General features: G+C 62.1%; 63 protein-coding genes and 1 other RNA gene (2 of these 64 running past the window's edge). 53 read left to right on the top strand and 11 right to left on the bottom strand.

Annotation, left to right across the window (positions count from 1 at the left end):
* From N7650_RS14905 to N7650_RS14710, 40 genes are all read left to right on the top strand, one after another.
* Positions 1-67 carry the end of a helix-turn-helix domain-containing protein gene (locus N7650_RS14905; RefSeq protein ID WP_279898866.1) on the top strand. 800 nt of this gene lie to the left of the window's left edge, so 67 of the gene's 867 nt are visible here — the last part of the coding sequence; its start codon lies off the left edge, out of view; the stop codon is at positions 65-67.
* Entirely contained in the window at positions 54-860 is an 807-nt protein-coding gene (locus N7650_RS14900) for a hypothetical protein (RefSeq protein ID WP_279898865.1), read from the top strand. The genes N7650_RS14905 and N7650_RS14900 overlap by 14 nt, the downstream gene beginning before the upstream one ends.
* The gene (locus N7650_RS14895; protein WP_279898864.1) at positions 857-1,201 is read left to right on the top strand and encodes a Lar family restriction alleviation protein; all 345 of its coding nucleotides are present in this window, start codon (positions 857-859) and stop codon (positions 1,199-1,201) included. The genes N7650_RS14900 and N7650_RS14895 overlap by 4 nt, the downstream gene beginning before the upstream one ends.
* Positions 1,198-2,523, top strand: a complete 1,326-nt coding sequence (locus N7650_RS14890; protein WP_279898863.1) for a site-specific integrase — start codon at positions 1,198-1,200, stop codon at positions 2,521-2,523. The genes N7650_RS14895 and N7650_RS14890 overlap by 4 nt, the downstream gene beginning before the upstream one ends.
* Positions 2,516-2,803, top strand: a complete 288-nt coding sequence (locus N7650_RS14885) for a hypothetical protein (protein ID WP_279898861.1) — start codon at positions 2,516-2,518, stop codon at positions 2,801-2,803. Before N7650_RS14890 ends, N7650_RS14885 begins: the two co-directional genes overlap by 8 nt.
* On the top strand, positions 2,800-3,186 hold the full coding sequence (locus N7650_RS14880) for an antiterminator Q family protein (RefSeq protein WP_279898860.1): 387 nt from the start codon (positions 2,800-2,802) through the stop codon (positions 3,184-3,186). The genes N7650_RS14885 and N7650_RS14880 overlap by 4 nt, the downstream gene beginning before the upstream one ends.
* Positions 3,187-3,278: 92 nt before the next feature.
* Positions 3,279-3,881: a hypothetical protein gene (locus tag N7650_RS14875; RefSeq protein ID WP_279898859.1), complete on the top strand. Its 603-nt coding sequence runs from the start codon at positions 3,279-3,281 to the stop codon at positions 3,879-3,881.
* Between the two features lie 283 nt (positions 3,882-4,164).
* Positions 4,165-4,674 (top strand): acyloxyacyl hydrolase, encoded by a 510-nt coding sequence (locus N7650_RS14870; RefSeq protein WP_279898858.1) that lies wholly within the window; start codon positions 4,165-4,167, stop codon positions 4,672-4,674.
* Between the two features lie 321 nt (positions 4,675-4,995).
* On the top strand, positions 4,996-5,430 hold the full coding sequence (locus N7650_RS14865; RefSeq protein ID WP_279898857.1) for a hypothetical protein: 435 nt from the start codon (positions 4,996-4,998) through the stop codon (positions 5,428-5,430).
* Positions 5,431-5,735: 305 nt separating this feature from the next.
* Positions 5,736-6,293 (top strand): terminase small subunit, encoded by a 558-nt coding sequence (locus tag N7650_RS14860; protein WP_279898856.1) that lies wholly within the window; start codon positions 5,736-5,738, stop codon positions 6,291-6,293.
* Complete coding sequence (locus N7650_RS14855) at positions 6,253-8,337, top strand: terminase gpA endonuclease subunit (RefSeq protein ID WP_347815652.1); 2,085 nt, start codon at positions 6,253-6,255, stop codon at positions 8,335-8,337. The genes N7650_RS14860 and N7650_RS14855 overlap by 41 nt, the downstream gene beginning before the upstream one ends.
* Positions 8,334-8,546, top strand: coding sequence for a hypothetical protein (locus N7650_RS14850; protein WP_279898855.1), 213 nt, complete (start codon positions 8,334-8,336; stop codon positions 8,544-8,546). Before N7650_RS14855 ends, N7650_RS14850 begins: the two co-directional genes overlap by 4 nt.
* Entirely contained in the window at positions 8,543-10,162 is a 1,620-nt protein-coding gene (locus tag N7650_RS14845) for a phage portal protein (RefSeq protein WP_279898854.1), read from the top strand. The genes N7650_RS14850 and N7650_RS14845 overlap by 4 nt, the downstream gene beginning before the upstream one ends.
* Positions 10,159-11,559 (top strand): S49 family peptidase, encoded by a 1,401-nt coding sequence (locus N7650_RS14840; protein WP_279898853.1) that lies wholly within the window; start codon positions 10,159-10,161, stop codon positions 11,557-11,559. Before N7650_RS14845 ends, N7650_RS14840 begins: the two co-directional genes overlap by 4 nt.
* Positions 11,559-11,924, top strand: a complete 366-nt coding sequence (locus N7650_RS14835) for a DUF2190 domain-containing protein (RefSeq protein ID WP_279898852.1) — start codon at positions 11,559-11,561, stop codon at positions 11,922-11,924. Before N7650_RS14840 ends, N7650_RS14835 begins: the two co-directional genes overlap by 1 nt.
* 36 nt (positions 11,925-11,960) lie before the next feature.
* Positions 11,961-12,905 carry a phage capsid protein gene (locus N7650_RS14830; RefSeq protein ID WP_279898851.1) on the top strand — a complete coding sequence of 315 codons (945 nt, stop codon included), beginning with the start codon at positions 11,961-11,963 and terminating at the stop codon, positions 12,903-12,905.
* A 107-nt stretch (positions 12,906-13,012) separates the two neighbouring features.
* A complete protein-coding gene (locus N7650_RS14825) occupies positions 13,013-13,387 on the top strand; it encodes a hypothetical protein (protein WP_279898849.1) in 375 nt (124 codons plus the stop codon).
* Entirely contained in the window at positions 13,368-14,018 is a 651-nt protein-coding gene (locus tag N7650_RS14820; protein WP_279898847.1) for a hypothetical protein, read from the top strand. Before N7650_RS14825 ends, N7650_RS14820 begins: the two co-directional genes overlap by 20 nt.
* A 37-nt stretch (positions 14,019-14,055) precedes the next feature.
* Positions 14,056-14,571, top strand: coding sequence for a hypothetical protein (locus tag N7650_RS14815; protein ID WP_279898845.1), 516 nt, complete (start codon positions 14,056-14,058; stop codon positions 14,569-14,571).
* Positions 14,549-15,121 carry a phage baseplate assembly protein V gene (locus N7650_RS14810; protein WP_279898844.1) on the top strand — a complete coding sequence of 191 codons (573 nt, stop codon included), beginning with the start codon at positions 14,549-14,551 and terminating at the stop codon, positions 15,119-15,121. Before N7650_RS14815 ends, N7650_RS14810 begins: the two co-directional genes overlap by 23 nt.
* Positions 15,122-15,129: 8 nt before the next feature.
* Positions 15,130-15,492 (top strand): hypothetical protein, encoded by a 363-nt coding sequence (locus N7650_RS14805; protein WP_279898842.1) that lies wholly within the window; start codon positions 15,130-15,132, stop codon positions 15,490-15,492.
* Positions 15,479-16,315: a baseplate J/gp47 family protein gene (locus N7650_RS14800; protein WP_279898841.1), complete on the top strand. Its 837-nt coding sequence runs from the start codon at positions 15,479-15,481 to the stop codon at positions 16,313-16,315. Before N7650_RS14805 ends, N7650_RS14800 begins: the two co-directional genes overlap by 14 nt.
* Positions 16,312-17,046, top strand: a complete 735-nt coding sequence (locus N7650_RS14795) for a phage tail protein I (protein WP_279898840.1) — start codon at positions 16,312-16,314, stop codon at positions 17,044-17,046. The genes N7650_RS14800 and N7650_RS14795 overlap by 4 nt, the downstream gene beginning before the upstream one ends.
* Complete coding sequence (locus N7650_RS14790; protein ID WP_279898838.1) at positions 17,043-17,576, top strand: phage tail protein; 534 nt, start codon at positions 17,043-17,045, stop codon at positions 17,574-17,576. Before N7650_RS14795 ends, N7650_RS14790 begins: the two co-directional genes overlap by 4 nt.
* Before the next feature lie 8 nt (positions 17,577-17,584).
* Positions 17,585-17,953 carry a hypothetical protein gene (locus N7650_RS14785; protein ID WP_279898837.1) on the top strand — a complete coding sequence of 123 codons (369 nt, stop codon included), beginning with the start codon at positions 17,585-17,587 and terminating at the stop codon, positions 17,951-17,953.
* A complete protein-coding gene (locus tag N7650_RS14780) occupies positions 17,946-18,257 on the top strand; it encodes a hypothetical protein (protein WP_279898836.1) in 312 nt (103 codons plus the stop codon). Before N7650_RS14785 ends, N7650_RS14780 begins: the two co-directional genes overlap by 8 nt.
* Positions 18,258-18,259: 2 nt before the next feature.
* Positions 18,260-18,616, top strand: a complete 357-nt coding sequence (locus tag N7650_RS14775) for a hypothetical protein (RefSeq protein ID WP_279898835.1) — start codon at positions 18,260-18,262, stop codon at positions 18,614-18,616.
* Between the two features lie 2 nt (positions 18,617-18,618).
* Positions 18,619-19,398: a phage tail protein gene (locus tag N7650_RS14770; protein ID WP_279898834.1), complete on the top strand. Its 780-nt coding sequence runs from the start codon at positions 18,619-18,621 to the stop codon at positions 19,396-19,398.
* Positions 19,399-19,400: 2 nt separating this feature from the next.
* Positions 19,401-19,703 carry a hypothetical protein gene (locus N7650_RS14765; protein ID WP_279898833.1) on the top strand — a complete coding sequence of 101 codons (303 nt, stop codon included), beginning with the start codon at positions 19,401-19,403 and terminating at the stop codon, positions 19,701-19,703.
* A gap of 77 nt (positions 19,704-19,780) precedes the next feature.
* Positions 19,781-20,923, top strand: a complete 1,143-nt coding sequence (locus tag N7650_RS14760) for a phage tail sheath C-terminal domain-containing protein (protein ID WP_279898832.1) — start codon at positions 19,781-19,783, stop codon at positions 20,921-20,923.
* A gap of 12 nt (positions 20,924-20,935) precedes the next feature.
* Positions 20,936-21,451, top strand: a complete 516-nt coding sequence (locus tag N7650_RS14755) for a phage major tail tube protein (RefSeq protein WP_279898831.1) — start codon at positions 20,936-20,938, stop codon at positions 21,449-21,451.
* A gap of 40 nt (positions 21,452-21,491) precedes the next feature.
* Complete coding sequence (locus tag N7650_RS14750) at positions 21,492-21,743, top strand: phage tail assembly protein (RefSeq protein ID WP_279898830.1); 252 nt, start codon at positions 21,492-21,494, stop codon at positions 21,741-21,743.
* A gap of 20 nt (positions 21,744-21,763) precedes the next feature.
* Positions 21,764-21,904: a GpE family phage tail protein gene (locus tag N7650_RS14745; protein ID WP_279898889.1), complete on the top strand. Its 141-nt coding sequence runs from the start codon at positions 21,764-21,766 to the stop codon at positions 21,902-21,904.
* 60 nt (positions 21,905-21,964) lie between these two features.
* Positions 21,965-24,733, top strand: coding sequence for a phage tail tape measure protein (locus N7650_RS14740; RefSeq protein WP_279898829.1), 2,769 nt, complete (start codon positions 21,965-21,967; stop codon positions 24,731-24,733).
* Between the two features lie 38 nt (positions 24,734-24,771).
* Positions 24,772-25,203, top strand: a complete 432-nt coding sequence (locus tag N7650_RS14735; protein ID WP_279898828.1) for a phage tail protein — start codon at positions 24,772-24,774, stop codon at positions 25,201-25,203.
* 3 nt (positions 25,204-25,206) lie between these two features.
* Positions 25,207-25,407 (top strand): tail protein X, encoded by a 201-nt coding sequence (locus tag N7650_RS14730; RefSeq protein ID WP_279898826.1) that lies wholly within the window; start codon positions 25,207-25,209, stop codon positions 25,405-25,407.
* Positions 25,408-25,411: 4 nt separating this feature from the next.
* Positions 25,412-26,458: a contractile injection system protein, VgrG/Pvc8 family gene (locus N7650_RS14725; protein WP_279898825.1), complete on the top strand. Its 1,047-nt coding sequence runs from the start codon at positions 25,412-25,414 to the stop codon at positions 26,456-26,458.
* A 59-nt stretch (positions 26,459-26,517) separates the two neighbouring features.
* Positions 26,518-26,952, top strand: coding sequence for a structural protein P5 (locus tag N7650_RS14720; RefSeq protein WP_279898824.1), 435 nt, complete (start codon positions 26,518-26,520; stop codon positions 26,950-26,952).
* Positions 26,949-27,461, top strand: a complete 513-nt coding sequence (locus N7650_RS14715) for a DUF2514 domain-containing protein (RefSeq protein WP_279898822.1) — start codon at positions 26,949-26,951, stop codon at positions 27,459-27,461. Before N7650_RS14720 ends, N7650_RS14715 begins: the two co-directional genes overlap by 4 nt.
* Positions 27,462-27,465: 4 nt before the next feature.
* A complete protein-coding gene (locus N7650_RS14710; protein ID WP_279898820.1) occupies positions 27,466-27,675 on the top strand; it encodes a hypothetical protein in 210 nt (69 codons plus the stop codon).
* 48 nt (positions 27,676-27,723) lie between these two features.
* On the opposite strand, the gene N7650_RS14705 is transcribed toward N7650_RS14710, so the two are convergent.
* Genes N7650_RS14705 through N7650_RS14695 form a run of 3 tightly spaced genes read right to left on the bottom strand, consistent with a single transcriptional unit; the run spans position 27,724 to position 29,736 of the window.
* Positions 27,724-28,293 carry a hypothetical protein gene (locus tag N7650_RS14705; RefSeq protein ID WP_279898819.1) on the bottom strand — a complete coding sequence of 190 codons (570 nt, stop codon included), beginning with the start codon at positions 28,291-28,293 and terminating at the stop codon, positions 27,724-27,726.
* 3 nt (positions 28,294-28,296) lie between these two features.
* Entirely contained in the window at positions 28,297-28,929 is a 633-nt protein-coding gene (locus N7650_RS14700) for a hypothetical protein (protein ID WP_279898817.1), read from the bottom strand.
* Between the two features lie 3 nt (positions 28,930-28,932).
* Positions 28,933-29,736: a TIGR04255 family protein gene (locus N7650_RS14695; RefSeq protein WP_279898816.1), complete on the bottom strand. Its 804-nt coding sequence runs from the start codon at positions 29,734-29,736 to the stop codon at positions 28,933-28,935.
* A gap of 507 nt (positions 29,737-30,243) precedes the next feature.
* Between N7650_RS14695 and N7650_RS14690 the strand changes: the two genes are divergently transcribed.
* Both N7650_RS14690 and N7650_RS14685 read left to right on the top strand, forming a co-directional pair.
* Positions 30,244-31,176, top strand: a complete 933-nt coding sequence (locus tag N7650_RS14690; protein WP_279898815.1) for a BRO family protein — start codon at positions 30,244-30,246, stop codon at positions 31,174-31,176.
* Entirely contained in the window at positions 31,173-32,483 is a 1,311-nt protein-coding gene (locus N7650_RS14685; protein ID WP_279898814.1) for an ISL3 family transposase, read from the top strand. The genes N7650_RS14690 and N7650_RS14685 overlap by 4 nt, the downstream gene beginning before the upstream one ends.
* 432 nt (positions 32,484-32,915) lie before the next feature.
* Here N7650_RS14685 and ssrA read toward each other — a convergent pair.
* From ssrA to N7650_RS14660, 5 genes are all read right to left on the bottom strand, one after another.
* Positions 32,916-33,307: a transfer-messenger RNA gene (ssrA, locus tag N7650_RS14680) on the bottom strand.
* Between the two features lie 92 nt (positions 33,308-33,399).
* Positions 33,400-33,678 (bottom strand): hypothetical protein, encoded by a 279-nt coding sequence (locus N7650_RS14675; RefSeq protein WP_009394338.1) that lies wholly within the window; start codon positions 33,676-33,678, stop codon positions 33,400-33,402.
* A 123-nt stretch (positions 33,679-33,801) separates the two neighbouring features.
* Positions 33,802-36,612, bottom strand: coding sequence for an FAD-binding and (Fe-S)-binding domain-containing protein (locus N7650_RS14670; protein WP_279898813.1), 2,811 nt, complete (start codon positions 36,610-36,612; stop codon positions 33,802-33,804).
* Between the two features lie 77 nt (positions 36,613-36,689).
* Positions 36,690-37,835, bottom strand: coding sequence for an FMN-dependent L-lactate dehydrogenase LldD (gene lldD, locus N7650_RS14665; protein WP_064303358.1), 1,146 nt, complete (start codon positions 37,833-37,835; stop codon positions 36,690-36,692).
* A gap of 71 nt (positions 37,836-37,906) precedes the next feature.
* Positions 37,907-39,571, bottom strand: a complete 1,665-nt coding sequence (locus N7650_RS14660) for a lactate permease LctP family transporter (protein WP_009404276.1) — start codon at positions 39,569-39,571, stop codon at positions 37,907-37,909.
* Positions 39,572-39,826: 255 nt separating this feature from the next.
* On the opposite strand from N7650_RS14660, the gene N7650_RS14655 reads away from it, so the two are divergent.
* Positions 39,827-40,594, top strand: a complete 768-nt coding sequence (locus N7650_RS14655) for a GntR family transcriptional regulator (RefSeq protein WP_279898811.1) — start codon at positions 39,827-39,829, stop codon at positions 40,592-40,594.
* 68 nt (positions 40,595-40,662) lie between these two features.
* Here the strand turns inward: N7650_RS14655 and smpB are convergent, their stop codons facing one another.
* Complete coding sequence (gene smpB, locus N7650_RS14650) at positions 40,663-41,145, bottom strand: SsrA-binding protein SmpB (RefSeq protein WP_279898810.1); 483 nt, start codon at positions 41,143-41,145, stop codon at positions 40,663-40,665.
* A 124-nt stretch (positions 41,146-41,269) separates the two neighbouring features.
* On the opposite strand from smpB, the gene N7650_RS14645 reads away from it, so the two are divergent.
* Positions 41,270-41,704: a type II toxin-antitoxin system RatA family toxin gene (locus N7650_RS14645; protein ID WP_009404279.1), complete on the top strand. Its 435-nt coding sequence runs from the start codon at positions 41,270-41,272 to the stop codon at positions 41,702-41,704.
* A gap of 60 nt (positions 41,705-41,764) precedes the next feature.
* On the opposite strand, the gene N7650_RS14640 is transcribed toward N7650_RS14645, so the two are convergent.
* The gene (locus N7650_RS14640; RefSeq protein ID WP_009404280.1) at positions 41,765-42,289 is read right to left on the bottom strand and encodes an outer membrane protein assembly factor BamE; all 525 of its coding nucleotides are present in this window, start codon (positions 42,287-42,289) and stop codon (positions 41,765-41,767) included.
* 97 nt (positions 42,290-42,386) lie between these two features.
* Here N7650_RS14640 and fur point away from each other — a divergent pair, with 97 nt between their 5' ends.
* Complete coding sequence (gene fur, locus N7650_RS14635) at positions 42,387-42,791, top strand: ferric iron uptake transcriptional regulator (protein ID WP_009404281.1); 405 nt, start codon at positions 42,387-42,389, stop codon at positions 42,789-42,791.
* Between the two features lie 71 nt (positions 42,792-42,862).
* Here the strand turns inward: fur and recN are convergent, their stop codons facing one another.
* Positions 42,863-44,536, bottom strand: a complete 1,674-nt coding sequence (gene recN / locus N7650_RS14630; RefSeq protein ID WP_009404282.1) for a DNA repair protein RecN — start codon at positions 44,534-44,536, stop codon at positions 42,863-42,865.
* Positions 44,537-44,764: 228 nt separating this feature from the next.
* On the opposite strand from recN, the gene grpE reads away from it, so the two are divergent.
* The 8 genes from grpE to N7650_RS14590 form a co-directional block, all read left to right on the top strand.
* Positions 44,765-45,331 carry a nucleotide exchange factor GrpE gene (grpE, locus tag N7650_RS14625; protein WP_009404283.1) on the top strand — a complete coding sequence of 189 codons (567 nt, stop codon included), beginning with the start codon at positions 44,765-44,767 and terminating at the stop codon, positions 45,329-45,331.
* Between the two features lie 102 nt (positions 45,332-45,433).
* Positions 45,434-47,353 (top strand): molecular chaperone DnaK, encoded by a 1,920-nt coding sequence (gene dnaK, locus N7650_RS14620; RefSeq protein ID WP_009404284.1) that lies wholly within the window; start codon positions 45,434-45,436, stop codon positions 47,351-47,353.
* A 192-nt stretch (positions 47,354-47,545) separates the two neighbouring features.
* Positions 47,546-48,670: a molecular chaperone DnaJ gene (gene dnaJ / locus N7650_RS14615; RefSeq protein WP_009404285.1), complete on the top strand. Its 1,125-nt coding sequence runs from the start codon at positions 47,546-47,548 to the stop codon at positions 48,668-48,670.
* A gap of 12 nt (positions 48,671-48,682) precedes the next feature.
* On the top strand, positions 48,683-49,486 hold the full coding sequence (gene dapB / locus N7650_RS14610; RefSeq protein ID WP_009404286.1) for a 4-hydroxy-tetrahydrodipicolinate reductase: 804 nt from the start codon (positions 48,683-48,685) through the stop codon (positions 49,484-49,486).
* A 267-nt stretch (positions 49,487-49,753) separates the two neighbouring features.
* Positions 49,754-50,890, top strand: coding sequence for a glutamine-hydrolyzing carbamoyl-phosphate synthase small subunit (carA, locus tag N7650_RS14605; RefSeq protein ID WP_064303362.1), 1,137 nt, complete (start codon positions 49,754-49,756; stop codon positions 50,888-50,890).
* Between the two features lie 106 nt (positions 50,891-50,996).
* Entirely contained in the window at positions 50,997-54,218 is a 3,222-nt protein-coding gene (gene carB / locus N7650_RS14600) for a carbamoyl-phosphate synthase large subunit (protein ID WP_009404288.1), read from the top strand.
* On the top strand, positions 54,215-54,697 hold the full coding sequence (gene greA / locus N7650_RS14595; RefSeq protein ID WP_037061676.1) for a transcription elongation factor GreA: 483 nt from the start codon (positions 54,215-54,217) through the stop codon (positions 54,695-54,697). The genes carB and greA overlap by 4 nt, the downstream gene beginning before the upstream one ends.
* Positions 54,675-54,717: the 5' portion of a hypothetical protein gene (locus N7650_RS14590; RefSeq protein WP_051032725.1), read on the top strand. The gene runs 395 nt beyond the window's last position; 43 of the gene's 438 nt are visible here — the first part of the coding sequence; its start codon is at positions 54,675-54,677; the stop codon falls past the right edge of the window. Before greA ends, N7650_RS14590 begins: the two co-directional genes overlap by 23 nt.

The following is a 54,717-nucleotide window of genomic DNA, read 5'->3' as shown; positions in this document are numbered from 1 at the left end:
CGCCGGCCTGGAGGCCGCGCAACGGATCATGGATCGCGCCGGGGAGCAGCCCAATGAGTTCCTGTGAACGCATGGCGCCCGACCAGATCGCCCGCCTGGCTCTGGCCATCTGCGCAACCGCTGAGGCGCTGGGTCAGACCATCACCCCCAAAGCGGCGGAGGCGATGGCTGACGATCTTGCGGACTTCGCACCGGGTGTCGTTGCCGAGGCGCTGAAGACCTGTCGGCGCGAGCTCACTGGTCGCCTGACGATGGGTGCAATCATGCAGTGTGTTCGTGCTGCAGATGGTCGGCCCGGGAAGGATGAGGCCTGGGCGATGGCGCTGACGGCCAGCGATGAAAGTGAAACGGTGGTCCTCACTGAGGAAATCCATCAAGCCATGACCGCCGCCAGGCCTGTGCTGGAGCGTGGCGACAAGGTCGGGGCTCGTATGGCCTTCATGAGTGCTTACGAGCGCCTTGTCGCGCATGCGCGGCTCACCGCCACGCAGCCGTCATGGCGGGTATCTCTGGGGTTTGATCCTTGCCGTCGCGTAATTGCAATCGAAACTGCCGTTCGTTCGCGCTTGATCGGTGCCGACGTGGGCCAGCAGTACCTGGCTGATCTGCAAGTGACGCCCATCACTCAGGATGGACAAGCCATTGCCGGCTTACTGACTGGGGAGACAGTCCAGGCGACCGCCAAGGTGCGGGAGAAGCTCGCCGGTATCCGTGCGCTTCTTGAGCAGGGCACTGCTCGGCGCGATCGTCTGGCGCGGAAAAAGGGGCAGCGGGATCGGGTGAACACCTACCTGCTCAAGCGTCGAGCTCGGCAGGCCATCGCCGATGCCGTCGCGTCTGACAAGGGGAAAGGCCAATGATCGAGCCAATCAAAATGGCGCCCTGCCCATTCTGCGAGGGGCCGCCTTGCATGGAGGCCCGCGACGAACATGGGGCCGAGATCTTCGAGGGTCACCAGTTCGATGCCGACGACGAACATCCGTGCTTCTCGGCGCACGTCTGGTGCCATGACTGCGGCGCCCGGGGGCCGAACATCGAAACGCTGACCTTGGGCTGCTTCGAGCAGATGTATGACCTGCAGGTGGCGGACGTCATGCGCATCGCCGTGGAGCGCTGGAACGATCGCCACGCCAAGGCCCGCGCTTGCTACGACGCCGGCGAACGGGAAGGCCTGAACCTATGGCCAAGGGGTGACCAATGAGCGACCCGAAAACGCTGACCTTGACCATCAGCGACGCCGAGATCCGCCGGCACGCCACCGGGGTCGTTCGCCAGCTTCGTGACACCCGCCACCGGGAATTGCGCTTTCGCTACGGCAAGGACCGCACACGCGGCTCCTGGCATGTGGTGGTGGGCGAAGCCTGGGGCAAGGCCGGCAGCTTCCCGGGGATCAACAGCAAGACCATGATCGCGGCCCTGCCGGAGATCCTGGCGCGGCGCAGCATCGATGCCAAGGCCAAGTCCACCACCACCAGCTGGAGCACGGTGGGCGAGCTGCTGGCGTGGTACATGGACCGCATGACCCGGGACCGCGGGCTATCTGCCAAGCGCAAGGCCAGCGCCAAGTCGGCCTTGGCCTGCCACCTGGTGCCTCGTCTGGCCGACCTGCCGCTGGCCGATGTCAGCAAGCAGGAGCTGGACCGGCGACTGATGTGGCCGCTGCAGGAGCGCTTCGCCCTGTCGTTCGTCCGCTCGGTCTATGGCGTGCTGGCCTTGGCCTTCCGGCAGGCCGCGCGGCTGGAGATGATCCCGGTGAGCCCGATGGCGGGCCTGAAGTTCACCGACTTCGTGCGCACCAGGATCAGGCCCAAGGCGGCGCGCCTGCACGGTGACGACCTGCCGGACCTGCTGCCCCGGCTCGCGGAGCAGTTCAACACCGAACCGGCCACGGTGATGCTGGCGGCGATGATGCTGTGCCACGGCACTCGCCTGGGGGAAACCCGCCTGGCCCGCTGGAAGAACTTCAACCTCGATCAGCGGCGGTGGTTCATCCCGGCGGCGGACACCAAGACCAAGGCCGAGCACACGCTGCCGCTGACTGAACAGGTGCTGGCGCTGCTGCGCCGGTACCGCGATCAGCAGGCCTGTGCGGGCTACACCGGCCCCTTCCTGTTCCCCGGCGGACGCAATGCCGCCCTGGGCCCGACCAAGGCCAGCACGATGTTCGCCAGCCTGGCCCAAGGCGAATGGTCCAGCCACGACCTGAGGAAGGTGGCGCGCACGGCCTGGACCGACCTCGGCGTCGATTACATGGTCGGCGAGCTGCTGCTGAACCACGCCATGAAGGACCTGGACGCCACCTACATCCACACGACCGCCGAAGCCCTCAAGCGCGAGGCCCTGGAGAAGTGGCACCAGCACCTGGATCAGCAGGGTTTCGCTGCACTGCACACCGGGACATTCCCGGGACCGAAAAACACCACTGACGCGGGCCAGCCCTTGAACGGCGTGGCTTGCAGCACCTTAAAGAATCCATCCCAAGGGAGGACACGCAATGACGAAAGAGGAGATGGCCATGAGTAACGTCACCGCGGCCCAGCCCCGCAAGAACCTGACCCCGGTCGAGCGCCAGTTCCTGAAACAGGGCAACCGTGCGCTGCTGGACCAGACCAACGGCCGCATCGCTGCCGCTGCGCTGATGGACATCGTGGCTGACTGGCACGGCTCCCGCGCCAACCAGGGTTTCGAGCAATTCGCCAAGGCCTGGATCATCCAGGGCGGGGCCAAGAACAAGGTCGCCTACAAGCTCCTGTGCGAGCTGTTTGGCCTGGACACCGATCCGACGCCCCGGAGGGCTGCATGAAGAAACGCACCTACGTTGACAAGCCGCTGGGCGATACCGAGTACCTGCTCGAGCAGTGGGGCTGGTGGCGGATGGATGGGATGGGTGTGCCGGGGTACGTCTCGCAGATGGCTGCGGTCATGAGCCAGCGCAACCCCATCGCGACCACCAAGAGCTACACCATCAAGGATGAGGTCGCGGAGCTGGTGGACGGCACCCTAGCCAAGCTGATCAAGCGAGATCAGCAGATGGGAGACTTCGTGTGGTTCTACTTCGGAGCCAAGTGGCCCGCCAATCGAATCGGTCGAGAAAATCGCGTGTCCGAGCGGAAAGCCTTCGAGCTCATTAAGGCGGGAGTGGCCTGGATAGACGGCGCCCTTGAGGGGGAGCGCCGGTCAGTCTAAGCGGTCGCGTAGACTATCGTAACACTGAGCTAGTGATTGACTAGTATTTTCTTAGTGTTACGATAGCTTTACTTTCTGAGGAGGGCTCTGCAATGTCGCCACAGGTTGCTGATGTAGGAAAAATTCCATGCGTTGTGGTTTTCACGAACCGTGGTAAGGATCGGCTAAGGCTCGAGGGGGGCAGCCAGTCTTGGCGTATGGATGCTTCACGGGCATCAAAGTGCGAATATGTGGTGTGCGTCCAAAACCGAAATGGAAGTTGGGGACAGCCCAGCGCGCCGCACAAAAATGCATTCTTGATTGGCAAAATCGACAGGATCGTTCCCTCGAGAGAGAGCCCGGATCGCCAAAAAATCGAGTTCTCATCTTCAGCTGAGATATCAGTGCCGGATATGTGGGATGGAAACCGTAATCCGGTTGCCTACATGACCCTAGGGGATTTTGGGATTAAGACTCGAAAAGACTTCGAGAGCCTTGTCTTCGCGAATTTCCTCAGCCCGCACACATTTTTCAACATCACCCCAGAGGCTTGTGGAGATGAGTACCAGGCAGCAGAAGGAGCGGCAGAGATTGCTGAACAGCCAGCAGAGGAGGTTGATGCGCCGCGGTCGCTCTCAATTGAAGAAGCTAAAAGGGGATTGGCCCAGCGGTTCGGTGTCTCTGAATCGCAGATTGAAATTGTGATCCGTGCTTAAAAAGCTTTCCGTACGGATAAACACCTGTTTTCATAGCAGCATGTCCAGCTTGCAAGCAACACGACACAGAGAAACCCCGGCCCTCGAGTCGGGGCTTTTGTTGCTCGTAGGAAAGCGCATGCGGTTGTCTACCACCGGTATTTCCAGCATCTTCGCCGCTGATCGCCATAACAGCCAAACTTCGCGGTATAGATGCCAAAAAAGTGGGTTCAAGGTGCTGAACGTTTTGATCTCGCTTTGCGTCTGATAGCTTGCTAACAAACAACCATGGAAGACCGTGATCATGAAAACATTTGTCGCTGCGGCGATGTTCAGCCTCATTGCCGTCTCAGCTGGCGCGGCCGAACTCTCTGGCGCCATCGGCGCAACTGGCCAAGGTGGCATCACTGCCCGCGTCGGCCTTGGCTTCAACTGGGACAATACCTGGCTCGAGTCGAGCACCGGACGCCTAACTGGCTACTGGGACGCAGGTTACACCTACTGGGAAGCAGGCGATGCTTCTGGTGGTGCGCATTCGCTGTCCTTCTCCCCGGTCTTTGTTTATGAATTCGGCAGCGGCAACGTGAAACCATTCGTTGAAGCGGGCGTCGGCGGGGCGGTGTTCTCCGGCACATCAGCAGGCGATCAGGAGTTCGGTTCGGGGTTCAACTTCGAAGACCGGATCGGTGCAGGCCTGAAGATCGGGGAGACCCAGAAGGTGGGCATCCGAGCCATTCACTATTCCAACGCTGGTATCAAGCAGCCGAACGACGGCATCGAGTCGTACTCGCTCTTCTACAGTCACCAGATTTAACTATTTTCTGCGTTGCTCCCCTTGCCCACCCTGTGTGGGCTTTTTATGCAGATGACCCGCCCAAGCAGCTGGGCTAAGTCGGTAGTGGCGTCGATCAAAGCCGTGCGCTCCCTGATCGGCTACGCGATGAGAGTCTGGGGTACGTGACCCAGCGATCCAGACCACCAAGCCGGGGTTGCACCGGCCATCCGCACCTATTCAAGCCTCGGCATTTGCCGGGGCTTTTTCGTTTTCGGCGTCCATGCCTGTCTCCTTGCTCCGAGCGGATGACAGAGCACTGGGCGCCGAAGCCAATTCCTCGCCGAGATCCTTGAGGCGCGTATGAGATCACTGCCTATGTCTGAGCCGGGACCGCTCACCGCCGCCGGCGGGATTGCACTTTATAAACTGGGAGCCTTTGGCTTCGTGGCCGTGTTGGCCGCCGTTGTCGTCATGGCGATGACGCTGCCCAAGACCATGCGCGAGTTCGTCGTGGCGATGATCAGCACAACCGTCTCCAGCATCTGCGGCGGCGCCTTCGTGGTGCGATGGCTGGGCATTGGCGATTGGGCCAACGACGATGTTGGTCTGATCGCTATCGGTGGCGTGATATTCGTCTGCGGCTTGCCGGCTTGGGTTCTGGTGCGTGCCTGGTTCAAGTGGGCCGAGAAGCGCCGCGACCAGGACCTGGGCGAGCTGGCCCAGGGGATCGCCGAGATTCGTCGCGACCTGGGGCTGTCTGACTCGACCCTTCCCAAGCAGGACAGCGGCCAGTGAGCGGCGTCGGAAGGCCCCACGACGTGGGCTGCGGCTCCGGGCGGCAGGTGGCCCAGGCGCCCCAGGCCGGCCCCGGTCCGGGTCCTTCTGGCCCGAAAATCTGACTCTACGGTCGGCAGGCCCGCGCAGCTCGCAAATTTTTCGGTTCTCGAAGATGCGCGCCCTTTGTCCACCTTTTTTGTTCGTTTTTTGAACAATTGGCCTCGTTAAGTCCTTGATATTGTTAGCGCGAGGTGCGCCGAACCAGAAGGGCAAGGTGGACATGGAGGCCACTTGCTTGGCCATCCCTTCGCCCTGGTTGCCCTATGCCGCTGATTCTCAACAAACGCGAGTTCGCTGAAGCGCGCGACGTGTCTGAACGGACGGTCACGCGCTGGCTCGCTGAGGGCTTGCCGGCTGAGGGTAGCGGCAAGCGGGGTGACCCGATGCGTATCAACCTTGCCCAGGCGATTGCATGGGAGGTTGACCGGGAGGTAAGCCGGCAGATCGGCGAGGGGCGCGCCGATGAAGGTGAGCAGACGACAAAGGCCGAGGAAGAGCTGCGCACGATCCGGGCGAACCGGAAGGTCCGCGAAGCAGAAGCTGAGCTGCGCGCGCTGGAGCTGGGCGAAAAGAAGAAAAACCTGATCGATATCGACCTGGTGGAGCAGACCCTGGTCGCCGCCTTCACCCAGTTAGCGCAGATCCTGCGTCCTGTCGGGCGCAAGGTGGTGCCCAAGGTCTTCACTGCCCGCAATGAGGCCGAGGGCCTGAGAATTTTTGACGACGAACTGACGCGGTCCATGGTCGTCGCAGCTGACATGATCGAGGCCTTGAGTATCCATGCCCTACCGTCTGAAGAGGTTGATGGGCCGGATAGCTAAGGTCCTTCGGCCGCCGCCTCTGCGTGCTGCCTGGCGATGGGCCGACGACAAGCGCGTATTACCGCCGGGTAGTCCAGAGCCTGGTCCGTGGATCAGCCGCCGGGCGCCTTGGGTGAAGGGCATCACTGAAGCCATCCGCGACCCCATGTACCGGATGGTTTGCGGGGTGATGGGCGCGCAGATGTCGAAGACCGACGGCGTGCTGCTGAACTCGGTCGGCTGGCGGATGGACGACGACCCGGGTCCGGTGCTTTACATCGGCCCGACCCGCAAGAACGTCGAGTCGGTCAGCGTCGACCGCCTGAGCAAGCTGCTGCGTTCGGTGCCTTCGCTGTTCGAAGGCCTGGCCAAGGGCAAGAAAGACAAGATCAGTGAGAAGTTCATCAACGGCCAGCGCCTGGGTTTCGGCTGGGCAGGATCGGCGACCGAGCTGGCATCGCACCCTTCGCGCGATGTGTTCATCGACGAGCGGGACCGTATGGGCAACAACGTCGGTGGGGAGGGCGATCCGGTCACTCTGGCGGACGCGCGGATTTCGAACTACATCGACGGCAACGTCACTGTCGTGTCGACCCCGACCTACGGCGCCGTTGCAACCGAAGCGGACGAGAACGGTCTGGAGCGCTGGCAGGTGTCCAAGGAGGTCAACTCTCCTATCTGGCAACTGTGGCAGCAGGGCACGCGGCATGAGTGGGCATGGCCTTGTCCGCACAAGGGCTGCAACCGGTACTTTGTACCTCGGTTTTCAACGCTGTTCATCCCTGACGGCGCCACTCCCAAGCAGGCTCTGAAGGAAGCCCGGCTGTTCTGCCCGCACTGCGGGGACATGATCGAGGAAGGCTCGAAGGAGTGGATGAACGACCGCGGGGTCTTCATCGCCCCGGACCAGCACCTGGTCGGCTTCATCGACGACGAGGCCGAGGAACAAGACAACGGCGCCGTCATCGAGCAGGACGGCGAGCAGCACCTGGTGGGGTTCGGCTTGTACCTGTCGCCGGTGGAGGCCGACACCTCGGCCACGTTCTGGGTGTCGGGGCTCTGCTCGCCCTGGCAGACCTTCGGCCAGCGTGCCCGCAAGTACGTTGCGGCGCTGCTGTCGGGTGCTCCGGGGCAGATCCAGGCCGCGATCAACACCGCCTTTGGCGAGTTGTACATGGTCAAGGGCGAGGCGCCGGAGTGGCAGCGTGTCGCTGCGCTGCGCCGGCCATACGCCTTTGGCGAGGTGCCGCGCGGGGTGCAGCTGATCGTCGTCGGCGTCGACGTGCAGGGCGACCGCCTGGTCTACGTGGTGCGTGGCTTCGGCTACAACCTGTCGTCCTGGCTGATCGAGCACGGCGAGATATGGGGCGACACCGAGCAGGAGCAGGTGTGGCACGACCTGGGCGAACTCCTGGAAACGACCTACGAGGGGCGTCCCATCATGCGGATGCTCATCGACTCCGGCTACAAGCCCGGCGGCAAGGCCAACCCAGTGCACATGGTCTACCAGTTCTGCCGTCGCTACTACGGCCGTGCCGTGCCGACAAAGGGCCGACAGCAGCAGGACAAGCCCTACAAGTTCGCCGACGTGGATCAAAAGGGCCACGAGCGCCAGCCGCTGAAGCTGATGCTGATTCACACCGACCACTTCAAGAGCTGGGTGCACTCGCGCATTGAGTGGCCCGTGGAGCATGCCGGTGCCTGGTTCATTTCTCAGGATGCCAGCGACGACTACTGCCAGCAGGTGGTGGCCGAGGCGCGATTGGTGACCCAGGCCGGCCGCGTGTTCTGGCACAAGCTGCGCACCGACAACCACTACTTCGACGCCGAAGTGCTGGCCACCGCGGCGGCGCATCTGGAGCAGGCACACCGCCTGCAGCGAACAGGTGACGAAATGCTCGACGTTCCCAACGACGACAAGAGCGCGGCGCAAGCCGATGAAGCGCCGGCGGCGCCTGCGGGCACTGGCGGCAAACAGAAATCCAAGCCCCCATCGGAACCGGCTCCGCCGGCACCCAGGCGCAAGAAGCGTCGACGGGGCGCAGTGAGCGAGTGCGAACTATGAGAAACCGTCGAGCAGTCCTTGCCGAGATTGGCGCCATTGATCGGGCTATCTCGGCGGTGCTGGAGGGCGGCCAGAATGTCGAGGTGACCACGGCGGCTGGCACGCGCAAGGTGCAGATGGCTGACCTGAAGACGCTGTACGCGCAGCGCGACCGCCTCCGGCGCAGCCTGCGCGGCGGGCCAGTGGCGCGACAAGGAGTGCCGATATGAGCCGGAACATCTTCGACAGGTTCGTCGGTTACTTCTCGGCGTCGGCGGCCTTGGATCGGGCGAGGGACCGCTTGAGCCTGGATGCGCTGGATTCCTTCGCCGGCGCATCGAAAAGCCGGCCTGCGCTCAAATCGTGGTTCACCTCTCGCAAGGACGCCGATGGCGACCTCAACCCTGAGCTGGCCACGCTGCGCTCGCGGTCGCGTGACCTGGAGCGGAACAACCCGATCGCTCACGGCGCGATCAAGACGAAGACGGTCTACGTGATCGGTACCGGGCTTCGCCCTGAGCCGAGCATCGACGCCGAGTTCCTGGGCCTGACCTCCGAGCAGGCCGACCAGTTGCAAAAGCAGATCCTGCGCGAATTCAACCTGGCCGCCGACTGTCTGGAGGCCGACGCAGCACGGCGCAAGACCTTCTACCAGAAGCAGGCCGAGCTGTTTCACAGTGCCCGGGTCAACGGCGACGCCTTTATGGTACTGCCGCACTTCGAGCGTGAAGGATCGCAGTACGCCACGCGGTTCCAGTCGGTTGAGTCGGACCGGGTCTGCAACCCGCAGAACAAGCCGGACAGTGACAAACTGTCGAGTGGCTTTGAGCTGGATGAGCACGGCGCCGCGGTTGCTGTGCACATCCTGCAGGTCAACCCGACGCGCCGCTTTCTACTGTCGAAGGCGACCTGGCAGCGGCTGCCGCTCTTCGGTGAGCTGGGCCGGCGCAATGTGCTTATCCACTCGAACCACAACATGAGAGCCGATCAGACCCGGGGCATTCCTGATCTCGCCCCGGTGATCGAGGTGATCAAGCAGGCCGGCCGCTATATCGACGCCGAGTTGATGGCGTCGGTGATCAGTTCGAAGTTCACCGTCTTCATCAAGTCCGACCGGGACGACGGTGGTGCCGGTGGTGCTTATGCACCGGGCGGTGGTATGGGCGCCGGCGCTGCCGAGGATGATGACGATGACGAAGAGCCCCGCGACCTGCGCCTGGGTGATGGTCTGGTGTACGAGCTGGACAAGGGCGAGAGCATCGAAACCGCCAACCCAGGGCGCCCGAACGCTGCATTCGACCCCTTCGTCACCGCGCTGTGGCGGATGATCGGCGGCGCTATCGGCGTGCCATTCGAGGTTCTGATCAAGCACTTCACGGCCAGTTACTCGGCCAGCCGGGCTGCGCTACTGCAGTTCGCCCATTACATCGCCGTCGACCGCGCCAACTTCGTGGTGGACATCTGCCAGCCGTATTACGAAACGGTGATCGCCGAGGCCGTAGCGAAGGGGCGTTTGAGACTGCCGGGCTTCTTCCAGAACCCGATGGTTCGCCGGGCTTACTGCCAGGCGCTGTGGCACGGACCGAACCTCGGCGAACTGGACGAGCTGAAGGCGGCGAATGCCGCGGAGAAGCGCCTAAAGATCGGCATCACCACGCATGAGCGCGAATCCCGGCACCTGCTTGGCATGAGCTGGACGCAGCTGAATGCGCGGCGGGTGATCGAGGAACGCCACAAGTTCAAGACGGCCCCGACCAACGATCCGCCGGACACCGGCGACAACGACGACGAAGGCCCCGAAGGCATCCGCCAACGGGGCCTTCCTTTGCCAGGGGACAACCGATGAAAAGACTGCTGGCTTTGCAGTTTCTCGCCTCTCAGGCGTGGGCTCTGCCGCCGAGCATGCTTGCAGATATGGAGGCCATCGCTCGGCGGGAGCTGCAAGCGGGGCGCCTGGAGGCCCTGACCACGCGCGACGGTGAGTCGCTGAGCGCTGCACCCGCGGTCGAGACGCGCGACGGCGTCGCGCTGATCAAGGTGCGCGGGGTGGTGTCGCGCTATGCCAGCTGGATGCACGACATCTGCGGCGGTACCTCAACCGAGGCGCTGGCCAAGTCGCTGAGCGCAGCGATTGAAGACACCAAGGTGCGAGCTGTCGTGCTCTGGATCGACTCCCCAGGCGGCCAGGTCAACGGCCTCAACGAAATGGCGGAATTGATCTACCAGTCGCGGGGCGCCAAGCGGATCGTCGCCTACGTGGGCGGTCAGGCCTGTTCGGCTGCGTACTGGATGGCGTCCGCCTGCTCCGAGGTGGTGATCGACGCCACTGCCGAGCTGGGCTCTGTGGGCACTGTCGCGGGCTTCCGCATTCAGCCGCAGGAGGGCGAGCAGCGTATCGAGATCGTGTCCAGCAACGCGCCCAACAAGCGCCTGGACCCGACAACCGACGCCGGCAAGTCCGCCGTCCAGACCATCGTCGACGACCTCGAAACCGTCTTCATCGACGCGGTCAGCCGAAACATGGGGGTTGCCCGCGACAAGGTGCTGGCCGACTTCGGCCGGGGCGGCACGTTCATCGGCGCGAAGGCCGTTCAGCAAGGAATGGCACACCGCCTCGGCAGCCTGGAAGGGCTTATCGCCGAGCTGGGCGGCCGCCAGTCCCGACCACTTTTTCAAACCCGGGCGTCCACCGCCTCGACTCAAACCCAAGGAGCAACCATGCCTCTGACTATCGCCGAAGGGGCGACCGCGGCCGCTGTCGCCGCAGCCCTGCAAACGCAACACCCCGACGCCTATGCGGCGATTGCTGCAACGGGCAGCGCCGACAAGGCCACCGCCGTGGAGGCGGCCCGTAAAGAGGCGCACGCCGCCGGCCGCCAGGAGGGGATCGCCGAGGGCATCGCCGCCGAGACCCAGCGCGTAGCCGCGGTATTTGCCGTCAGCCTGCCTGGCCACGAAGAGCTGATCCAGACCCTGGCGCTCGACGGCAAGACCACCGGTGGCGAGGCGGCAGCGCAGATCATCGCCGCCGAGAAGAAAGGCGGCAGCGACTACCTGCATGCCGCAGCCAACACCGACGCCAACAAAGTCCAGGGCGGGCAGGAAAGCCAGACCGGTAAGAGCGCCATCGACGCGCGCGCTCTGGCCGCCGAAGCCCGCGCCCTGGTTGATGCCGAGGCGGCCAAGGGCAACAAAATCACCATTTCCGCAGCCGTGCGGATGATCCAAGGGGGCAAGTCCTGATGAGCCGTCAATACATCGAAAGTCGTCGCGCTGCGGCTGACGTAGAGCCGTATCGCATCGTCGCCTACGACCGTGAAGGCGAATTCGCTCAGGCGACCGGTGGCGGTCCCGGGGCTCCAGCGCTGATGGGAATCACCACCAGCATGGGTGCGGTTGCCGGCACCGTCTGCGATGTGATTCGCAGCGGTCCGGCCGAGTTGGAGTATGGCGGTTCGGTGAACTACGGCGATCCGCTGACCGCCGATGTCGAAGGGCGCGCCGTGGTAGCTGTCCCGACTGAGCCATTCATCGCGCGCGCCGACGAAGCCGGCACTGCAGGCGTCATCGGCCGCGTCTTCATTGAGCGCGGTGTGCTTCTTCCGTAATCGAACTTTCCGCCCTGAGCTAGGAGCAACGACAACATGCCTGCACCGTTTCCCGTAGATCCCGTCCGCACGGGTATCGTCATCGCCTACCGAAACGACAAGCTGATCGCCGACCAGGTGATGCCTCGCACGCCCGTCGACGGCGAGCTGTTCAAGTGGTCGGAGTACGACAAGGCCGAGCGCATGACCCACATCGACACCGAAATCAGCCGCAAAGGTGCGGCCAAGGAAGTCGAGTTCGGCGCGACCGAAAAGAACGCCTCGACCGCTGACCACGGCCTGGATGATGTGGTCCCCCAAAGCGACATCGACAAGGCCGCGGCCGGCAATTCCGGTTACGACCCGCTCGACCACGCTTCTGAAGCGCTGACCGATCTGATCCTGCTCGATCGTGAGGTGCGCACCGCGCGGATCGTCTTTGACCAGAAAAACCATGCCCATGGCCGCGCCCTGACGGCAGCGGAGCGTTTCAGCAACCGCGACGCTGACCTGCTCGCTTTCCTGCTGGAGCAGCTGGACAAGCCGCTGATGCGCCCGAACACCCTAACCATCGGCCGCGCCGAGTGGACGCAACTGCGCGTCAACCGCTCGATGGTGGCGGCGGCGCATGGCAACAGCGGTGACAAGGGTGTGGTGAGCCTGGCCCAGATGCTGGAGCTGCTGGAGCTCGACAACATCTTCATCGGCGAGAGCCGGGTGAACATCGCCAGGAAGGGCAAGCCAGCCGAGGTGGCGCGGGTGTGGGCCGGTCACGCCGCGTTCACCTACCTTGCGCCGAACGTGTCGGTGCCGAGCGGGACCCTGACCTGGGGCGCAACCCCGCAGTTCGAAGACCGCTTCGCCGCCACCTGGTACGACGAAAAGGTCGGCTTGAAGGGCGGCTACCGCCTGCGCGTGGGTGAGCAGGTGAAAGAGCTGGTGATTGCCAAGGAGTGCGGCCTGCTGCTGCGCGATGTGATCACCGCACCTGTCGGCGACTGATTCGCCGCGCCGCGCAAGTGAACGTGACGCCCCGCCCAGCGCGGGGCTTTTTGCAGCCGAAAGCCCGCCCGTGTTGACGGGCTTTCGCATGCGAAAAGGGGAAGAACATGAGCCGATTCGACATTGTCGACCGCACCATGCTGATCTGCGCAGATACCACCGTTCAGGTGGTGACGGCTGCGGGTGACCGCTTCGACGTTGACGGCATTTTCGATAACGCCGAAGTCGATATCTCGCACAAGCGTGAGGGGAGCACCGGCGCCGGCGGGATTAACTTCAAGCACCGACAGCCAGTGTTCACCACGGCAGACAAGCGGGTGACCGGCATCGACAAGCAATGGCGCCTGATCGTCAAGGGCGAATCCTACTTCTGCCCCGAGCCCTATTCGGACGGGGCGGGCTGGGTCACCTTGTGGCTGGCGCGCAGCGTGGGCGACCTCACGCAAGAGGAGGCAGTGCAGGGTGGCAACGTCTGGCGTTAGTTTTCAACTGAGCTTTGCCCGCGAGATCACCCGCGTGACGGCGCAGATCCAGGCCACGCCCGAGCAGGTGCAGAAGGCGGGCGTCAGGGCCCGAGCGAAGACCATGCGCTGGCTGTCGACGCGCATGTCGCGCGATATCAGCCAGAGCCTGCGGGTACCGCAGCGGTCGCTCAAGAGCCGCTGGAGCGTGACCACGGCGGGGAAGGGGAACGATCAGGTGTCGATTCTCTGGTTCGGTACCGTGCCCCTGGCGGCCGAGCAAGCCGGCCGACCTCGGCAAGGAAAGCGCGGCACCAGTGTTGCCGGCCGCCGCTTCGACGGTGCCTTCCACCGTGCGGTCTACGACGGCACGCCGCGGGTCTGGATTCGCAAAAGCCGCGCAGCGGCGCTCGGCCTGGAGTTGCCGTCCATGAGCCGCAAGAAGGGCGGCGGCGACTGGCGCTTCCTGGAGTACGGCGGAGCCAACGACAGCAGCAACCACGGCCGATTTCCGGTGATGCGGGTCGGGATCGAGCTGGAGGAACTGGCCGGCGAAGTGTTTCGCCGCTATGAGCGCTTGGCTCTCGCGCGGTTCGCCGAGCTGATCGAGCAGGAAATCAACTACGCGGTGAACCATGAGCGAAAACGCTGAAAGTCTGGAAGACCTGGGCCCCCTGCACGACTCCATCATGACGTCCATTCGAGAGCGGTTCGGCGCGCGACTGAAGAACGTCGCCGAGTATGACCCCATCGCTGGCAAGGGGCAGACGATCGTCACCCCGGCCGTGCTGCTGGAGCTGGTCGAGATCCGCCCGGCGGGCGGCGTCACCGGTGGGCGCACTCCGCTTGAGCTAAACATGTCGGCGCACTGCGTGCTAAGCGCTGCGACCGACAACGTGCAGCGCGAGATCCGCAACTTCGCCGCGCAGCTGCTGTGCCTAGTGGACGGTAACCGCTGGGGTCTGGGCAGCGCCGTGACCCGTGCGGGGGATCTGGAGGCCTTCCCCGGCATGTTCGCCCCCGGCGAAAAGGGCTTCGAAAGCTGGGTCGTGAACTGGAAGCAAACCGTTCACCTGGGCAGCGTCTGGAGCCTGCCGCCCGAAGCCTTGCCCCAGACGGTCTGGGTAGGACATGCGCCGAACATCGGCCCCGGCCACGAAAGCAACTACGAGAAGGTGACCGATGGATCTGCTGGCCAGGGTTGAAGAGCTGGAGCGCCGCATGGCGCAAATGGTGGTCAGAGGCAAGATCGTCGAGGTTGATCCAACCCAGCACGCGGCGCGGGTCGAGTACGGCCCCAACATGACGACCGGCTGGCTGCAATGGAAGCCGGTGCGGTCCGGCAAGGCGATTGTCTGGTGGGTGCCCGAGGTCGGCGAGGGCGTCACCGTGATCAGCGAGGGCGATCTGGCCCTGGGCGAGATTCTGCCCGGCAGCTATCACAAGGACTTTGCCGCGCCATCCACTGACCCCGATGTCTTCCTTGTCCAATACGGTGACGGGAGCCAGGTGGCGTATGACCGCAATGCGCACCTGTACACCCTGGACTTGCCGGCCGGCGGACGGGTCGAGCTTGTGGCTCCTGGCGGCTTCAAGCTGACCGGAGACACGAAAATCGAAGGCACTCTGCACGTCACCAAGAACATCAAGGGCGACGCCGAGATTGGCGACAAGGTCCGCAACATGAGCGCCGACCGCCTGCTGTACAACGCGCACAAGCACGGCAACAGCCCGCCACCAGAACCCCAGCAGTAGAGATTCCTATGAGAAGTGGAACCGACCGGATCACGGGGCGCCTGATCACGGGCGTTCCCTATCTGTGGCAGCGGCTCAGCGACGTCATCAGCACGCCGGTGGGCGCGTTGGTGGGGCGCCGCGACTTCGGCTCGCGGCTGTTCGAAATCCTCGACCGCAACGTCGACGGCGACTTCTTCATGGATGCCTTCGTGCGCTTGGCCGAGGCAGTCAACAACAAGGCCAACGGCCTCGACGATTTCCGGTTGTCGACCATGCGGATCGAAAAGCCGGCCACAAACCATATCGAGCTGTTCATCGCCGGCGACCTGCTGGTCGATGGTGTGCGGGTCGGTGTTGAACTGGAGCCCATCAGCTATGGACGGGGTTAACCTGGCGCTGCTGCCGCCGCTGACGGTGATCAAGCAGCTGAGCCATGAAGAAATTGTGCAGGCCATTGCCACGGCCGCTGGGCTGGAGAATGCCAGCCCGGCCGACCCGGCATTCCGCGTTGCGCTGGCCTGTGCTTATCGCGAGCTGATGGTGCGGCAGGACAGCAACGAGCAGGCCCGCGGGCTCCTGCTGGCCTTCGCGGTCGGCGCGCAACTGGATCACTTGGGTGTGACCTACTACCAGCACCCCGACGGCGCCCCGGTCCTACGCCTGGATGGCGAGCAGGATGACGCCTATCGGGCACGCCTCCAAGCCTCGGTTGAGGGGTTGTCGGTGGCGGGCCCCGACGGTGCCTACGTGTTCGGCGCAACGAGCGCGCACCCTGACGTGAAAGATGCCAGAGTGCACAGCCCGGAGCCCGTAGAGGTTGAGTTGTACGTCCTCAGCAGGCAGGGCACGGGAGTGCCGAGTGCTGAACTGCTGGAGGCCGTGCAGTTGTACATGGCTCCACGCCGGCCATTGACCGATCTGCTGCGCGTGCTGCCCGCCCAGGTAGTGAGTTACAGCGTGGCGGCATCGTTGATCATCCGTAGCGGCCCCGACCCTGAGCTGGTGCGCCAGGCTTCCGAGGCCGGCGGCCTGACCTATGTCCGCCGGCAGCACCGCCTGAAAGGTCGTGTCGTGGAGTCGGCGCTGCATGCGGCCATGACGGTGGAAGGGGTAGAAGAGGTCCACCTGAGCAACTGGGCCGACGTTGTCTGCTCCGTCCAGCAGGCGCCGTTCTGTGAGGCGCTGTCGGCGACCATCGGGGGTTACCTGTGAGCAGCAGCATTCTGCCGGCGAACCTTGCCGACCTTGAGCGCGACCTGGACGCCGCGCTGGCCCGCATCGGCGATGTTGAGATTCCTATTTCACTGCTGTGGGACCCGTGGCTGTGCCCCCTCGATGTGTTGCCCTACCTGGCCTGGGCTGTTTCGGTGGACATGTGGCGCTCGGCTTGGACCGAGCAGACCAAGCGCCGGGTGGTTGCCGGCAGCCTGGGCCTGCATCGGATCAAAGGCACGCGGCCGGCGGTGGTGCAGGCACTGCAGGCGATCGGGGTGACGGCGGACCTGACCGAGTGGTTCGAAGAGTCACCGCCGGCACGCCGCGGCACGTTCAGCCTGACGGCCTGGGCAAACGACAACCTCAGCTCTGGGCAGCGTGGGTTCCTCAGTGAGGCCCTGTACGACCAGCTGATAGCGGCCGTCAACAACGCCAAGAACACGCGCTCGCACTTCAGCTTCAACGTCGGTGCCAGGTTCACCCCGACGCCGCTGGCCGTGGCCGGCACGCTTGACGGCGCCGCCGTGGGCCGGGTCGATGCCGTGGTCCAGCAGCAGGTCAGGGCCGGTGGTGGCGTGGTCGCCGGGGCGACCCAGCAGACGGCCGCGGTTGGTCGATGCGAGGCCCGCCTTGGCGTGGACACAGATCTGTCACCAGCGCCGCTGGTGGCGGGCTCAGGGATGTCAGCAGTCGCTGTTATCCGCGTATGTATGGAGGTGAGAGAGTGACTGAACCAATCGCGTTAATTCCGGTGATTACCCGGCAGGGGCTCGCGTCCGCCTGGACGGCCGACAGCACCGGGGTGGCCGCCAAGATCGTCGCCGTGGTGCTGGGTGACCAGGGCTACGCCCCGGACCGGGAACAGGCGGGCTTGCGCAATCCCTTGCTCCGGGTGCCTGTGGCCGACGGCCAGCGCGTCAGTGACACGCAGATTCATGTGTCTGCGGTGGTCGATGGCCCCCAGGCGTTCTGGGTGCGGGAAGTGGCCTTCGAGCTGGACAACGGCAAGGTGCTGGCCATCTGGTCTGATCCCAATGAGCCCCTGGCCTACAAGTCCGGCCGATTCAACTTCCTGATCGGCTTCGACCTGGTGCTGGATGCGCTGCCGGTTGGCTCGGTGACGGTGGTCAGCACCGGGGCCAACCTGTCGCTGGCCGCCTGGGGCGAGCAGTACATTTCCAACGCCGCCGCCACGGTGGCCAACATGGCCCGCCACGTGCGGCTTCTGCTGGGCGTGACCACTCCCTGCAAGCAATAGGAGCGCATATGGCTGGCAGCGATCTGGAAATTGTCGCCGGTACCACGTTTGCGTTCTCTGTGGCCTGGCAGCAGAAAGACGGCGCGCAACTGAGTGCCGTCGACATCACCGGTTGTTCGGCGCGCTTCCAGGTTCGGGACGCAAAGAGTGATCAGCTGCTGATCGACGCCGGTACTGGTGGGCGAGGGGTGGAGATACCAACCGGCACTGATGGCGTTATCAACGTCTCGATCAGTCCTGGCGTGACGCGCGCGATCAAGCCGAGGTCCTTGGGCGCGGCAGTCTATGAGCTGCGTGTCTACTTCCCCTCCGGCGAGGTGTATCCGGTGCTTCCGCCAGGATTGGCGGTGATCACCCAGGGGGTGATCCGTGATTAGCCCGCAGGCTGAAATCATCTTGTCCCGACCGGTCACCCGGGTTGCGACGTTGACCCAAGACGGTCGAACCGCCCAGGTCACGGTCCAGCCTGCGTCCCGATTCTATGTTGTCGCCGCTGGCCGCCAAGGTCCTGTCGGGCATCTTTCCGAAGGCGCGGCGCGCAGTGTCGAGCAGGCCGAGCGCGCGGCCCTGCAGGCGGTCGAGCTGGTACAGGCAACCGCAGTGGCGCTTGATGATCTGGTTCAGCGCCTGGAAAGCACATTCGAATATCACGCCGGGGCTATCGCGGCGCAGCAGAGGTAGTAATGGCGATTTCTTTCGACGGGCTTATCGCCACGGTCAACCGGCTACTTGGCTCGATTGATGGCAAGTTGCGAAACAAGCCGGACAGATCCGAGGCGGTAACGCCGGCACAACTTGCGCAGGGCCTGCAGGAGCTCAAGCAACAACTGGTCGCCGGCGCGCCGGAAGCGCTGGACCAACTGGCGGAGTTTGCAAACGCCATGAACAACGTCCCGGACTTCGGGAAGAACGTCCTCCGGCTTCTATCAGAGAAGGCCGGGGCTAACGAACTGCGTGAGCTGGAGCTGCTGCTGGAGAACGGTTTTTCTCGCTTGGCCGCTGCGTTTGAAGCTGCCGCAGTCAATATCAACGGGGAGTAGATATGTCTCTTGAAAGTGCTGTGCAGGACCTGGTGGTCGCATCCAATAAGCTGACCACTGCGGTCGATGAAAAAATTACCAAGATCGATGCCCGCGTTGATAAAGAGGCGGTTGATTTCGCGGCTTGGCGGCAGATGGTCCAGGCCAAGGATATCAATGGTCGCGCATCGTACACGCAGGTCATCGACCTGACCGGCTTGTCGACGAATATCTTTTATCCGGTGTGGTGGATGATGCCCGGCAACGAAGAGGGTGAAACCGAGATTGTCATTTCACGGCTCTTTTCTCGGGATTCGGATTTGAGCCCTTACGGTCCTGGTGTGGTGCATATCGCGGGCCTCAATCTTCAGCTTGAGGGTTGCGGTTTTCCATGGAACGGAGATGCGAATTACCTCGCTATCAAGCGTGTTTCGCAAACCTATCGGGAAACTGTCCGGCAAATTCGCTTCGGCATGATGTCCATTGTCCGAAAAGTGACGGGTACCAAACCTCTCTACTTCGGTGCAGTTGAGGGGGCGATCAGTGACTGTTCTGTGGCTTCTGGGTGCTACTTGCGGGGCGGCCTCAGTTATAACGTGACGAGGTCGTTTGCTGGGCCAATTCATTACAGCCGTTTGGATAAAGAGGTGCTTATCCAGGAAGTTATTGGCACTGATGCCGAAATCGCCTACTACGTTAAGCCCTATCAGGCAACCGATCCGGTCCTGGGTTCGACCTACGAAGAGAGCAGGATCGCTTACACGCAGGATCTCGATAAGCGATTCGCGGCGAAAGGAGCATAACCATGGCGACCTCAATTTCAAAACTGACCCTGCTGAACGGGGAAGAACTCATCAATGTGCCTGGTGATGTTTCTGTGCTTGTTTCGCTCGGCTTCACCGAGCACCGCGCAAAAGAGCTAATTGCCATAGCCCAGAAGGAAGCCGAACTGACCTTCCAGGTAGCAGCTCGGCGAGCTGCGTATGTAGCGGAGGCCGACCCGCTGTTCTTGGAGTGGCAGTACGACGAAACGCCCGAGAAGGAAAAGGCGTGGCGCGACAAGGTCGCCGAGATCAAAGCGCGCTACCCACTGCCAGAACGCACCTGAACCCGACCGCGAAAGCGGTTTTTTTTCGTCTTGAACAAGCCCCCGCCCTGGGGGCTTCTTATTTGGAGAGCATGCCCATGGCAGCGGATTACTTGCACGGCGTCGAGCAATACTTTCTCGACGATGAGGGGCGCCCCATCGAGATCCTGGCCGCCTCGACCATAGGCCTGATCGCGACGGCGGACGATGCCGACCCCACGGTCTTCCCGTTGAACACCCCGACGCTGTGCAACAGCGACAAGCTGCTGGCCAAGGCCGGCACCACCGGTACGCTGCGTAACGCCCTGTCGGACATCTACACCCAGGCCGGCGCCGTGGTGGTGGTTGTGCGGGTGGAAAGCGACGAAGACCCCGAGGAGCAGCTGGCCCATGTGGTCGGCAGTATCGACAACGAAACCGGCAAATACACCGGGTTGAAGGCGCTGCTGGCTGCCGAGTCGCTGGTGGGCGTACGCCCGCGGCTCATCATTGCGCCGGAGTTCAGCCACCTGCTCGGCGTCGGTGCCGCGATGGAGACAGTCGCGAAGAAGCTGAACGCGCTGCCAATCATCGACGGCACCGAGTCCGGCTACAGCAACGTGATCGACGAGTGCGCCCAGTTCAAGGAAGCGATCTTCGTCAACGCCGGCATCAAGCTCCTGGACGAGAAAACCGGCCTGATCGTGACCCGCAAGGCGTCGGCGACGGTTGCCGGCCACATGGTCCGCGTCGACAACGATGAGGGCTACTGGAACAGCCCGTCGAGCCGGAAGATTCTCAACATCGTCGGCACCTCGGAGGTGATCGATCACGCGATCGGCAGCACCACCAGCAAGGCCAACCTCTACAACAGCAAGAACGTGGTGGTGATCGTCAACCAGCAGGGCGGCTGGTTCCTCTACGGCAACCGCCTGGCCAACGGCGCGATGATCCCGCACCAGCGCATTCGCTACATCGTCGGCGACTCGATCCTGTACGCGCACCAGGAACTGTGCGACCGCAACGCCACCGGTGGCTATGTCAGCGGTGTGAAGAACCGCGTGAACAAGCTGCTGCGCCGCCTCAAGAGCCGCGAGGTGATCAGCGGCGGCGAGTGCTGGGTGGACAAGGAGCTGAACACCGCCGCCATTGGCACCGGCCAGGTCTATTGGGACTACGACCTGGGCCTGTACGACGTGGCCGAGCGCCTGACTTTCCGTCAGCACATCTCGACCAAATACAACGAATCCATTTTCGAGTAAGGAGGCCAGGTCATGGCCGGTGCAAAGCTGCCGTCGATTCTTGTCGACATCAACACGTTCCTGAAGGACGAGTCCTTCGCCGGGCGTGCCAACACCGTCACCTTGCCCAAGGTGGTGATCAAGACCATGGACATGGTCATGGCCGGCGTTGCCGGCGACATGGAGCGCGACCTGGGGCGCCTTGAGAAGCTGGAATCGGAAATCACCATCTCCGACTACAGCGACAAGGTGGTCGACCTGGTCGGCTCCCGCGAGAGCCGCGACGAGGTGCTGGAGCTGCGCGGCGCGGTCGACCGCGACGGCCAAATCAAGACCGTGGTGGTTCGTCTGCAGGGCTACTGGAAGTCCACCGAGTTCAACGAATGGGCGCCTGAGAAAGAGTCGACGATGAAGTTCGCGGTCGCCGTCGAGCTGTTCCATTTCGAAATGGACGGCAAAGAGCTGATCTACATCGACAAGCTCAACAACGAATTCCGCGTCAACGGCAAAGACCGGAACAAAGAAATCCGCACCGCGCTGGCCCAGTAGGGCCGGCGTTTCACGCACCTGAATTCAAGGACCTGACCCCATGAGCAAGACCGTAACCCTGACCCGTCCCCTGAAGCGCGGCGACCAAGAGATCACCGAGGTGACGCTGCGCGAGCCCAGTGCGGGCGAGCTGCGCGGCCTGGAAATGTTCGACGTGATCCGCATGGGCGTGAACGCCCATCGCACCCTGGTCCCGCGCATTTCCAACATCACCGCCAACGAATTCGACGCCCTGGCGCCGCGCGACCTTCTGTCGGTGAACACCGAGGTGGTGGGTTTTTTCACGGAATAACGGCGGTACCGCGCGACGTGATGGAGGCCGAGGCCGATATCTTCCTGGTCTTCACCGGCTGGGACGCGCTGACCACCCAGGGCATGCGCCTTGAAGAGCTGATGCGCTGGCACGCCATCGCGCTGGAGCGCTACGAGCAAGGCAAAGCCGGACAGTCCTGACGGGCGTCCGGCCTTTTTTTGGAGGGCGACATGTCGAGCTCTATGCGGTTGAACCTGATCATGGGCCTGATCGACAAGATCACCGGCCCGATACAGAAGGTGACCAGCGAAACCGACCGGATGGGCGAGCGGGTCAAGAAGACCCAGACCGCACTCAACCAGCTGGGCAATAACGCCAAGGACATCGAGCACCTGCGCGCCCTGCAGGAGCGTAGCGGGCGCACGAGCAGCGCCTTGCAGGAGGCGCAAGCGAAGGCCAGGGCCCTGGCTTTGGAAATGAAGGCGACGGCCGACCCGACCCAGAAGTTGTCGGCAGCGTTCGACCGCGCGACCTCTCAGGTTCGCCGGCTGCAGGAGCAGCAGCAGGCTGAGCGCCTGGAGCTGCAGCAGACCACAGGACGGCTCAAGGAGGCCGGGGTGTCGACGCAGCGCCTGGATGAAGCCACGCGGCGCATCGCCGTCGAGACCAAGCGCTACAACGAGCAGCTGGCCAAGGAGCAAAAGGCGCTCGACCGGGTGGCCGAGAAACAGAAGCATCTGGCCGACATCAAGCAGCGCAACAGCGACATGAAGATGGATGCCATGGGTGACGCGCTGGGTGTTGGTGCGGCGATCCTGGGTGCCAAGAAGCTGGTCGATGCCTACGGCGAGGTGGTGACCGCGCGCAATGACGGCCTTGCCCTGGGCCTTGACCAGGCGGGTATCGACTCCATCACCGCCAAGGCCAAGACGTTCTCCGACATGTGGTCGGGCACGACCCAGGCGGAATTCATTTCCGGCGCTGTCGAGATCAAGTCGGCCATCGACACGCTGGGAGCGGAAGCCATCGGCGACTTCACCAAGATCGCCGCCTTGGTCGCCAAGTCGACGAAGTCCACCACGAACGAAATGACCTCGTTGATGGCCACCGGCTACGGCGTGTACCGCCGGCAGTTCGACGAGTTCGGCAAGTCGGTCGTGTCTGGCTGGGACAAGATGGGGCAGGAAGAGCGCGACATCAAATTCGGCGAGTACTTCGCCGCCGGCCTGGTCGAGTGCGTGAACGTCTTCAAATCGGACGGTCAGCAGATGTCCGCGGCGCTGACGAACCTCGGCGCGACGGCGACTTCGGCCAACGTTTCCTTCGCCGAGCAACTGGCGATCCTCGGTCAGCTGCAGCTCACCATGTCCGGGTCGGAGGCGGCCACGAAATACCGGGCCTTCATCGGCGCGGCTGGCGGCGCGGCCAAGAAGCTCGGGCTCGACTTCACCGATGCGAACGACAATCTGAAGTCGATGCCGGAAATCCTCGAAGAGCTGAAAGACAAGTTCGGCGACACCTTGGACGCCGTCGAAACACAGAAGATGAAAGAGGCGTTCGGCACCGATGAGGCCATCGCCCTGATCCAGCTGCTGTACCCCGAAGTCGATTCGCTGAAGAAGAACATCGGCGGGATGCAGGAAGCGCTCAAGGGCGGCATGAGCACCACCCAGCGTATGGCCGAGATCATGAACAGCGGCCCGAGCGAGGCCTTCAAGCTGATGACCCAGCGCGTGCAGAACGCCTCGGTCAGCATCGGCGAGCAGTTGGCCCCGGCCCTGGTGCTGGGGGCCAACCTCATCGGTCAGCTGGCCCAGTTTGTCGGTTACCTGGCAGAGCAGTTTCCGTTCCTGTCGCAGGTGCTGGCCTTCGCGGCGGTGGGCCTGGTCGGCTTGAAGGTGGCGTCGATTGTCGCCCGGCTCAGCTTCGCGTTCTTCTCGGACGCGGTGATGCTCGCCAGCAAGACCCTTTCGTTCTTCACCCTGACGAACCTGCGGGCCCAGGCGGCGATGCTTGTGACGCGCATCCGAGCCCTGGCCGCCGGCGCTGCGCTTCTGCTGTTGGGCACGGCCGCACGAGCCTTCGCTGTCGGTGCCGCGATCATGACGGCGGCGCAGTGGGCACTCAACGTCGCCATGCTGGCCAACCCTATCGGCCTGGTCGTACTGGGCATCATGGCGTTGGTTGCCGTGGTTGCGGTGGTGGCCCGGTACTGGGCACCACTGGGCGCGTTCTTCAGCGACCTGTGGGGGCGCATCAAGGCGGTGTTCTCCGCAGCGTGGGGCGTCATCAAGGCGCTGCTGATGTGGACGCCACTGGGCATGCTGGTGCAGATGTGGGCGCCGCTGACCGAGTTCTTCAGCGGCATCTGGGCAGGCATCAAGGCTGTGTTCTCGTCGGCTTGGGAGTTCATCAAGGCGCTGATGAACTTCGCTTTTGTCTGGTCGGCGTACCTGGTGTGGGAGCCGCTTGTGGCCTTCTTCGCCGGCCTATGGGAGCGAGTCAAGACGGTGTTCTCGGCGGCCTGGGAGTTCATCAAGGCGCTGCTGATGTGGACGCCGCTCGGGCTGATCATCCAGGCGTGGGAGCCGCTGACCGAGTTCTTCGGCGGGCTGTGGGAGCGCATCAAAGGAGTGTTCGCCTCGGCCACCAGCTGGCTGACCGACAGCGTCTTGTCGCCCGTCAGGGCCATCATGGACACGATCAGCGGCCTATTCGGCGACGGCGTCGTGACGGTCACGCAGAAGATCGACGCCGCCACCGCTGCGGTCAATGGCGCGCTTCCACCCTCGCCAGATGGACCTGATCCCGTTGCTGCTCCTGGCGTGCCGGCAGCGGCTCCCGTGGGTACCGTGTCGTCGCCGGCTGGCCGGGCTGCAGCACCGCAGCAGGTCAACCAGTACGGCGGTATCAATGTTCAGGCTGCCCCGGGCATGTCCGAAGAAGAGGTCGCGAAGAAGGTCCGCGCCGAGCTGGATGCGCGCGACCGCGCCGCGGCCAACAAGCAGCGTGGCCGCCTGGGCGACTGATCGTACTGCCGCCTTCGGGCGGCTTTCTGGAGGGCTTCATGGCCGAAGTAATGATGGCGCTGGGCGACTTCCGCTTCAGCGTGACCACGGCCCAGTACCAGACGCTGTCGACCTCGATGTCGTGGCGCTGGGCGACCAAGGACCGCTACAAGCACAAGCCTGGCAAGCAGTTCCATGGGCCAGGCTCGTTCACCAAGAGCCTCGAAATCCTCGTGCTGCCGCAGAACCGGGCCGACGTGCAGCGCCTGGAGCGCTTGCGGCTCATGGCAGATGCCGGCAAGCCGTTGCGCCTGGTTTCGGGCGGTACCGCCCTGGTCGACGGCGAGCTGAAGCGCAGCGGCGCCGACCTCGGCCTGTGGGTGATCGAGTCGCTGAGCGTGGCCGACGAGCACTTCATGACCGACGGAACGCCGCTGGCACGGCGCGGCAGCCTGTCGATTTCAGAGTACGGCGATGATGAGGGAGGGTAGGGCATGCAGTACGTGACGCGACCCGGGGACATGCTCGATGCCCTGTGCAGCAAGCGCTACCCGGACCACCCGGGAGCGACTGAGGCGGTCCTGGATGCGAACCCAGGGCTCGCGCGCCGGGGGCCTGTTCTTCCCGAAGGGCTGACCATCACCCTGCCGGACCTTCCGCCGCCACCGAGCGGGCAAGTATCACTATGGGATTGAGGCAATGAAACAGGCTGATTACAGAGTCGAGGCCAACGGCGCGGACATCACCGCCGCCATCAAGCAGCGGCTCATCAAGCTCACAATTCAGGATGCGGCCGGCGAGGACAGCGACACCGTCAGCATCGAGCTGGACAACCGTGACGACAAGGTGCGTTTGCCCGCCACCGGCGCCGAGCTGCGCGTGTGGATCGGCCTGGTCGGTGCCCTGGTGTTCAAGGGCGCGTATCAGGTCGACGAACTGGAGGAGCCGCTGGACGACCAGGTCCTGGTCATCCACGGCAAGGCCGCGAAGATGATGGGGCAGATCAAGTCGCCGAAAGACGCCACCTACGACAACATCACGCTGGGGGCGCTGGTCGCCAAGATCGCCAGTGACCACGGCTACACCCCGGCGGTGTCGGCGGCGCTGCAGGGGCATGTGTTCAAGCACATCGACCAGCGCGGCGAATCCGACATGAACCTGCTGACCCGCCTGGCCCGCGATCTCGGCGCTGTCGCCAAACCCATCGACGGCAAGCTGGTCGTGGTGCCCAAAGGCGAGGCCAAGAGCGCGAGCGGCAAAGCGCTGGCGACGGTGTCCATCAGCGACCCGAAGCACAGCAGCGGTCGCGTCACGATCCAGGAGCGCAACGACTACAGCTCGACCGTGGCCTACTACTTCGACGAGAAGGAGCAGCGCAAGATCCCGGTGGTGGCTCAGCTGGTCGAGGGCAAGGTGGCGGTCATGGGCGACAAGCCGGACACGCCGGCCCAGGCCGAAAGCGATGCTGCCGGTACTGAAGGCCCACGCTACACGATGCGCAAGACGCACTCCGACCGTAAGGCGGCCGAGCAGGCCGCCGCGGCGCAGTTGAAGAAGCTGCAGCGGGGCAAGTCGACCATGTCGATTACCCGTCCCCTGACGCCGCAGATCGTGGCCGAGGGGCATATCCAGGTCAGCAACCACCGGACCAGTGCAAACCGACTGTGGCAAGTCGAGTCGGTCACCCACGTCATTGGCTCGGGTGAAGTGTCGTCCACGTCAGCCGAGTGCGTTACCCCCGCATAGTTCGCAACAACACCCGTCCGCCGGCCCAGTGCCGGCTTTTTTTCGCCCGGAGAAAACCCATGACCGCACGCGGCATTCGCAACAACAACCCTGGCAACATTGATTTCAACCCGCGCAACAACTGGCAGGGCCAGCTCGGCGTCGAGCCGGGTGGCCGCTTCGCTGTCTTCGATAGCCCGGAGAACGGCATCCGCGCCCTGGGCAAGCTGCTGCTCAACTACCGGGGCAAGGACGGTATGCCCGGCGTCGGCAGGCCTGGTATCGACACCCCGCTGGAGTTCATCAGCCGTTGGGCGCCAGCCAGCGAGAACAACACCTTGCCCTATGCCCAGGCAATCGCTAAGCGCCTGGGCGTCGGGGTGCGGGACTCGATCGACATTTCCAAGCCGCAGGTGCTGCGTGAGGCCGTGATCGGCATCATCGTTCACGAGAACGGGGGAAATCCCTACAGCTCCGAGGTGATCGACGAAGGGGTGCGGAGGGCGCTGGCATGATCTCCGCCCGCACCGCCGGTGCCGCGGCAACCCTGCTGCTGGTTCTCGCGTCGTACTGGGGCGCCTATCAGCATGGCCGCTCGATCGAGCGTGCTGACTGGGAAAAGGCCTGGGCCGCGCGCGATGCGGCAGACAGCGCCGCACGGGCGCAAGCCGAGGCTGATGCCCGGGAAGAAGAACAACGCCGCCAGGCGGCGCAACAGGAGGCGAGAGCCCATGCACAGAAAGAACAAAGCGCTGCGGATATCGATGCTGCTGGCGCTGGCGCTGCTGGCCAGCGGCTGCGCAACGAAGCCAGCAAGCTCGCTGGTTCCGTTGGTTGCCCCGGTACGGATCCCGCTGCTGTCGCCCGAGGCCAGGCAGCCACCCGCGCCGCAATGGTGCTCTCCGACCTGCTCAAGCGGTCTGTCGCAACGAATACAGAGCTGGCGGCAGCATATGACCGAGCCCGAATAGCTGGCTTGGCCTGCGAGGCGTCCTATACTGGGCGAATCAAGCTTCCACGGTAAGATAATGATGCGACAAATCGAAGGGGCAGCCGAGACGTGCGAAACCCTGATCCAGGACGCGACTGCCGCGCTTCGCCGGTATCACGAAGCTCAGGCGGCAGGCGAGCCGGCCGCACAGATTGAACGCCTTCGTCTGCTTGCTGAATCGGCTTATCAAGCGGTGGTTGACTACCAGTTGGACGCGACAGGGCACCAATCGCTTAATAAACACTAACGAATTGGTGCTGTGGTCTGAAACTGAACTGCTGAGCGTTTCGAGAGGCTATGTCGGTGGGTAGATTTTATCGACTCTAAACACATCATGAAAAACGCGTTGTATAGCGAGCTTCAGGGCTTTATCAGGCTTTAAAATAACAAATATGTCCGCGTGAGCGAGCTCTGGTTCAGGGGTAGAGAATACACCAAAAATCCTTCGCCCATCAGGGGCCAGAGCTGTCCGAAACAAATCCACAAGCCCTAAAGTGTAACCCACGTATTCACGTGGCCTGTGCGGGTTGAGTTTGTTGAATTCTGCTGATTTCAATTTACCTTGGGCGTGAATGGTTAATGGAGTAGTCATACTAAGGCGTTGTGTGGAGATTCCTCTACGCGTTGCTTCCATGAAAGCCTGAGCTGAGTAAACTCCATTCTCCAAGTCCTCGATCCCGTTGGGGAACTCTAGAATCCTAGCTAGCTCTTCTGTATTGTTGATCGGAGTGCTAGTTTGGAAGATTTTATAGTCCTCAGCAATCCTGAGGTTTGGCGGAATGTAATTACATTCCGCTATCTTTTTCTGTCGCTCTTCGATAGGAGTGATTCCGGTATCGAATATTTCCTTGAGCCTGGCCGGCATGTCTTATCCTTTGAGGCTCTCTAAGAACTCACATAGTCCATTAAGCTTTGCGAGGTCGCTTGATAAGAATGTAGAAGTAAAGCTCTCGTTTGTTCTGCGATTGAGATTATATGTGACGATTTCACGATCTTCATAGAAAGCCAAAGAGCAGTACATATGGTCTTTCTCGAAGGCAAGGCTCACTATACCTTCATGATCAAGCATTGGCGAGACCTCGGGAAGCTCCTCTATAGTTGCGCTGATAAAGCAAAGAAAATCGTATGCGCCAATAATGGATGCCTCCACTGGTGCAGGCATGTCCTCCCCGTCCCATCCCTCTTCAAGAGCCTCGTAATGCTCCAAAGCCTCTACTGCCCTAAGGCAGTACGGTCTGAAGATCAGCTCCTCCTCTTCAATCGTTACTATTTCATCTCCCAAAAAAAGGGAGTTGAGGTAATCAGAAGGTGATATTTCAAATTCCCAGTCAATGGACCATTTAGACCTGTCCGGGAATGCCTGTGTTCGTTCGAATAGGGCAGAGCATATATTCACAGCATCTTTCGCAAGGCTAAAGACGCTCGGTTCCTGCCTTCGTGATGTCAAGAACTGATGGCTGTAATTGGGAAGTGTAACACTCGACTTGTTTGTATAGATCATAGCTTATCCCTCTGCTACAAACTTATTCAAGCCTATGCGATTTGCTAGCTCCGGCGCCAAAATATCATTCAATATTTCTTTGTGTCGAGCTCGCAATCTATACGCTGCATTTTCAAGTTGTTCTTTAAAAGGTTGGTGTGAGTCTTGGTGAGTGCTGAGTATATGATAAGTCTCTAGAATGAGTGCGTGCTGAGCTTCATCATCGATACTCTCTAAATCTTCACCATTAACTCTCACTAAAGAGTGGTTCACCCTAACGTTGTGTAGTATCTGATCTTCCTCAGCTAGGTCCTCATCAAAAAAACCCACGTTGGAGTGCCAGAAGTTGGCTTTCTTGATGCAGGCTGGGGGCAGATGCTGAGAGTCGGGGTTAACCCCAAGTACTATGTCATTAATTTCATCTGAAGTGAAAAGGTCCTTGTAACCTAGGACTATTTTTTCAAGTTTTCTTTCGCTCTTCAAAAACGAGTTGTGTGCTATTTCCAAGCCGAATGCCGCCTCGGCAAAAAAGCTCAAAAAACTTGTGTAAGACCGAGATGTGACGGTAGAGCTGTCCGAAATAATCTCAAATCGATTTATTTCCTCATCGCCATCTTTATTGAGGAACATATAACCACGGACCTCTGCACTTGAGGTCGAGTCCCCAGTATTACTTTTTCGGGCTACTCTTCGGGTTTTATATTTAACCTTCAGCCTGCTCATTTCATCCTTAAGAGCAGTCAGGCCATGAGCGTCCACTTCACCATCGTATTCGCAGGTGAGCGAGATGGAGGCGATAGAGTGGGCTTCATATTTGGGCTTGAGCACGATAGATCCTTTGTCAATGGGCTTCGCGATCGGCGACCGCAGGTAAACCATTTTCCCCTCGAGGGTAGCATGAGTTTACGGTGTCCATCCACATTCCAGAACGGAACGGTAAGATTGAGGAGTAGGTATAGAAATGATGGGCGTTCATAGAGAAATCGCTGGGTATTCGGGAAAGGTTGTTGATTGAGCCCTACCAGCAGGGTTCTACATTTCAATTTTCCAAACGGGAAATCTTGTTGACACGCCGCCTTCACCGGGCTACCTTCCACTCGTCGCTGTAAGTCCAGCGACCTGGGATTGGCCTCCCGGCACTGTAGGCGGATACACAACCGCCGCTCACGAGCGGTTTTTTTGTGTCCGAAGCATGGCTGCACCCGCGTTATGGGCGGGGCCGTGTGGGCACCCGCAAGGGTGGCCGGTTCCTACAGCCGGTAGGCCAACCCGCACGGTTCCGCTCACCCGATTGGCCTCGGGAGGCGGGCAACAAGCCCTGTAGGAGACTTAGCCATGAAAGCACTCGCCTTCCACAACACCCAGTTCGACATCGTTGATCGTGACGGTCAGCCGTGGCTTCAAGCCGCGCAGATCGCCAAGGCCCTCGGCTATGCGCGGGAAGATGCCATCAGCCGCATCTTCAGCCGCAACGCAGATGAGTTCACCCCGTGCATGTCCCAGACCGTCAATTTGACGGTCTCGGGAAATCTGCAAAAGGAAGTCCGCATCTTCTCTCTGCGCGGCGCGCACCTGCTGGCCATGTTCGCCCGCACCAAGGTCGCCAAGGAGTTCCGTCACTGGGCGCTCGATGTTCTGGAAGGCGAAGCAGAAGCCCCGGCCAAAGCGAAGCGCAAACCCAAGCTCCTGCCTCATGGTCTGTCCACTGATCAGCAGGACGCCATCAAGGCCCTGGTGAAGGCCCGCGTGGATGAGCTGCCCGAGGGCCAGCGCGCCAAGGCCGCTATCACTTGCTGGTCATCGCTGAAGTCCAAGTTCGGCTGCACCTACAAGGAGATCAGCCCAGAGCAGTTCACCGATGCCGTCAGCCTGATCGCCCGTGTGGTGCTGGAGGGCGAGCTGCTGGAGCCGGAGGAAGCCAAGGTGGTGGGACGCCTGGACATCAACTACCCCATCGAGGACTGGCAGGCCAAGAACCCCCAACAGTTCCGCCGGGACGACCCCAACAGCCCTGACCTGCTGGTCGGCTATGGCGACCTGCTGCTGAGCAAGTATTCGCCCTGCCTGGAGCTGCTGGACAAGCTGCACAACGCTGGGTACTGCATCGACGGTGCCTACTACGAGTTCCGCTCCTATCAGAACCTGATGGCCCAGATGGACATGACCGTCCGCATGATGGCCGGGAGCATCAAGAACGCCTTCGACAACTTCGAGCATGACCGTCGACGCCTCCAGAAGTACCCCGACGTGAAGGGACGCAAAGCATGAACGCCCCAACCAGCCTTCTCCACCCTCTACGCGCCCAGGTGCTGAGCTTCGAAGAGGATGAACACGACTACCACTTCCAGGTGGAGTACCCCGATCCGCCCGCCTGCCACACCTGTGGCACGGTGGGGCAGCTCGTCCGCTTCGGTAAGAAGCAGGTGAAGTACCGGGACGTGCCCATGCACGGCAAGCGCGTGTCCCTGTGGGCCGTGCAACGGCGTTTCCAGTGCAAGAGCTGCGATTCGACGTTCACGCCGAAGTTCCACGAGATGGCCGAAGACCACCGCATGACGCGGCGGTGTTACGACTTCATCGTGAAGCGCTCCCTGGCCAGCACCAACGCCAGCGTGGCGCACGAGGTCGGCGTGGACGAGTCGGTAGTTCGCGCCGTCATCAAGGCCTACTGCGAGGTGCAGGCCCACGGCTACCGACCCACCCTGCCGCGTGTGCTGGGCATCGACGAGCTGTACCTGAACCGGCAGTTCCGCTGCGTGCTGACCAACATCGAGCAGGGGACGATCATCGACATCCTGGAGTCCCGCCAGTTCGATGTGCTGTACAACTACCTGGCCAACATGCGGGGCCGGGATAACGTCCAGATCGTCTGCCAGGACATGTGGAAGCCGTACCGCGACGTGGCCTCCAAGCTGTTCCCCAAGGCCGCTATCGTGGTGGACAGGTTCCACATCCAGCGCATGGCCAACGAATCGCTGGAGGTGCTGCGCAAGGGCATCAAGAAGGAGCTGACCCAGCACCAACGGCGGCAGCTCAAGGGCGACCGCAAGCTGATGTTGATGCGGAGGCGCGACCTGAACCCCATGCAGGAACTGGTGATTCACACCTGGCTGGATCAGTTCCCCGAGCTTGGCACGGCCTACAAGCTCAAGGAGGCGTTCTTCGACATCTGGGAGTCCAGCACAGAGGCTGAGGCCCGGTCACGCTACCAGCAGTGGCTGAGCATGATCCCCGAGGGGCACAAGTCCCACTGGAAGCCGTTGATCACTTCGATGACGAACTGGGAGAAGGAGATATTCGCCTACTTCGGCCCGGCCCAGCGCAACACCAATGCCTTCACCGAGTCGATCAACCGGCAGATGCGCGACCTGAACCGTAACGCTAGGGGCATGTCCTTCGAGATGTTCCGGGCCAAGACGCTGTTCAGTCTGGAGCACAAGGTGATCAAGCCCAAGCCGAAGCGCCAATCTCCGTTCGCCATGCGGGACATCTTCACGATGGACCCCAGCGAGATGCCTACCGATTACGGCGTGCCAATCGAGGCCATTCTCAAGGCCACCCAGGGCGCCCAATAGGGTGTCCATCAACACGACCTTCAATTTGAGATTTCGGGATCGGGAAGCCTGCTAACAACAGGATTTCCCGAATACCCAAATCGCTTAAGCCTAGAAGAGTCAGGGTTGTAATGCGTAATCCCAGGCGACCGCCGTATTGACGATAAATTGACGACATCGCTACCAACGGCACAGTTCAATCATTTTTCTGCAGGACCCAGCCCCTAAAATCCTCAGATTGTGGTGGCTAAATGCTATCACTCGAAGTCTGCAACGCTCAATAGACGTGAATCTGGTGCCGGTTTTTGCGGGGCGAGGCGTCGGGCACGAGCCGCTGGCTTGCTTCGCTGGCTAGGCTGTCATAAAGCTGGCATTTCTCACCCCAAACAGCCTATCCAGACACAAAAAAAGCACTTGCGGCATCCGCTAAGTGCTTGATTTGTCTAGCTTGTTTGGTGGAACCGGGGGGATTTGAACCCCCGTCCGCCAGTACTCCGCTGTCGGTACTACATGCTTAGCCGTGTCTATTGAGTTAATCCGCAGCCGCCCGACGGGCAGGGTGCTTTGGACGAGTTGTGTAAGTTTTAGCCGCTTCGTCCACAACGTACTGCACGGCGATCCTGTTCTGTATGACAATCATTTCGGGTTTACAGGCATCCCCTGATGATTGCTGGAGCCGAAGCTACCAGAAGGGCGGGCTCGGCTGCTTACGCAGCGAGAGCGTAACCCTCGAAGGTTTCGTCATTGGCAACTATAGAAAGTTGCAACAGTGGATTTACGAGTTCTGTTACCAACTCGGCATGCACCTAGAGTTTCATCACCGGCGTCGAATCCTAATCGGCCCCATTTTTACTGCTCTAAGCGAGCGCTTTCTCAAGCGCGTAAGGCGGAGTATACGCCATCCGGGCGACGTATACCATCGCCCGGATGCGCAGGCTCACTCGCTGCCGCCACCCTTGGTGGTGTTCTGCAGGTCCTGCAGGGCCTTGGTGGTAAGGGCGATGCAGTCCTTGTCGTTGCCGGCGGTTTTCGCGGCGCGTGCGTCGTCGGCCTGTTCCTTGACCGATTTGACCAGCTCTTCGGATGTGGCGCCAAGACTGGTCAGTTGATCGTCGATCTTCTGCAGGTTGGCAGTGCACAGGTCATCCGCCGCGAACACAGGGGAGGCAAGCAGTGCGGCGGTCATGAACAGTCCGGTAATCGCAGTACGCTTCATGTGAATCTCCTTGGCTGGGAAGGCCTCGGGAAATGGGCCTGATGGGTGGACTGCGCCGCCCTTGAAGGAGTTCACGGGAATGTCACGACCGGTTGGCTTGTTTTGCCAACCGGCCGGAAACGGTCAGATGGTGCGCGGGCGGGTCACCCGGTCCACCAGGTAGACCAGGCCGTGGTAGTCGATGCCTGAATGACTCGACAGACCGATCTCGCAGGTGCGACTGGTGGAAATGCCTTCCTCGCAATACTGCACCGCGTCCTTCAGGCTGCGCAGCGAGTGGGCGTTGAGTTCCGGGGTGGTGAAGCCCTTGTCGCCGGCGAACCCGCAGCAATGGATACCTTCCGGGATCACCACCTGCTTGCTGCACAGGCGCGCCAGGTCGATCAGCGCCTGGCTTTCACCGAGGTGTTGGGTGCTGCAGGTGACATGCACCGCCACCGGCGCGTCCTGCGGTGTGAACTCGAGCTTGTCGAGCAGGTGGGTGCGGATGAAGCGCACCGGGTCGTACAGGTCCAGGCGGGTTTCGGCCAGGTCCTCCACCAGGCGCAGGGTGCACGGGCTGGTGTCGCAGTAGATCGGATCGAGGCCGCCGCGGCTGGCATGGAGCAGGGCGCCCAGCAGTTCCTGGCGCTTGTGCTCGGCCTGTTCGGCATAACCCTTGGATGCGAAGGGCTGGCCGCAGCAGAGGCTGTCCTGGTTCTCCGGGAAGACCACCTGGTAACCGGCCTTTTCCAGCAGGCGACGGGTCTTGTCCAACAGCGAGGTCTGTTCCTTGTCTCCCGCTGCCGGGCCCATCACCCGCGAGACGCAGGCGGCCAGATAGACGACCCGTGGCCGTGCATCGGTGCCGGCAAGGCCGACCCGGGGCGACTTGAGCGGTTGCGGCATGGCCGGCGTCCATTGCGGCAGGCGACCCTTGCTCGCTTTGCTCAACGAATGACTGATCCGGGCAAGGCGCGGTGCACCGAGCAAGCGCCGGGCGCCGTCGGCGATACGTAGCGTCAGGCGGGCGCCGCTGAGCGCCGTATGGAAATTCTCCACCAGCCAGTCTGCGGTCTTGCCGTGATGTGCAGCTTTTCCACGCAGCTTCTTCACCAATTCACCGGTGTTGATCCCGACCGGGCAGCGCTGGGCACACAGCCCCGTCGCCGCGCAGGTGTCGATGCCCTGGTAGCGGTAGTCGCGCTCCAGTGCCGAGGTGTCTTCGCCGGCGCGCTTCTTCGCCTGGATATCCCGCCACATGACGATGCGCTGGCGCGGGCTCAGGGTCAGCCCTTTGGAGGGGCAGACCGGCTCGCAGAAACCGCACTCGATGCACTTGTCGACAATCTCGTCGGCGGCCGGCAGCGGCTTCAGATGCTTCAGATGGATGTCCGGATCTTCACTGAGGATCACGTCCGGGTTGAGGATGCCGTTGGGGTCGAGCAGGTGCTTGAGCTTCCACATCAGCTCATAGGCATCGCGGCCCCATTCCAGTTCGACGAAGGGGGCCATGTTGCGCCCTGTGCCGTGCTCGGCCTTGAGCGAGCCGCCGAACTCCACGGCGACCAAGTGCGCCACGTCATCCATGAAGGCCTGGTAGCGGGCGACCTCCGTCGCGTTGTTGAAGCCCTGGGTGAAGACGAAGTGCAGGTTGCCTTCCAGTGCGTGGCCGAAAATGATCGCCTCGTCGTAGCCATGCTTGTCGAACAGCAGGATCAGGCGGTTCACACCTTCGGCCAGTTGCTCGACGGGGAAGGTGACGTCTTCGATGATGACTGTAGTCCCGGTCTGGCGCACTGCGCCGACGGCAGGGAAGGTGTCCTTGCGAATTTTCCACAGCAGGTTGTACACCGCCGGGTCTTCGCTGAAATCGACCTTCTGCTCCAGCGGGAAATCGGCGATCGAAACCATGATCTGCGCCAACTGCTCATGCAGCAGCGTCTGACTGGCCGCGCGGGATTCGATGAGCAGGGCGCAGGCATTTTCCGACAGGCCTTTCACCCATTCCGGCATGCCCGGCTTGTCCTGCACCGAGCGCATGCTGCGCCGATCGAGCAGTTCCACGGCGGATACCGGTTGCTGCTTGAGCACGGTGACGGCGCGGCAGCAGCTCTCCACGGTCGGGAAGACGATCAGCGCCGAGGCCTTGTGCGGGTGGTCGGGTACGGTGTCGTAGGTCACCGCGCTGATAAAACCGAGGGTGCCTTCGGAGCCGACCAGCAGGTGTTGCAGGATGTCGAGTGGCTGGTCGTAGTCCACCAGTGCATTCAGCGACAGGCCAGTGGTGTTCTTGAGCCGGTACTTGTGCCGGATACGCTCGGCCAGTGCGGTATTGGCGCGGGTTTCGCGACCAAGCCGGGCCAGTTCGTCGAGCAGCCCGGCGTGGCTGCTTTCGAAGGCGGCCACGCTTGCCGGGTCTTCACTGTCCAGCCGGGTACCATCGGCCAACACCAGGCGCAGGCCGGCGAGGGTGTGATAGGTGTTCTGCGCAGTACCGCAGCACATGCCGCTGGCGTTGTTGGCAACGATGCCGCCGATCTTGCAGGCATTGATCGACGCCGGGTCGGGGCCGATCTTGCGCCCGAACGGTGCGAGCCAGGCGTTGGCCTGGGCACCGATGACCCCCGGCTGGAGGCGGATCTGTTCGCCCTGGCCGCGGATTTCACGGCCGTTCCAGTTATCGCCGAGCACGATCAGCACCGAGTCGCTGATGGCCTGGCCCGACAGGCTGGTTCCGGCGGCACGGAAGGTCACCGGAACGCGGTCGCGCTGGGCCAGATGGATCAGGCCGACCACTTCGTCTTCGGATTCGACCCGTACCACCAGCTTGGGAATCAGCCGGTAGAAGCTGGCATCGGTGCCGAAAGCCAGGGTCGAGGTCGGGTCGTCGAAGCGACGGTCGGCGGGAATCAGGCGCTCGGCATCGCGAAGGAACGCGGCGGGCAGGCTCATGCAAACTCCTCGCGGAGCCACGGCGTCTGGCGCGCCGCGTGCTCCGGTCAATCAGGCGGTATAAAGGGCGGGCGCGCTCAGGCGCCCAGTTCGCGGACCAAGGAATCGCGGGTGATCTCGCTGATCGACTTGGCGCCGGTCAGGACCATCGCCACGCGCATTTCCTTCTCGAACAGTTCCAGCAAATTACGCACGCCAGCCTCGCCGTGGGTGGCCAGGGCGTAGAGGAAGGCGCGGCCGATCATCACGGTATCGGCGCCGAGGGCGATCATGCGTACCACGTCCAGGCCGCTGCGGATGCCCGAGTCGGCAAGGATCCTGATATCGCCTTTTACCGCGTCGGCAATGGCCGGCAGGGCCCGGGCGCTGGAGAGTACGCCATCGAGCTGGCGACCGCCGTGGTTGGAAACGACGATGCCGTCGGCGCCGAATTTCACTGCGTCACGGGCGTCGTCTGCATCGAGGATGCCCTTGATGATCATCGGGCCGTCCCAGAACTCGCGGATCCATTCCAGGTCTTTCCAGGAAATGGACGGGTCGAAGTTGGCACCGAGCCAGCCGATGTAGTCGGCCAGGCCAGTAGGGTTGCCGCGGTACTTGGAAATGTTGCCCAGATCGTGCGGGCGGCCCAGCAGGCCGACATCCAGGGCCCATTGCGGATGGGTCATGGCTTGCCATACACGACGCAGCGGTGCGTTCGCCCCGCTCATGCCGGAATGGGCGTCGCGATAGCGGGCGCCGGGAACCGGCATGTCGACAGTGAACACGAGGGTCTTGACCCCGGCGGCTTTGGCTCGCTCCAGCGCATTGCGCATGAAGCCGCGGTCTTTCAGGACATAAAGCTGGAACCACATTGGCCGGTCGATGGCCGGGGCGACTTCCTCGATCGGGCACACCGACACCGTGGACATGGTGAAGGGAATGCCTTTCGAAGCCGCCGCGCGTGCCGCCTGGACTTCACCACGACGGGCATACATGCCGGTCAGGCCGACCGGGGCGAGGACCACGGGCATATTCAGGGTTTCGTCGAAGAGCCTGGTCTGCAGGCTCAGTTCGGACATGTTTTTCAGAACGCGCTGGCGCAAGGCAATGCTCGCCAGATCCTCGACGTTGTGCCGCAGGGTGTGTTCGGCGTAGGCGCCACCGTCGGCGTAATGGAACAGGAACGGCGGCAGCTTGCGCTGGGCCGCAGCGCGGTAGTCGGTGGAGGCAGAAATGATCATGGGATCTCGCAGCTATCTGTGTGAGAAGGCAACTGCCGGGCGCGTCGGAAGCGCGCCCGGCCCCTGTCACTTTAGTGAACCAGCATGCCGGTCAGCCAATACGCCTGGATCAGGGTGATCAGGCCGACGATGGTGGCGAAGAACAGGCTGTGCTTGAGGGTGAAGCGGAACAGGTCCGATTCCTTGCCGACCAGGCCGGTGGCGGCGCAGGCCACGGCGATGGACTGTGGCGAAATCATCTTGCCGGTTACGCCGCCGCTGGTGTTGGCCGCGACCAGCAGGGTGTCGTTGACGCCGATCTGGTGTGCGGTGGTGGCCTGCAGCGAGCTGAACAGGGCATTGGACGACGTATCCGAGCCGGTCAGGAACACGCCCAGCCAGCCGAGGAACGGCGAGAAGAACGGGAACGCGGCGCCCGTGCCGGCCAGGACCAGGGCCATGGTCGAGGACATGCCCGAGTAGTTGGTGACGAAGGCGAAGGCCAGCACCATACCGATGGACAGGATCGGCCAGCGCAGCTCGTAGAAGGTTTCCTTCAACGTGGTCAGGCCGGTTTTGAGGTTGATCTTCAGGACGATCATCGAGATCAGCGCAGACAGGAAGATCGCGGTGCCGGTGGCAGAGATCGGGTCCAGCTTGAAGACTGCCGGGATCGCCGTCGGGTTGGCAACGATCGGTGCGGTCTTGATCACCAGTTGATCCAGGTGCGGGATGGCGAAGTTGAACACCCAGTTGTACATCGAGCCGCCGGAGGCGAAGGCGGCCTTGAACGGCTTCAGGGTCCAGATGGTGACCAGCACGGTTAGGATCAGGAACGGCGACCACGCCTTGAAGATTTCGCCGAAGCTGTACGGGGTCGGCTGGCTGCCGCCCTTGACCACGGCGGCGCCGACGCTGGCGGTAGCGGTGGTGAAGGAGTTCTTCGGCTGCCAGACCTTGAGGAACAGGGTCAGGGCGATCAGCGAGGCCAGGGCCGAGGTGATGTCGGGCAGTTCCGGGCCGATGAAGTTCGAGGTGAAGTACTGGGTGACGGCGAAGCTCAGGCCGGCGACCAGCGCGGCAGGCCAGGTTTCCTTCACGCCCTTGAGGCCGTCCATCATGAAGACCAGCCAGAACGGCACGAACAGCGACAGCAGCGGCAACTGGCGACCGGTCATAGCGCCGATGTGGAAGGCGTCGATGCCGGTGACCTGGCCGGCCACGATGATCGGGATGCCCAGGGCACCGAAGGCCACGGGCGCGGTATTGGCGATCAGACACAGGCCGGCGGCGTACAGCGGGTTGAAACCGAGGCCGACGAGCAGGGCGGCAGTAATGGCGACAGGTGCGCCGAAACCGGCAGCGCCTTCGAGGAAGGCGCCGAAGCAGAAGCCGATCAGCAGGACCTGCAAGCGCTGGTCATCGGTAATCGACAGCACGGAGCTGCGGATCACTTCGAACTGGCCGCTTTTGACCGTCAGTTTGTAGAGGAACACCGCGGCGACGATGATCCAGGCGATGGGCCACAGGCCGTAGGCAAAACCGTAGCCGGCAGCGGCGAACGCCATGTCGGCAGGCATCTGGAAGGCGAAGATCGCTACCAGGATCGACAGGGCCAGGGTGATGCTGCCAGCGATGTGTCCCTTGAGTCGGAACACGGCCAGCGCCAGGAAAAAGAACACGATCGGGATGACTGCCGCCAGGGCGGACAGGCCGAGACTACCAAGCGGACTATAGAGTTGTTGCCAGGTTTGCATATGGGGTGGCCCCTAATTGTTTTTGGTAAGGCGCTGGCATTGGTTAATTGGTAATACCAATTTACAATGGCGAGGCGCTAGGTTAAAAGCCTCTCTGTGGGTGTGTCAATTTGTCCTCGTGAAACTTTGGTCGCAGGGCCGACGAAAGGGTTGGCTGAGTGGTAAGTAAACTTGCCAACTGATGGGTGTGGAGATGGGCGGGATAGGCCAGAATAAGCGCCCCCGAACTGAATCGGGGATTGTGGAGAGCACGTGATGGTTTTCGACCAGGTCCGCCAGCGCCGTTTGTCCGACGATATCGTCGAGCGGCTGGAGGGAATGATTCTTGAGGGCACCCTCACCGCTGGCGAGCGTCTGCCGGCCGAGCGGGTGCTGGCCGAGCAGTTCGGCGTTTCCCGCCCGTCGTTGCGCGAGGCGATCCAGAAGCTGGTGGCCAAGGGCATGCTGGTCAGCCGCCAGGGCGGCGGAAACTACGTGGCGGAGTCGTTGGGTACGACCTTCAGCGATCCGTTGCTGCAGTTGCTCGAAAGCAACCCGGAGGCCCAGCGGGACTTGCTGGAGTTTCGCCACACCCTGGAAGCTTCATGCGCTTATTACGCGGCGATGCGTGCGACCGATGTGGATCGCGAGCGGCTCAACGCAGCGTTCGATGCCTTGCAGGATTGCTACAACCGCAATGATGAAGTGACCCGGGCCGAAGAAGGCGCCGCCGACGCGCGCTTTCACCTGGCGATTGCCGAGGCCAGTCACAACGCGGTATTGCTGCACACCATCCGCGGCTTGTTCGACCTGCTCAAGCGCAACGTGGTGACCAATATCGGCGGCATGTACCAGCAGCGTTCGGAGACCCGGGACATGCTGATCAGCCAGCACCGGGACCTGTACCTGGCGATCGTCGAAGGGCGAGCGCAGGATGCAAGGGAAGTGTCGAGTCGACACATCCTGTATGTACAGGAAGTGCTGGAGGAGGCGCGGCAGGAAGTGCAGCGGGTGGCGCGGGCGGAGCGGCGCAAGGGGCGCTGACTTTGTGTTGTTGCTGATGGCGTCATCGCCGCACCGCAGCGATGACGCCATCAAGGGCACAGAAAGAACTAGTCTTCCCGCCCCTTGTTACGCACCACACGCTGCAGCTCGCGATTGGAATCGCGCTCGCGCTCGGTGTCGCGCTTGTCGTATTCCTTCTTGCCCTTGCCCAGGGCAATTTCGCACTTGATCAGGTGCTTGCTCCAGTACAAGGACAGCGCGACGCAGGTGTAGCCTTTCTGCTGCACGCCCACGTACAGGCGCTCGAGTTCGCGGCGGTTGAGCAGCAGCTTGCGGGTACGGGTCGGGTCGGCGATGACGTGGGTGCTGGCGGTGGTCAGCGGGGTGATATGACTGCCCATCAGCCAGGCTTCACCGTCCTTGAGCAGTACATAGCTGTCCACGAGGTGCGCCTTGCCGGCACGCAGGCTTTTTACTTCCCAACCGGACAGGACCAGTCCGGCCTCGAACTTGTGTTCGATGAAGTAATCGTGTCGCGCTTTCTTGTTCTGCGCGATGGTCCCTGTCGGATGTTTCTTTTGTTTGGCCATAGGGGCGGCATTATAGGGAGTCCCTGCGTCGTCGGCTACGGGGAAGTGGCGAGCTTGAGGCGGCGCGGTGAATCCCGGACAATGCCCCGCATCCTTTTTGTTCACGTTTGGAAATGACGCCTGGATGACTACCCATATACAACGGTCGGCCTTGCTGCCTTACCCCGCTCAGGCGCTCTACGATCTGGTCAACGATGTGGATCGCTACCACGAGTTCCTGCCCTGGTGTTCCGGTTCCACCGTGCTGGAGCAGAGCGAGACCGCCATGCGGGCCAGGGTCGAGGTCGCGAAGGGCGGGCTCAGCCAGCACTTTGTAACGCGCAATGTACTGGTGCCGGGGCAATCCATCGAGATGAATCTGGAAGAGGGGCCGTTCAGCCAGTTGCATGGCCTTTGGGTGTTCAAGCCCTTGGGCGAGAAGGCCTGCAAGATCAGCCTGGACCTGTCGTTCGAGTATTCCGGAGCCTTGGTCAAGGCGACATTGGGGCCGCTGTTCAACCAGGCGGCGAATACCCTGGTCGATGCGTTCTGCCAGCGGGCCAAGCAGCTCTACGGTTGACAGGCCACAGCTCAAAAAAAAGCCCGAACATCTGTTCGGGCTTTTTTGTGCTCGCCTTGATTACTCGGTTTGCAGTGGCGGCGGCGCCGGCACCGGCATGACTTCGATGGTGTCGACGTCGCGCTGGATCTTCTCTTCCAGCGAGCCCGGGCGGGCAGGTTTTTCCGGTGTTGCCGGCTCGGCCTGTTGCTGGCCTGGCTGGCTGACAGTCGTGCTGCTTTCGTTACCAAGAATTTCCTGGTCGCGGCTCTTGCCGGGCATGAAGTCGCCGGAGAGGCTGGCCAGCTGGTCGTTCTCATTGAAGAAGACGCTGATGCGTTCCTGTTGGCGCTCACCGCCTCCAGGTTGCAGGCTGTACAGGTAATCCCAGCGATTGGTGTGGAAGGTGTCCTGGATCAGCGGGTTGCCCATGATAAACCGTACTTGGCGACGGGTCATTCCGGGGCGCAATTGGTCTATCATGTCCTGCGTTACGACATTGCCCTGCTGGATGTCGATTTTGTAAACCCCGGGAAACGAGCAACCGGCGAGTGCGAGCAGTCCCACGAGGGTGAGGCTGGTTAGCAAGAGCTTGGTGTTTTGCATCGGTGGGCGACTTCCACTATCTTGGCTGGACAACGTAAACCCCGATCATACCCGTATTCAGAGAAGCTGCGAAGCAGCATCGGCGAGAAAGCTGACCATGGTTGAAAATAGCGAACTGCGCAAAGCCGGTCTCAAGGTGACCCTGCCTCGAGTCAAGATCCTACAGATGCTCGACTCTACCGAGCAGCGCCACATGAGCGCTGAAGACGTCTACAAGGCGTTGATGGAGGCGGGGGAAGATGTCGGCCTGGCCACGGTTTATCGTGTCCTGACCCAGTTCGAGGCTGCCGGCCTGGTCGTACGTCACAACTTCGACGGCGGTCACGCGGTATTCGAATTGGCCGATGGCGGCCATCACGACCATATGGTCAACGTGGACTCCGGTGAGGTGGTCGAATTCTTCGATGCTGAAATCGAGAAGCGCCAGAAGGAAATCGTTGCCGAGCACGGTTACGAACTGGTCGATCACAACCTGGTGTTGTACGTGCGCAAGAAGAAGTAAGCGTTCGTGCTTGTTTGCATCAATAAAGAAGGCGACCCACGGGTCGCCTTCTTTATTTCAGGTTTTCCGGATCAGCTCTTGCTGGTCACCACCATCTTCCTGGCGTGGGCCAGTGATTCCTTGGTCAGGTCGATGCCGCCGAGCATGCGTGCCACTTCCTCGACCCGCTCGCGTTTGCCCAGGCTGGTAACGGCCGTGTGCGTGGCATCGCTGTTGCGCACCTTGTGCACGAACAGGTGGTGGTGGCCTTGCGCAGCTACCTGCGGCAGGTGGGTGACGGTCAGGACCTGGCCACGCTCGCCCAGGCGACGCAGCAACTGGCCAACGATTTCTGCAGTGGGGCCGCCGATGCCCACGTCCACTTCGTCGAAGACCAGGGTCGGGATTCGCGAGGTCTGCGCGGTGATTACCTGGATCGCCAGGCTGATACGCGACAACTCACCGCCGGAGGCAACTTTTGCCAGCCCCTTGAGTGGCTGTCCGGGGTTGGCACTGACCAGCAGTTCCACCTGTTCCAGCCCGTGGGGGTGAAGGTCTTCGCCGTTGCCAGGTCGAAGTTCGATGCGGAAGCGACCGCCCGGCATGCCCAGGCGCTGGATCTCCTGTTCCACTGCCGACGCCAGCTGGGTTGATGCGCGCTGGCGCAGGCTGCTCAGTTCGCCGGCCTTTTCATGATAGTGGCGGGTGTACGCCTTGAGTTCCTCTTCAAGGCGTTCGATCGATTCGTCGTTGGCATTCAGGCTTTCCAGCTCCTCGCCCAGGCGCTGCTGCAGGTCGAGCAACGCGGTAGGGTGGACGCGGTGCTTGCGCGCAAGGGTGTAGAGAGCATCGAGGCGCTCTTCCAGTTGTTGCAGGCGCATCGGGTCGGCATCGAAGTTGTCGAGAAAGCGGTTGAGTTCGCCAACGGCTTCTTCTACCTGGATCTGCGCGCTGGCGATCAGGTTGACGGCTTCGCCCAGTGCGCGAGGAGCATTCTGCACGGCGGTCAGGCGATTGAGGCTGGCTGTCAGGGCGCTCAGCACATTGCCTGAGTCGCTCTCGCTGCAATGGTCGATCACCTGGCGGCAGATGCCGAACAGGGCTTCGGCGTTGGTCAGGTTCTTGTGCTCCTGCTCCAGTTGCTCCAGTTCGTTTTCGCCAAGGCCCAGGTTGTCCAGTTCTTCCAGCTGGTAGCTGAGCAACTGGTGGCGGGCGCGCTGTTCATCGCCGGAATTGCGCAGGCGTTCCAGTTCGGTGTGGGTCTGCCGCCAGCGTTGTGCAGCCAGCTGGACCTGGCGTGCCAGGTCGGTGGCGCCGGCGTACTCGTCGAGCAGGCGGCGGTGGGTGTCGGTCTTCAGCAACGACTGGTGCTCGTGCTGGCTGTGGATATCGATCAACAGTTCGCCCAGCGCCTTGAGGTCGCCGAGGGGGCATGGGGTGCCGTTGATGTAGCCGCGGCTGCGGCCTTCGGCGGTGACCACGCGACGCAGGATGCAGGGGCCGTCGTTGTCCAGGTCGCGTTCGGCCAGCCAGGAGCGGGCTTCGGGAATGTCGTCCAGGTCGAAGGTGGCGAGGATGTCGGCCTTGTCCGCGCCCGGGCGCACCACGCCGCTGTCGGCGCGATCACCCAGGGTCAGGCCCAGGGCGTCGAGCATGATCGACTTGCCGGCCCCGGTTTCGCCGGTGATGACGCTCATGCCGCGGGCGAGTTCGAGGTCAAGGTGTTCGACGATGGCGTAGTTGTGGATGGACAGGTGCACCAGCATGCGGGCGGCTCCCAGAGTCAATGTCTGGTTATTTATACAGTGTTTTTTAAATTTCTGACAATGCCCTTCCTTAGCACCATTCGCTTGTGCCGGCCGGCTTTTGATCGCGGACAGTTATGTGCCCCGCACATTGATGTTCAATCGCCCTTGAAGCTGCTTTTTGCGACCCCATATAGGCCGGCAGATGCGCGAGTCGAGCTCGCCGACCACATTGAGAGGAGATATTTCATGGCTGATGAGCAGAAGCTGGACGAACTGAATCCAAACGCAGACAAAGCCGCCGAGGCGGGTTCCGAGGATCTGGTTGCGCGCGTGCAGCTGCTCGAGGAGCAGGTTGCCGCAGCCCAGGACCAGGCCCTGCGCACCGCCGCCGACCTGCAGAACGTCCGCCGCCGTGCCGAGCAGGACGTGGAAAAGGCCCACAAATTCGCCCTGGAGAAGTTCGCTGGCGATCTTCTTCCGGTCATCGACAGCCTGGAGCGCGGCCTGGAGCTGTCCAGCGCGGACGACGAAAGCATCCGTCCGATGCGCGAAGGCATCGAGCTGACCCTCAAGATGTTCGAAGACACCCTCAAGCGCTACAACCTCGAAGCCATCGATCCGCACGGCGAACCCTTCAATGCCGAGCAGCACCAGGCGATGGCCATGCAGGAAAGCGCCGACGTCGAGCCGAACAGCGTGCTCAAGGTGTTCCAGAAGGGTTATCAGCTCAACGGACGTCTGTTGCGTCCGGCCATGGTCGTGGTCAGCAAGGCTCCGGCAGCGGTTTCGCCTTCCATCGACGAGAAGGCTTGAAATTAGCCGGATGGCCCCCATCTAGGTGTCAAGCGTTTAAGTGCTACCGCAGTTGGCAACCACCGCTGCGGCAACCAAATCCAAAGTTTCGGGAGAGTTAACATGGGCAAAATCATCGGTATCGACCTGGGGACCACCAACTCCTGCGTCTCCATTCTGGAAAACGGCAACGTCAAGGTGATCGAGAACGCCGAAGGCGCTCGCACCACGCCGTCGATCATCGCTTACGCCAACGATGGCGAGATCCTGGTTGGCCAGTCGGCCAAGCGCCAGGCCGTCACCAACCCGCACAACACCCTGTACGCAGTAAAGCGTCTGATCGGCCGTCGCTTCGAAGAAGACGTCGTGCAGAAAGACATCCAGATGGTTCCGTACAAGATCGTCAAGGCGGACAACAATGACGCCTGGGTCGAAGTCAACGGCCAGAAAATGGCTCCGCCGCAAATCAGCGCCGAAGTCCTGAAGAAAATGAAGAAAACCGCCGAAGACTACCTCGGCGAGGCAGTGACCGAAGCGGTCATCACCGTACCTGCGTACTTCAACGACAGCCAGCGCCAGGCAACCAAGGACGCCGGCCGTATCGCCGGTCTGGACGTCAAGCGCATCATCAACGAACCGACCGCTGCCGCACTGGCCTACGGCATGGACAAGGCCAAGGGTGACCACACCGTGATCGTCTATGACCTGGGTGGCGGTACCTTCGACGTTTCGGTGATCGAAATCGCCGAAGTCGATGGCGAGCACCAGTTCGAAGTGCTGGCAACCAACGGTGACACCTTCCTCGGTGGTGAAGACTTCGACATCCGTCTGATCGACTACCTCGTCGAGGAATTCAAGAAAGAAACCGGTATGAACCTGAAGGGTGATCCTCTGGCCATGCAGCGTCTGAAAGAAGCTGCCGAGAAGGCCAAGATCGAGCTGTCTTCCAGCCAGCAGACCGACGTCAACCTGCCGTACATCACTGCCGACGCTACTGGTCCGAAACACCTGAACGTGAAGATCTCCCGCGCCAAGCTGGAGTCGCTGGTCGAAGACCTGGTTCAGCGCACCATCGAGCCATGCCGCATCGCCATGAAGGACGCCGGCATCGACGTCAGCAAGATCGACGACGTGATCCTGGTCGGTGGCCAGACCCGCATGCCGCTGGTACAGAAAACCGTTGGCGAGTTCTTCGGCAAGGAAGCGCGCAAGGACGTCAACCCTGACGAAGCCGTTGCCATGGGTGCGGCCATCCAGGGCGCCGTTCTGGCCGGTGACGTCAAGGACGTCCTGCTGCTCGACGTCAGCCCGCTGACCCTGGGTATCGAAACCATGGGTGGCGTGATGACCGCGCTGATCGAGAAGAACACCACCATCCCGACCAAGAAGTCGCAGGTGTTCTCGACCGCCGACGACAACCAGAGCGCAGTGACCATTCACGTCCTGCAAGGCGAGCGCAAGCAAGCCGCGCAGAACAAGTCCCTGGGCAAGTTCGACCTGGCCGAGATTCCACCTGCTCCACGTGGCGTTCCGCAGATCGAGGTTACCTTCGACATCGACGCCAACGGCATCCTGCACGTAGGTGCGAAGGACAAGGCCACCGGCAAGCAGCAGTCCATCGTGATCAAGGCCAACTCCGGCCTGTCCGAGGAAGAGATCCAGCAGATGGTTCGCGACGCTGAAGTCAACGCCGAGGAAGACCGTAAGTTCGAAGAGCTGGCCGCCGCCCGCAACCAGGGTGACGCGCTGGTCCACTCGACCCGCAAGATGGTCGCTGACGCTGGTGACAAGGTAACCGCCGAAGAGAAGACCGCGATCGAAGCTGCTGTGGTTGCCCTGGAAGCCGCCGTCAAGGGCGACGACAAGGCTGCCATCGAAGCGAAGATCGAAGAGCTGTCGAAAGTCTCCGCGCCGGTTGCCCAGAAGATGTACGCCGAGCAGGGCGAGAAGCCGGAAGCGGGTGCTCAGGCCCAGCAGGCTGACGACGCCAAGCACGACGACGTCGTTGACGCCGAGTTCGAAGAAGTCAAAGACAACAAGTAATTGCTGCTGGTTGTCGGCCGGTTGACTGATGTTTGACGTTGACTGGTAGGATGTCGCCGCGCGGGGGCTTGCTCCCGCGTTGGCGTGTCTGGAACACCCGAATTTTCTCCAGCACCGGTAGCGATGCCGATGCTGACGGCACAGCGCTGACGCGCAGAGGTTTGCCGAACGTCCTCAAGAGTGCAAAGAACCATGGCAAAGCGTGACTATTACGAGGTTCTGGGAGTCGAGCGGGGCGCGAGCGAGGCTGATTTGAAAAAGGCCTACCGTCGCCTGGCGATGAAGCACCACCCGGACCGTAATCCCGATAGCAAAGAGTCCGAAGAGCTGTTCAAGGAGGCCAACGAGGCCTATGAAGTGCTCTCCGATACCAGCAAGCGTGCCGCGTACGACCAGTACGGCCACGCCGGCGTCGACCCGAGCATGGGTGGCGGCGGTGCCGGTTTTGGCGGCGCCAATTTCTCCGACATCTTCGGCGATGTGTTCAGCGATTTCTTCGGTGGCGGTCGTGGCGGTTCCCGCGGCGGCGCCCAGCGTGGCAGCGACCTGCGCTACACCCTGGAGCTGAACCTCGAAGAGGCGGTGCGTGGTACCACGGTCAATATCCGTGTGCCGACACTGGTCAACTGCAAGCCGTGCGACGGCTCGGGCGCGAAGAAAGGCTCTTCGCCAGCGACCTGCCCGACCTGCGGCGGCATCGGCCAGGTGCGCATGCAGCAAGGCTTCTTCTCGGTGCAGCAGACCTGCCCGCGTTGCCAGGGGCAGGGCAAGATCATCACCGATCCATGCGACTCCTGCCACGGCGAGGGGCGCATCGAAGAGTACAAGACCCTGTCGGTCAAGGTGCCGGCCGGTGTCGATACCGGCGACCGCATTCGCCTCTCCGGCGAAGGCGAGGCGGGCACCCAGGGTGGCCCGACCGGCGACCTGTACGTGGTGATCAATGTGCGCGAGCACCCGATCTTCCAGCGTGACGGCAAGCATCTGTACTGCGAAGTACCGATCAGCTACACCGATGCGGCATTGGGTGGCGAGCTGGAAGTGCCGACCCTCGATGGTCGGGTCAAGCTGAAGATTCCGGAAGGTACCCAGACCGGCAAGCAGTTCCGCTTGCGCGGCAAGGGTGTGGCGCCGGTGCGTGGTGGCGGTGCCGGTGACCTGATGTGCCGTGTGGCGGTCGAGACGCCGGTCAACCTGAGCCGTCGCCAGCGCGAGCTGCTCGAAGAGCTGCGTGCTTCCCTGGAAGGCGACAGTTCCCATTCGCCCAAGGCCAGTGGCTGGTTCGAGGGTGTGAAACGCTTCTTCGGCGATCTGTAAAAGGAAAAACGCATGCGACGTATTGCGGTAATGGGCGCGGCTGGGCGCATGGGCAAGACCCTGGTCGAGGCGATCCAGCACGTCCAGGGCGCTGGTCTGACGGCGGCGGTGGATCGTCCCGACAGCACGCTGGTGGGTGCCGATGCCGGCGAGCTGGCGGCGCTGGGCCGGATCGGCGTGCCGATCTCGGACGACCTGGCCAAGGTGGTGGAAGAGTTCGATGTGTTGATCGACTTCACCCACCCGTCGGTGACCCTGAAGAACCTGGCGTTCTGCCGCAAGGCGGGGAAGGCCATGGTAATCGGCACTACGGGCTTCAGTGCCGAGGAGAAACAGTTGCTGGTCGAGGCGGGCAAGGAGATTCCGATCGTCTTCGCCGCCAACTTCAGCGTCGGGGTCAACCTCTGCCTGAAGCTGCTCGACACCGCTGCCCGTGTGCTGGCCGATGAAGTGGATATCGAGATCATCGAGGCCCACCATCGTCACAAGGTCGATGCGCCGTCCGGTACCGCACTGCGCATGGGCGAAGTGGTGGCCCAGGCGCTGGGGCGCGATCTGAAGGAGGTGGCGGTCTACGGTCGCGAGGGCCAGACCGGCGCACGTGATCGCCAGACCATCGGTTTCGCCACTGTGCGTGCCGGTGATGTGGTCGGTGACCACACCGTGCTGTTCGCCGCCGAGGGCGAGCGCGTGGAGATCACCCACAAGGCTTCCAGTCGTATGACCTTCGCCAAGGGTGCGGTTCGTGCGGCCATGTGGCTCGATGGTCGCGAGCCGGGCCTGTACGATATGCAGGACGTGCTCGACCTGCATTGATTCTGTGCTGCGTTACCCAGAAGTGCCCGGGTCTCCATGAGCGGGCACTTCTGCGGCCTTCTCCGATGCGCCCTGTCGCATTCCTGCGTCTTTCAGACACATCAGTGGTAGACCCAAAAAGCGTTTTTCTGTAAGCTACAGCTTTAGTGTGTCCACTAAAAGCGCGCAGATAATTCGACGAAGAAAGCGGGGTGACGTGTCTATACGTCATTCCGCTTTTTTGCAACCTGCGATCGCCCCTTCAGGCTTGATTTACGGGAGGTCTTCTTGACTAAGCCAGCCATACTCGCCCTTGCCGATGGCAGCATTTTTCGCGGTGAAGCCATTGGAGCCGACGGTCAGACCGTTGGTGAGGTGGTGTTCAACACCGCAATGACCGGCTATCAGGAAATCCTGACTGACCCATCGTACTCGCAACAGATCGTTACCCTGACCTACCCTCATATCGGCAACACCGGCACTACCGCCGAAGACGCCGAGTCCGATCGCGTCTGGTCGGCCGGCCTGGTCATCCGCGACCTGCCGCTGATCGCCAGCAACTGGCGTAACACCCTGTCCCTGAGCGATTACCTCAAAGCCAACAATGTCGTGGCCATCGCCGGTATCGATACCCGCCGCCTGACCCGCATCCTGCGTGAGAAAGGTGCACAGAACGGTTGCATCCTGGCCGGTGACAATATCAGCGAGGAAGCCGCCATCGCCGCAGCGCGCGGATTCCCGGGCCTGAAAGGCATGGACCTGGCCAAGGTGGTCAGCACCAAGAGTGCCTACGAGTGGCGCTCCAGTGTCTGGGAGCTGAAAACCGACAGCCACCCGACCATCGAGGCGGCCGACCTGCCGTACCACGTGGTTGCCTACGACTATGGCGTCAAGCTGAACATCCTGCGCATGCTGGTCGCCCGTGGCTGCCGCCTGACCGTCGTCCCGGCGCAGACCCCGGCCAGCGAAGTGCTTGCCCTCAACCCTGATGGCGTGTTCCTGTCCAACGGCCCTGGCGATCCGGAGCCTTGCGACTACGCGATCCAGGCGATCAAGGAAATCCTGGAAACCGATATCCCGGTCTTCGGTATCTGCCTCGGTCACCAGCTGCTGGCCCTGGCGTCGGGTGCCAAGACCGTAAAAATGGGCCACGGCCATCACGGTGCCAACCACCCGGTCCAGGACCTGGACACCGGCGTGGTGATGATCACCAGCCAGAACCACGGCTTCGCGGTCGACGAGGCCACCCTGCCGGCCAACGTTCGCGCCATCCACAAGTCGCTGTTCGACGGTACCCTGCAGGGCATCGAGCGCACCGACAAGAGCGCGTTCAGCTTCCAGGGCCACCCTGAAGCCAGCCCTGGCCCGACCGATGTCGCGCCACTGTTCGATCGTTTCATCGATGCCATGGCCAAGCGCCGCTAAGCATCCCTGCGTGAAGGCGCTGGACCGGCGAAGCCCGGTTCAGCAGCGCCTGACCAAGATTGTTCAAGACGGCTTGCCGACTGACCTGCGGATTTGAGTGACAACCATGCCAAAACGTACAGACATTAAAAGCATCCTGATTCTCGGCGCTGGCCCGATCGTGATCGGCCAGGCCTGCGAATTCGACTACTCCGGCGCCCAGGCTTGCAAGGCCCTGCGCGAGGAGGGTTTCCGCGTCATCCTGGTGAACTCCAACCCTGCCACCATCATGACCGACCCGGCCATGGCCGACGCCACCTACATCGAGCCGATCAAGTGGCAGTCTGTTGCCAAGATCATCGAGAAGGAGCGCCCGGACGCGCTGCTGCCGACCATGGGTGGCCAGACCGCACTGAACTGCGCCCTGGACCTGGAGCGCGAAGGCGTCCTGGAGAAATTCGGCGTGGAAATGATCGGCGCCAACGCCGACACCATCGACAAGGCCGAAGACCGTTCGCGTTTCGACAAGGCAATGAAGGCCATCGGCCTGGAATGCCCGCGCTCGGGTATCGCCCACAGCATGGAAGAGGCCAATGCGGTCCTCGAGAAGCTGGGCTTCCCGTGCATCATCCGTCCGTCCTTCACCATGGGCGGTACCGGTGGTGGCATCGCCTACAACCGTGAAGAGTTCGAAGAGATCTGCGCCCGTGGCCTGGACCTGTCGCCGACCAAGGAACTGCTGATCGACGAATCGCTGATCGGCTGGAAAGAGTACGAGATGGAAGTGGTCCGCGACAAAAAGGACAACTGCATCATCGTCTGCTCCATCGAGAACTTCGACCCGATGGGCGTGCACACCGGTGACTCGATCACCGTTGCTCCGGCACAGACCCTGACCGATAAGGAATACCAGATCATGCGCAACGCCTCCCTGGCGGTGCTGCGTGAAATCGGTGTCGAAACCGGCGGTTCCAACGTGCAGTTCGGTATCTGCCCGAACACCGGCCGCATGGTCGTGATCGAAATGAACCCGCGGGTATCCCGTTCCTCCGCACTGGCTTCGAAAGCCACCGGCTTCCCGATCGCCAAGATCGCCGCCAAGCTGGCTGTCGGCTACACCCTCGACGAGCTGCAGAACGACATCACCGGCGGTCGTACCCCGGCGTCCTTCGAACCATCGATCGACTACGTCGTCACCAAGCTGCCACGTTTCGCCTTCGAGAAATTCCCGAAAGCCGACGCCCGCCTGACCACCCAGATGAAATCCGTGGGTGAAGTCATGGCCATCGGCCGGACCTTCCAGGAGTCGCTGCAAAAAGCCCTGCGTGGCCTGGAAGTCGGTGTGTGCGGCCTCGACCCGAAAGTCGACCTGGCCAACCCGGAAACCCCGAGCATCCTCAAGCGCGAGCTGACCGTGCCGGGCGCCGAGCGTATCTGGTACGTGGCCGATGCCTTCCGCGCCGGCATGACCCGCGACGAAATCTTCGCCCTGACCAGCATCGACCACTGGTTCCTGATCCAGATCGAAGACCTGATCAAGGAAGAAGAGAAGGTCAAGACCCTGGGCCTGGCCGCCATCGACAAGCAACTGATGCTGAACCTCAAGCGCAAGGGCTTCTCCGACCAGCGCCTGGCCAAGCTGCTGGGCATCACCGACAAGAACCTGCGCCGCCATCGCCACAAGCTGGAAGTCTTCCCGGTGTACAAGCGCGTGGATACCTGCGCCGCCGAGTTCGCCACCGACACCGCCTACCTGTACTCGACCTACGAGGAAGAGTGCGAGGCCAATCCGTCGACCCGCGACAAGATCATGATCCTGGGCGGCGGTCCGAACCGTATCGGCCAGGGCATCGAGTTCGACTACTGCTGCGTGCATGCCGCGCTGGCACTGCGTGACGACGGTTACGAGACCATCATGGTCAACTGCAACCCGGAAACCGTTTCCACCGACTACGACACCTCCGACCGCCTGTACTTCGAGCCGCTGACCCTGGAAGACGTGCTGGAAGTGGTGCGCGTCGAGAAGCCGAAGGGCGTCATCGTCCACTACGGCGGCCAGACCCCGCTGAAACTGGCTCGCGCCCTGGAAGAGGCCGGTGTACCGATCATCGGTACCAGCCCTGACGCCATCGACCGTGCCGAAGACCGCGAGCGCTTCCAGCAGATGGTCCAGCGCCTGAACCTGCTGCAGCCGCCAAACGCCACCGTGCGCAGCGAAGACGAAGCCATTCGCGCCGCTGGAGATATCGGCTACCCGCTGGTCGTCCGTCCGTCCTACGTACTGGGCGGCCGCGCCATGGAAATCGTTTACGAGCTGGACGAGCTGAAGCGCTACCTGCGTGAAGCGGTCCAGGTCTCCAACGACAGCCCGGTGCTGCTCGACCACTTCCTCAACTGCGCCATCGAGATGGACGTGGATGCTGTCTGCGACGGCACCGACGTGGTCATCGGCGCGATCATGCAGCACATCGAGCAGGCCGGTGTTCACTCCGGTGACTCCGCATGCTCGCTGCCGCCGTACTCGCTGCCTGCCCATGTGCAGGACGAAGTTCGCGAGCAGGTCAAGAAGATGGCTCTGGAACTGGGCGTTGTCGGCCTGATGAACGTGCAGCTGGCCCTGCAGGGCGACAAGATCTACGTGATCGAAGTCAACCCGCGCGCTTCGCGGACCGTGCCTTTCGTTTCGAAGTGCATCGGCACCTCGCTGGCGATGATCGCGGCCCGTGTCATGGCCGGCAAGACCCTGAAAGAGCTGGGCTTCACCAAGGAAATCATTCCTAACTTCTACAGCGTCAAGGAAGCGGTGTTCCCGTTTGCCAAGTTCCCGGGGGTTGACCCGATCCTCGGCCCTGAGATGAAATCCACCGGCGAAGTCATGGGTGTCGGCGACAGCTTCGGTGAAGCCTTCGCCAAGGCCCAGATGGGTGCCAGCGAAGTGCTGCCGACCGGCGGTACCGCGTTCATCAGCGTGCGTGACGACGACAAGCCGCAAGTGGCCGGCGTTGCCCGCGACCTGATTGCCCTGGGCTTCGAAGTGGTCGCAACTGCCGGCACCGCGAAGATCATCGAGGCGGCCGGCCTGAAAGTGCGTCGCGTGAACAAGGTGACCGAAGGTCGTCCGCACGTGGTCGACATGATCAAGAACGACGAAGTGTCGCTGATCATCAACACCACCGAAGGTCGCCAGTCGATCGCCGATTCCTACTCGATTCGCCGCAATGCGTTGCAGCACAAGATCTACTGCACCACCACCATTGCGGCCGGTGAAGCTATCTGCGAAGCGCTGAAGTTCGGTCCGGAAAAGACCGTTCGCCGCTTGCAGGATCTGCATGCAGGACTCAAAGCATGAGCATTACCAAGTACCCGATGACCGTCCAGGGCGCTCGCGCCCTGGAAGACGAACTGACCTTCCTCAGCAAGACCGAGCGCCCACGCCTCAGCCAGGCGATCGGTGAAGCGCGGGAGCTGGGCGATCTCAAGGAAAACGCCGAATACCACGCCGCTCGTGAAGAACAGGGCATGGTCGAGGCGCGGATCCGCGACATCGAAGGCCGTCTGCAGAACTCGGTGGTGATCGACGTCACCACCATCGCCCATACCGGCAAGGTGATTTTCGGTACCACCGTGGATCTGGAAAACACCGAGACCGGCGATCAGGTGACCTACCAGATCGTTGGCGAGGACGAGGCTGATATCAAGAAAGGCAAGCTCTCCGCGAGCGCGCCGATCGCCCGCGCCATCATCGGCAAGGAAGAAGGCGATGTGGTCGTGGTGAAAACCCCGAGCGGCACGGTCGAGTACGAGATTGTCGAAGTCAAGCACATCTGACGACAGCCTTTCCGGGCCTT

Source organism: Pseudomonas sp. GD04058 (assembly GCF_029836855.1).
GTDB classification, from domain to species: Bacteria; Pseudomonadota; Gammaproteobacteria; order Pseudomonadales; family Pseudomonadaceae; genus Aquipseudomonas; species Aquipseudomonas bharatica.
The sequence above is the reverse complement of the archived record's forward strand: the minus strand, read 5'-3'. Positions and strand labels throughout refer to the sequence as shown.

Excerpts from the sequence above, each read along its gene's own strand:
- N7650_RS14900 (WP_279898865.1), top strand. The coding sequence starts at position 54 with ATGAGTTCCTGTGAACGCATGGCGCCCGACCAGATCGCCCGCCTGGCT.
- N7650_RS14895 (WP_279898864.1), top strand. The coding sequence starts at position 857 with ATGATCGAGCCAATCAAAATGGCGCCCTGCCCATTCTGCGAGGGGCCG.
- N7650_RS14890 (WP_279898863.1), top strand. The coding sequence starts at position 1,198 with ATGAGCGACCCGAAAACGCTGACCTTGACCATCAGCGACGCCGAGATC.
- N7650_RS14885 (WP_279898861.1), top strand. The coding sequence starts at position 2,516 with ATGAGTAACGTCACCGCGGCCCAGCCCCGCAAGAACCTGACCCCGGTC.
- N7650_RS14880 (WP_279898860.1), top strand. The coding sequence starts at position 2,800 with ATGAAGAAACGCACCTACGTTGACAAGCCGCTGGGCGATACCGAGTAC.
- N7650_RS14875 (WP_279898859.1), top strand. The coding sequence starts at position 3,279 with ATGTCGCCACAGGTTGCTGATGTAGGAAAAATTCCATGCGTTGTGGTT.
- N7650_RS14870 (WP_279898858.1), top strand. The coding sequence starts at position 4,165 with ATGAAAACATTTGTCGCTGCGGCGATGTTCAGCCTCATTGCCGTCTCA.
- N7650_RS14865 (WP_279898857.1), top strand. The coding sequence starts at position 4,996 with ATGAGATCACTGCCTATGTCTGAGCCGGGACCGCTCACCGCCGCCGGC.
- N7650_RS14860 (WP_279898856.1), top strand. The coding sequence starts at position 5,736 with ATGCCGCTGATTCTCAACAAACGCGAGTTCGCTGAAGCGCGCGACGTG.
- N7650_RS14855 (WP_347815652.1), top strand. The coding sequence starts at position 6,253 with ATGCCCTACCGTCTGAAGAGGTTGATGGGCCGGATAGCTAAGGTCCTT.
- N7650_RS14850 (WP_279898855.1), top strand. The coding sequence starts at position 8,334 with ATGAGAAACCGTCGAGCAGTCCTTGCCGAGATTGGCGCCATTGATCGG.
- N7650_RS14845 (WP_279898854.1), top strand. The coding sequence starts at position 8,543 with ATGAGCCGGAACATCTTCGACAGGTTCGTCGGTTACTTCTCGGCGTCG.
- N7650_RS14840 (WP_279898853.1), top strand. The coding sequence starts at position 10,159 with ATGAAAAGACTGCTGGCTTTGCAGTTTCTCGCCTCTCAGGCGTGGGCT.
- N7650_RS14835 (WP_279898852.1), top strand. The coding sequence starts at position 11,559 with ATGAGCCGTCAATACATCGAAAGTCGTCGCGCTGCGGCTGACGTAGAG.
- N7650_RS14830 (WP_279898851.1), top strand. The coding sequence starts at position 11,961 with ATGCCTGCACCGTTTCCCGTAGATCCCGTCCGCACGGGTATCGTCATC.
- N7650_RS14825 (WP_279898849.1), top strand. The coding sequence starts at position 13,013 with ATGAGCCGATTCGACATTGTCGACCGCACCATGCTGATCTGCGCAGAT.
- N7650_RS14815 (WP_279898845.1), top strand. The coding sequence starts at position 14,056 with ATGACGTCCATTCGAGAGCGGTTCGGCGCGCGACTGAAGAACGTCGCC.
- N7650_RS14810 (WP_279898844.1), top strand. The coding sequence starts at position 14,549 with ATGGATCTGCTGGCCAGGGTTGAAGAGCTGGAGCGCCGCATGGCGCAA.
- N7650_RS14805 (WP_279898842.1), top strand. The coding sequence starts at position 15,130 with ATGAGAAGTGGAACCGACCGGATCACGGGGCGCCTGATCACGGGCGTT.
- N7650_RS14800 (WP_279898841.1), top strand. The coding sequence starts at position 15,479 with ATGGACGGGGTTAACCTGGCGCTGCTGCCGCCGCTGACGGTGATCAAG.
- N7650_RS14785 (WP_279898837.1), top strand. The coding sequence starts at position 17,585 with ATGGCTGGCAGCGATCTGGAAATTGTCGCCGGTACCACGTTTGCGTTC.
- N7650_RS14775 (WP_279898835.1), top strand. The coding sequence starts at position 18,260 with ATGGCGATTTCTTTCGACGGGCTTATCGCCACGGTCAACCGGCTACTT.
- N7650_RS14770 (WP_279898834.1), top strand. The coding sequence starts at position 18,619 with ATGTCTCTTGAAAGTGCTGTGCAGGACCTGGTGGTCGCATCCAATAAG.
- N7650_RS14765 (WP_279898833.1), top strand. The coding sequence starts at position 19,401 with ATGGCGACCTCAATTTCAAAACTGACCCTGCTGAACGGGGAAGAACTC.
- N7650_RS14760 (WP_279898832.1), top strand. The coding sequence starts at position 19,781 with ATGGCAGCGGATTACTTGCACGGCGTCGAGCAATACTTTCTCGACGAT.
- N7650_RS14755 (WP_279898831.1), top strand. The coding sequence starts at position 20,936 with ATGGCCGGTGCAAAGCTGCCGTCGATTCTTGTCGACATCAACACGTTC.
- N7650_RS14750 (WP_279898830.1), top strand. The coding sequence starts at position 21,492 with ATGAGCAAGACCGTAACCCTGACCCGTCCCCTGAAGCGCGGCGACCAA.
- N7650_RS14745 (WP_279898889.1), top strand. The coding sequence starts at position 21,764 with ATGGAGGCCGAGGCCGATATCTTCCTGGTCTTCACCGGCTGGGACGCG.
- N7650_RS14740 (WP_279898829.1), top strand. The coding sequence starts at position 21,965 with ATGGGCCTGATCGACAAGATCACCGGCCCGATACAGAAGGTGACCAGC.
- N7650_RS14735 (WP_279898828.1), top strand. The coding sequence starts at position 24,772 with ATGGCCGAAGTAATGATGGCGCTGGGCGACTTCCGCTTCAGCGTGACC.
- N7650_RS14730 (WP_279898826.1), top strand. The coding sequence starts at position 25,207 with ATGCAGTACGTGACGCGACCCGGGGACATGCTCGATGCCCTGTGCAGC.
- N7650_RS14725 (WP_279898825.1), top strand. The coding sequence starts at position 25,412 with ATGAAACAGGCTGATTACAGAGTCGAGGCCAACGGCGCGGACATCACC.
- N7650_RS14720 (WP_279898824.1), top strand. The coding sequence starts at position 26,518 with ATGACCGCACGCGGCATTCGCAACAACAACCCTGGCAACATTGATTTC.
- N7650_RS14715 (WP_279898822.1), top strand. The coding sequence starts at position 26,949 with ATGATCTCCGCCCGCACCGCCGGTGCCGCGGCAACCCTGCTGCTGGTT.
- N7650_RS14710 (WP_279898820.1), top strand. The coding sequence starts at position 27,466 with ATGATGCGACAAATCGAAGGGGCAGCCGAGACGTGCGAAACCCTGATC.
- N7650_RS14705 (WP_279898819.1), bottom strand. The coding sequence starts at position 28,293 with ATGCCGGCCAGGCTCAAGGAAATATTCGATACCGGAATCACTCCTATC.
- N7650_RS14700 (WP_279898817.1), bottom strand. The coding sequence starts at position 28,929 with ATGATCTATACAAACAAGTCGAGTGTTACACTTCCCAATTACAGCCAT.
- N7650_RS14690 (WP_279898815.1), top strand. The coding sequence starts at position 30,244 with ATGAAAGCACTCGCCTTCCACAACACCCAGTTCGACATCGTTGATCGT.
- N7650_RS14685 (WP_279898814.1), top strand. The coding sequence starts at position 31,173 with ATGAACGCCCCAACCAGCCTTCTCCACCCTCTACGCGCCCAGGTGCTG.
- N7650_RS14675 (WP_009394338.1), bottom strand. The coding sequence starts at position 33,678 with ATGAAGCGTACTGCGATTACCGGACTGTTCATGACCGCCGCACTGCTT.
- N7650_RS14670 (WP_279898813.1), bottom strand. The coding sequence starts at position 36,612 with ATGAGCCTGCCCGCCGCGTTCCTTCGCGATGCCGAGCGCCTGATTCCC.
- lldD (WP_064303358.1), bottom strand. The coding sequence starts at position 37,835 with ATGATCATTTCTGCCTCCACCGACTACCGCGCTGCGGCCCAGCGCAAG.
- N7650_RS14660 (WP_009404276.1), bottom strand. The coding sequence starts at position 39,571 with ATGCAAACCTGGCAACAACTCTATAGTCCGCTTGGTAGTCTCGGCCTG.
- N7650_RS14655 (WP_279898811.1), top strand. The coding sequence starts at position 39,827 with ATGGTTTTCGACCAGGTCCGCCAGCGCCGTTTGTCCGACGATATCGTC.
- smpB (WP_279898810.1), bottom strand. The coding sequence starts at position 41,145 with ATGGCCAAACAAAAGAAACATCCGACAGGGACCATCGCGCAGAACAAG.
- N7650_RS14645 (WP_009404279.1), top strand. The coding sequence starts at position 41,270 with ATGACTACCCATATACAACGGTCGGCCTTGCTGCCTTACCCCGCTCAG.
- N7650_RS14640 (WP_009404280.1), bottom strand. The coding sequence starts at position 42,289 with ATGCAAAACACCAAGCTCTTGCTAACCAGCCTCACCCTCGTGGGACTG.
- fur (WP_009404281.1), top strand. The coding sequence starts at position 42,387 with ATGGTTGAAAATAGCGAACTGCGCAAAGCCGGTCTCAAGGTGACCCTG.
- recN (WP_009404282.1), bottom strand. The coding sequence starts at position 44,536 with ATGCTGGTGCACCTGTCCATCCACAACTACGCCATCGTCGAACACCTT.
- grpE (WP_009404283.1), top strand. The coding sequence starts at position 44,765 with ATGGCTGATGAGCAGAAGCTGGACGAACTGAATCCAAACGCAGACAAA.
- dnaK (WP_009404284.1), top strand. The coding sequence starts at position 45,434 with ATGGGCAAAATCATCGGTATCGACCTGGGGACCACCAACTCCTGCGTC.
- dnaJ (WP_009404285.1), top strand. The coding sequence starts at position 47,546 with ATGGCAAAGCGTGACTATTACGAGGTTCTGGGAGTCGAGCGGGGCGCG.
- dapB (WP_009404286.1), top strand. The coding sequence starts at position 48,683 with ATGCGACGTATTGCGGTAATGGGCGCGGCTGGGCGCATGGGCAAGACC.
- carB (WP_009404288.1), top strand. The coding sequence starts at position 50,997 with ATGCCAAAACGTACAGACATTAAAAGCATCCTGATTCTCGGCGCTGGC.
- greA (WP_037061676.1), top strand. The coding sequence starts at position 54,215 with ATGAGCATTACCAAGTACCCGATGACCGTCCAGGGCGCTCGCGCCCTG.